This window comes from Rhodovulum sp. PH10, from assembly GCF_000293785.1.
In the GTDB taxonomy this organism is placed as follows: Bacteria; Pseudomonadota; Alphaproteobacteria; order Rhizobiales; family Xanthobacteraceae; genus Rhodoplanes.
Window position 1 is genome coordinate 1 of record NZ_AKZI01000009.1, and the last position, 49051, is coordinate 49051.

The following is a 49051-nucleotide window of genomic DNA, read 5'->3' on the forward strand; positions in this document are numbered from 1 at the left end:
ATCACGGATCCGAGCCGAGCCAAATCAAATCCGTGAATGCCGTAGCCCCACCGGGGAGAGGTGGCGGCCGTGCCGCCATCGATGGTCCGAACTAATCACTCGGAAGCCGTATTACATCCCGAAGGCGACGCGGGGATCGTTGGCGCGCTTGAGGTTCCGGTAACGGGCCATCGCCCACAGCGGGAAGAACTTTCGGTAGCCGTGGTAGCGCAGGTAGAACACCCGCGGGAAACCCGTCGCGGAGAAGCGTTCCTCGTCCCAAAGGCCGTCGGCGTTCTGGGTGCGGCCGAGCCAGGCGACGCCACGATCGACCGCCGGCGCGTCGACGCGGCCCGCCGCCATCAGCCCGAGCAGCGCCCAGGCGGTCTGCGACGCCGTGCTCGGCGCCGGCTCGTAGCCCTGGTATTCGAGCTTGTAGCTGGTGCCGTCCTCGCCCCAGCCGCCGTCCGGGTTCTGGATCGCGATCAGCCACTCGGCCGCCTTGGCGACCGCCGGATCGTCCGCCTCGAGCCCGGCGGCGTTGAGCGCACACAGCACCGACCAGGTGCCGTAAATGTAGTTCATCCCCCAGCGGCCGTACCAGCTGCCGTCGGCGAGCTGGGTCTCGCGCAGATAAGCGAGCGCCCGGCGCAGCGGCTCGCTGGTCTCCGGCATCTCGCCGAGCTGCGCCAGCAGCGAGACGACGCGCGCGGCCACGTCCTCGGTCGGCGGATCGAGCAGCGCGCCGTGGTCGGAGAACGGGATGTTGTTGAGGTAGGAGTAGGTGTTGTCGGCGTCGAACGCGGCAAATCCGCCGTTCTCGCTCTGCAGCCCGACCACCCATTCGCGCGCCCGGTCGATCGCCTCGTCGGGCCGTGCCTGCGGGTTCTTCCGGTAGGCGCGGTCGAGCGCCATCGCCACCACGGCGGTGTCGTCGAGGTCGGGATAATGCGCATTGGCATACTGGAACGCCCAGCCGCCCGGCCGCACGTCGGGCTTGGTCTCGGCCCAGTCGCCCTTCAGGTCGAGCACCTGCAGCGGCATCAGCCAGTCGAGCCCCTTGCGGGCGCGCGCGGCGGCCCGGTCGTCGCCGGTCTCGAGCAGCGCGTGACAGGTCAGCGCGGTGTCCCACACCGGCGAGACGCAGGGCTGGCAATAGGCCTCGTCGTCCTTCACCACGAGGAGCTTGTCGATCGCCTTGCGGGCCACCGCGCGCTCCGGATGATCGGGCGGAAAGCCGAGCACGTCGTACATCATCACGACGTTCGCCATCGGCGGATAGATTGCGCCGAGCCCGTCCTCGCCGTTGAGCCGCTCCTCGCAGAAGGCGACCGCCTTCTCGATCGCGCGCTTGCGCGGCCAGCGCGGCATGAAGGGCTCGATTCCCCGCAGCACCGCATCGATGCCGCGAAACAGGAAGAACCACGAGCGCTTCTGGTGCGGCGCGCGGGCGCGCGGACCGACCGTCTGCGGGTTTTCGTGAAACAGCTCGTCGATCGTCACGCCGCGCGGATTCTTCGCCCGCGGCTTGAGCGTCTGCAGCACCAAAAGCGGCACGATGGTGGTGCGCGCCCAATAGGAGATCTTCCACAGCGTGAAGGGCGACCAGCGCGGCAGCAGCATGATCTCCACCGGCATCACCGGCACCGCGGTCCACGGGATCTGGCCGTAGAGCGCGAGCTGGATGCGGGTGAAGACGTTGACCTGCGAGGCGCCGCCGTGCGCCAGGATCGCCTCGCGGGCACGCCGCATGTGCGGGGCGTCGGGATCGTCGCCGATCATCTTGAGCGCGAAATAGCCCTTCACGCTCGCCGAGATGTCGAAGTCGCCGTCGTGGAACAGCGGCCAGCCGCCGTGCGCGCCCTGGATGCGGCGCAGATACACGCCGATCTTGCGCTCGAGCTCGAGGTCGGGCGTCTCGCCGAGATGATGGACGAGCAGCACGTATTCGGAGGGGATGGTGCAGTCGGCCTCCAGCTCGAACACCCAGTGGCCGTCCGGCTGCTGATAGGACAACAGCGCCTCGGTCGCCTTGCCGATCTTCGCCTCGAGATCGGCGAGCAGGCGGTATCCGGTCTCCTGCGCAGGGGTCTCGATCACGGCATCGGTCATCGGCTCACTTCCTTCGGTCGGTCGTCGTACGGGCGGCGGGCGGACGAAACGCAAACGGCTCACAAAACCGATCGACGCGGCTGAAAAAGGGCAGCCGCCGCATTGCCGGAGCGGATCGCCCCCTCGATGGTCGCCGGCAAGCCGGTCGCGGTCCAATCGCCGGCGAGCGCGAGATTCTGCCAGCGGGTCGCCGCGGCGGGCCGGCGTGCGTCCTCCTCGGGCGTCGCGGCAAAGGTCGCGCGGCGCTCGCGGACGATCTGCCACGGCGGCAGCGGGCCGTCGAGGCCGGTCGCCCGGCACACCTCGCGCCACACGATCTCCGCGAGCAACTCACGAGGCTCGCGCATGAAGCGGTCGGCATTGCTGGTTGTCACCGACACGCGGTCGGCGAACCGAAAAATCCATTCGGCGGCGCCGCCGATCACGCCGAGAAGCGGCGGCATGCCGGCGGGCGGCCTCACCCGAAAATGAGTGTTGAGAATCGAGCGATGGGTTTGCGGCACCGAAATCTCCGGCACCAGCACGGCGGCGATCCAGGCCGGCACCGCGAGGATCACCGCGTCGTCGGCGGCGAGATCGATGCGGTCGGCGCCGAACACGAGCGCCGCCACCCGGTCGCCGACGAGTTCGAGCCGGCGCAGCTCGTGGGTGAAGTTCACCGTCGCGCCCTGGCCGCGCAGCCAGTCGACTGCGGGCTCCACGAACACCGAGCCGAGCCCGCCGACGGCGATCCGCGGCCGGCACGCCTCCCCGCCCTTGCCGAGCGTCTCGCGCACGATCGCCGCGGCGAGCGCCGCCGAGGCGACCGGCGGATCGGTGTTGAGGGCGGCGACCAGGAGCGGCGCGAGCAGGCGGTCGTAGAGCGGGCCCTCGCAGGCGATCACCTCGCCGATCGGCCGATCGCCGGCGAACAGGAGCCTTGCCAGCCCCAGATAGTCGGCGGGCCGGGTGCCGGGCACGCGCGAGGCGGAATCGAGAATCCACCACGGCAGCCGGCCGTCGTTGATCCGCACCGTCCAGCGCTCGCCGGTCGCGAGGTCGTGGAAGGGAAACGCCGCCTCGGCCGGCCCGGTCAGGCGGTCGGCGGCGCCGATCGTCTCGGCATAAGCGAGCGCATCGCGGTTGCCGGACAGCAGCAGATGGTTGCCGTTGTCGATATGGAGGCCGGTCGCGCGGTCGTGATACGAGCGGCAGCGTCCGCCGGCGTGCCCGGTCGCCTCGTGCACGACGACGGCCCGGCCCGCCTGCGACAGGCGCACCGCGGCGGCGAGGCCGGCGAGGCCGGCCCCGACGATGTGCACGGTGCCGGCCATCAGACGAACCCGTACTGCAGCACGATCAGCAGGAGGTTCAGCTTGTTGTGGCGCACCGGCTCGCGCGGGGCTGCGAAGCCGCGCACCACCAGCTCGTCGAGCAGCGCGCGATAGACTTTGCCCATGATGCGCGGCGCCCGCACCATCCAGCGCGGGCAGCGGTCCATGATCGCGTCGGCCGCCTCGAAATGCTCGCGGGCGCGATCGATCAACCGGCCGCAGACGACGCCGAGCGCCGGATGCGCCACCACCCCCTTCGGCTCGGTCGTCTCGATGCCGGCCTCGCGCAGCATCTCGACCGGCAGATAGAGCCGGCCGTTGCCGGCGTCCTCGTCGAGATCGCGCAAGATGTTGATGATCTGCAGCGCGCGGCCGAGATGGTGGGCGAGCGGCGGGCCGTCGACGTCGTCCATCCCGAACACGCGCACCGAGAGGCGGCCGACCGCGCTCGCCACCCGGTCGCAATAGAGGTCGAAGGTTGTCAGGTCGGGCGCGCGGATGTCGGCGGCCGCGTCCATCTCCATCCCCTCGATGATGGCGATGAAGTCCTCCTTGCGCAGCCCGAACTCGGCGATCGCGGTGGCGAGCCCGCGATGCTCGGGGGCGACCTCGCCGGCATAGAGCCGGTCGAGATCGGCACGCCAGCGGGCGAGCCCGGCGATCCGCTCCTCGCGGGGAGCCGGCGAGTCGGCGATGTCGTCGACGTGGCGGCAGAAGGAATAGACCTCGAACATGCCGTCGCGGCGCGCCCGCGGCAGCATCCGCATCGCGAAATAGAACGAGCTGCCGGCGGCGCGTTGCGACGCGTCCTGTGGCGGCTCCTGCTCCTCGGTGGCGGCGGCGAGTTGGGTCATCGGGGTTCGATCATGGACGAGGACGCTGAAAATCCGCTTACCGGCCGGCGGCGGCGGGCCGGGCGAACGGCGCCCGCACGAGGCGAAACGCGAGCGCCTTGACGATGCCGAGCGAGCCTAGCGCAGCGACCTCGGCCTTGCCCAGATGCACGCGCTCGCTCAACGGGTCGCGGGCCTGCAGCATCCGCACCAGCCGCTCGGCGAGCGCCTGGATCACGGCGACCTCGAGGGCGAGGCGGTGGTCGCGGATCTGCCCGGCAAAGACGCGGCTGGCGGCGAGCAGCGTTTCGGTCCGTCGGGCGAGATCGTGAATGCAGGCCGTCAGCGCCGGGGTGGCACGCGACGCGCCGAGATCCTCCACACGAGCGCCGTGCGAGAAAAACATCTCCTGCGGGATGTAGACGCGATCGAGCCCGGCAAAATCCTTCGCGCAGTCCTGCAGGTGGTTGATGATTTGCAGCGCCGCGCAGAGCTGGTCGTTGGCCGCCCAGGTGGCGGGGCTTTCGCCGTGCACGTCGAGGACGTAGCGGCCGACCGGCATCGCCGAGTAGCGGCAATAGTCGATCAGGTCGTCGAACGTCTCGTAGCGGCGCTTGGTGACGTCGAGCCGGAAGGCGGTGAGGAGGTCGCGGGCGTGGCGGGACGACAGCCCGCGCTCGGCCAGCACGGCGGCGAGCGCAACGCCTTGCGGCTCCGACGCGCTCTCGCCCAAAAGGCTCGCCTCGAGGCGATCGAGGAAGGCGAGCTTGTCGGCGTCCGGCAGGCTCGGATGGTCGGCGATGTCGTCGGCGACCCGCACGAACTCGTAGAAGGCGAGGATCGCCGGCCGGTGGCGCGGATGCACCAGCCGCGAGGCGACCGGGAAATTCTCGTCGTGCGCACCCTTGCCGGAGCGCAGCGTCTCGGCGGCGGCCGTCATCGGCGCCCCCGGACCGCGCGGCGCCCGCGGCTGAGGAAGGCCGGACGGAACGACCGGCGAGCGGAACGGCGAAACGGGATCATGAGGCGACCACACGGGGCCCTGTTGAACGAAAAGCGTCCGTCGATCGACCGCGGCGGACCGGGGAGCGGGCAACCCCTCGGCATGGTCTCGGCATAGCGCGCGGGCGGGCGGTTTCGCAATGTTCGAGTGGCGCGAGCCTCGTGCGGTTCAAAGCACGCCGTGACGCGGCGGTCAACGCGGGGTCCGGTCGCAGCGCCACCGTGCGACGGGTGTACGAACGCCGCCGTGTCGGATAATCTGCGGCCGCGACGAACGGCCCTTCGGAGCGCTGGTCTCCTTTTTCCTTCGGAGTCCGAGCCGATCCGGCACGACCGGTCGCCGCGACCGGGATTTTGGTGGGGACCCGGTCGCCCCGGCCGACCCCACGGATCGTGCCGGGGAGCCACGCCAGCGGACAGGTTCGGTCAGCAGCGTTCCGACTTCGGTCGGCTCCGGCGCACGGGCGCCCGGAGGCTGCCATTGCGGGGAGAGTCGACGTGTTGGGCATGACGAAAGAGGCGGCCGAGCGCGCGGACGCCGACGCCCGGTTCCCGAAGGAGCTCGATCGTGTCGCGACCGATATGGAAGCGCTGCTCGACCGGCTGCTCGGCGCCGATGCGCTGCCCGGCGAGCGCACCCGTCCGGCGCGGGTGCTCGAGGCGATGCGTTACGCGAGCCTCGCCGGCGGCAAGCGCATCCGCCCGTATTTGGCGGTCGCCTCGGCAGAAATGTTCGGCGGGCCGCGCGAGCGGGCGCTGATGGTCGGCGCCGCGGTCGAGGTGGTGCACTGCTACTCGCTGGTGCACGACGATTTGCCCTCGATGGACAACGACGAGCTTCGCCGCGGCCGGCCGACCACCCACAAGCAGTACGACGAGGCGACCGCCATTCTCGCCGGCGACGCGCTGCTCACTTATGCCTTCGACATTCTGGGCCGCACCGACACGCATCCCGACCCGGCGGTGCGGATCGACCTCGTGCTGGCGCTCGCCCGCGCCTCCGGGCTCGGCGGCATGGTCGGCGGGCAGATGCTCGACCTCGCCGCCGAAGGGCGCTTCGCCGAGGGCGTGCCGCAGCCGCTCGACCGCGCCGCCACCGAGACGATGGAGTCGATGAAGACCGGGGCGCTGCTGAAATTCTCCTGCGTCGGCGGGGCGATCGTCGCCGAGGCCGACCAGGCGGCGCGCGCCGCGCTCGCCCGCTACGGCACCGCGATCGGCAAGGCGTTCCAGGTCGCGGACGATTTGCTCGACGCGCTGGGCGATCCCGAGACGGTCGGCAAGGCCACCGGCAAGGACGCCGCCGCCCACAAGGCGACGCTGGTGCGGATCATGGGGGTGGAGGGCGCCCGAAAAGCGCTCGCCGATCTGGTGGCGGAGGCCGAGGCCGCCGTCGCCCCGTTCGGTCCCCGCGCCGACATGCTGCGCGCCGCCGCCCGCTTCATCGCCGACCGGACGCACTGACGCGCACACCCCGACGCCCGTCGCACGTACTCGTAGGGCGGAACAGCGCAGCGTATTCCGCGCCCTTCACCTCTCCCCGCTCGCGGGGAGAGGTCGGCGAGCGAAGCTCGCCGGGTGAGGGGGCTTTTCGAAAAGATCGAGACGCACCGGCCCCTCACCCCCACCCTCTCCCCGCTTCGCGGGGCGAGGGAGCGTTGCGCCGTGCCTCCCGCACATTGCTCACGAACCTCCGGGAACGAACCCTGCGCAACCCGTCTATGGCGACGCCGACGATCGGATTTGTGCGATCGGCTCGCTGCGCGCCAAGCGATCCTCGATCACCAGCCGGATGGCATCCTCGGCCATCGCCAAGGCCTCGGCCTCGTCGTCGCCGTAGCTGACGATCTCCGGCAGCGCCGGAACCCGAACGGTGAAGCCCCCGTCGGGCTCCGGCTCGAGCACGACGGCATAGGTGTGCGACGTCGACATGTCCTCGTCCTCTCGGCGGGCAGACCGGCGCAGATTAGCCTGTCGCGCCCAGACCAGAACAGCCCCGCGCCGTACGTTCGGGTGGCGGCACGGTGCCGTAGGGCCGTAGGGCGGAACAGCGCAGCGTGTTCCGCCTCTGCACCCTCCGCCGTTCACCCTCCGCCGCTCACCCTCCGTGCCGCGTCGAGGACGAGGGAGACCAGCGCCCCCGGTAACGCCCCGCCCGACGCCGGCGATTCCGCAGTGCCGTCGTGTTTTCTTTACGCAGGCACCGCCCCCTGCCCTAATTTTGAGCATGTTCGGGATTTGAGCATTGTCAAGGACCCGCGCAGGTTGATGGTTCATTTCACTCCGAGATGAAACCTTCGGATGAAACGTCACCCGTCCCGGTTCGTCGCCGGCCGGGCACGAGAGCTTTCGTCCCCCAACCTGGCAGGCGTGCTGCATGCCGAGCGCATCGGAATCACGCGGGTTCGAGATCGTCGACCGCAAGGACTTCTCTGACGTCACCTATCTGCTCGAGGTCCGCCATCCGCTGATGGCCAGGGCCGCCAAGCCCGGCCAGTTCGTGATCGTGATGCTGCACGAGCACGGCGAGCGCATCCCGCTCACCATCGCGGATTTCGACCGCGAGAAGGGCACCATCACGCTGGTGATCCAGGCGGTCGGCAAGACCACCCGCGAGATGCAGCAGGCCTGCAAGGTCGGCACGCATCTGCTCGCGCTCACCGGCCCGATGGGCGAGCCGAGCCACATCGGCAAGAGCCGCAAGGTGGTGTGCGTCGGCGGCGGCCTCGGCGTCGCGCCGGTCTATCCGCAGGCCCGCGCCCACAAGCAGGGCGGCGCCTACGTGATCGGCGTGGTCGGCTTCCGCAACAAGGACCTCGTCTTCTGGGAGGACAAGTTCCGCGCCTGCTGCGACGAGCTGATCATCTGCACCGACGACGGCTCGGCCGGCATCAAGGGCAATGTCACGACCGGCCTGAAGCAGGCGATCGAGCAGCACGCCGACATCGACGAGGTGGTGGCGATCGGCCCGCCGATCATGATGAAGGCGTGCGCCGAGACCACCCGCCCGCACGGCCTGAAGACGATGGTGTCGCTCAACCCGATCATGGTCGACGGCACCGGCATGTGCGGCGGCTGCCGGGTGAAGATCGGCGACGACGTCAAGTTCGCCTGCGTCGACGGGCCCGACTTCGACGGCCATCTGGTCGATTTCGACGACCTGATGGTGCGGCTGAAGCGGTTCTCCACCGAGGAGAGGGCGGCGTTCGAGCGCTGGAGCGAGAGCTGCCGCGGGCGCACCGCGGCGGCGCTGGTCGAAGCGGCGGAACCGGCCGTGGCGGCGAAATAGCGAGGCGACGAACATGGCCAAGAAAGCACGCAAGACCATCAAGACCATTCCGAAGGAGCGCGCGGTCGTCCGCGAGCAGGACCCGCAGGTCCGCAACCGCAACTTCGAGGAGGTCACCTTCTGCTTCGACGTCGAGCAGGCGCTGCTCGAGACCTCGCGCTGCATCGAGTGCCCCAAGCCCGGCTGCGTGAAGGGCTGCCCGGTCGGCGTCGACATCCGCGGCTTCATCGAGAAGGTGTCGGCCGGCGACATCCGCGGCGCCTACGATATCATCACCGAGACGAACCTTTTGCCGGCGGTGTGCGGGCGCGTCTGCCCGCAGGAGCACCAGTGCGAAGGCTCGTGCGTGATCGGAAAATCGCTGCCGCCGGTGGCGATCGGCCGGCTCGAGCGGTTCGTCGGCGACACCGCGATCGCCAATGGCTGGAGCAACATCCCCTATATCGAGCCGTCGGGCTTCAAGGTCGGCATCGTCGGCTCCGGCCCGGCCGGCATGGCGTGCGCCGCCGACATGGCGAAGGCGGGCTGCGACGTCACCGTCTACGAGGCGTTCCACGTGCCGGGCGGCGTGCTGCGCTACGGCATCCCGGACTTCCGGCTGCCGAACTCCGTCATCGACGCCGAGATCGCCAATCTCGAGAAGCTCGGCGTGAAATTCGAGTGCAACGTGCTGGTCGGCCGACTGTTCACCATCGAGCAGATGGTCGAGGAGATGGGCTTCGACGCCGTGTTCATCGGCACCGGCGCCGGCTACCCGACCTTCCCCGGCATTCCGGGTGACAACCTCAACGGCGTTCTGTCGGCCAACGAGCTGCTCACCCGCTGCAACATGATGCGGGCGAAGGAGGAGGGCTTCGACACCCCGCTGCCGCGCGGCGCCCGGGTGGCGGTGATCGGCGCCGGCAACACCGCGATGGACGCCCTGCGCGTCTCCAAGCGTCTCGGCGCCGCCGAGGTGCGCTGCATCTATCGCCGCTCGCGGGCCGAAGCGCCGGCGCGCCTCGAGGAGGTGCACCACGCCGAGGAGGAGGGCGTCGAGTTCCACTGGCTCACCGCGCCGGTCGCCGTGCTCGACGACGGCAAGGGCGGCGTGCGCGGCCTGCGCTGCCAGCGCATGGAGCTCGGCGAGCCCGACGCCTCCGGCCGCCGCCGGCCGGTCCCGGTCGAGGGCAGCGAGTACGACTACGAGTGCGACCTGGTGGTGGTCGCGATCGGCACCAACGCCAACCCGATCATCGGCCAGACCTCGAAGATCGCCCTCGACAAGCGCGGCTACATCGCCACCGACGACGACCTCGCGACCTCGCTGCCCGGCGTTTATGCCGGCGGCGACATCGTGACGGGCGCCGCCACCGTGATCAAGGCGATGGGCGCCGGCCGCAAGGCGGCGCGGGCGATGAAGCGCCATCTCGGCCTGCGCGACACCGACACGGTCTATCGACCGGACGCGCCGGTCTCCGCCACCCTGTTCGGCCTCGATCCCGACGAGAAGAACGTCGTGCGGGTGCGGGCGAGCTGATTTTTCTGTCGGCGACCGCCGCCGGGCTCGGGCCTGCGGCGGCCGCACGCCGTTCGTTTGGAGGTCCGCCGGCGAGGCGAGACGTTTGTGCCATGGATGCCGAAACCAAGAACCAGCTCGATTTCCCCGTGGTCGGCCGCACCGCCGCCAACACCCCGGCGATGCCGCAGCGCCCGCTGCGGCCGGCGCTGCTCGCGCCCTATCGCGACCTCACCACGCTGCGATACGACTTTCCGCTGGTGCTGGTGACGGCGGCGACGCCGGACGGCGCCGTGCAGTCGCTGACGGGAATCGTCAACGCGCTGCTCAAGGAGCTCGCCCCGCGCGGCGCGTCGGGCGAGAAGATGCGCCGTCATCTGCTCAGGCTCGAGCAGGAGATCCGCCGCCGCGTCGCCGCCGGCAAGGGCGGCCGGCTCGGAGCGGTGTGGGACGACGTCGCGACCGCCCTTTGCGCGCTCGACGCCGAGATCGGGCAGAGCCTGTCGCCCGCCCGCGCCGCCCTCGCGGTCGACGGCGAGCTCGCCGACTGCGCGGCGGACACCCCGCGCCGCGTGGTCTCCCATCTGTGGCGGATCGCCTGCGCCCAGAAGCGCGCCGCGGTGGTCGCCCGCATCGATGCGCTGAAGGCGGCGCTGTCCGATCTGCTCGCCGCCGGCACGCTGTCGGAGGCTCGCGCGGCCCGCATCCGCACCGTGCTCGAGCATTTGGTGCCGCCCGCCTTCTTCGCCGATGGCGCGGACCCCGCCCCGATCGCCGACGACTGCGCCGCTGCGCGAAAAACCTGCCGGGCGCAGCGCGCGGCGCTGGTCGATCTCGCCCGCGCGATCGCGGTCGGCGAGCTGGAGCGCGACGGCCGCTACGATCCCGCCCTGCACGATGCGGCGATCGCCGGCTGGTCGGACGCCTCGCTCGGTGCCGAGGCGTTGGCGCTCGCCCCCGGCGTGCTCCTGTGCCTCGACGACACCGGCGCTGCCCTGCGCGGCGAGGTGTTGGATCTGCTCGCCGCCGGCCTGCCGGTGAAAATCCTGGTGACGAGCGACGATCTCCTCGGCGCACCGGATGCCGATCCGCCGCTCGGCCTGTCCGCCGCCAAGCTCGGCACCATGGCGGCCGGGCTCGAGGACGCCTTCGTGCTGCAGGCGAGCGCCGCCGCGCTGGTGCGCACCGCGACGCGGATCGGCCGCGGCCTCGCTTACGACGGCCCGGCGCTGGTCGCCGTCTTCACCGGCCGTCCGGCCGCAGCGGCGGACGGCTTGCCGCTCTATCTGCAGGCCGCCGCCGCCGGGCAGGCCCGCCTCTTCCCGACCTTCTGCTACGACCCGTCGGCCGGGCCGGAGCTGGTCGCCCGCTGGTCGGTCGCCGACGACAATCCGCAGGCGGAGCGCGACTGGTCGGTGCATCCCTTCGTCTACGAGAACGGCGGCCAGCGGGTCGCGACCGACCTCGCCTTCACCCCGGCCGACCTGATCGCCTGCGATCCGCGTTTTTCCGATCACGTCCGCTTGGTCGCGGCGGCCGGCTGGAGCGACGCCATGGCCCCGGTCGACGCCGTGCTGAACGAGGCGGCAGGCGCCGACGCCGTGCCGTTCGTGCCGGTGGTCGACGCGACCGACCGCCTCTTCCGGGCGATCCCGAGCAAGGCGGTGATCGCCGCCAGCGCCCGCTGTCGCGACGCCTGGCACGCGCTGCAGGAGATGGGCGGCATCGGCAATTCCTGGGCGGACAAGAAGGTCGCCGAGGAGAAGGAGATCTGGGACGAGGAGCGCCAGATGCTGGTGCTCGCCGCCAAGGCGCACGAGACCGCCGCGAGCTGAGGGGCCGAGCCCCCTCGCCGCCGCAACCGGCGCGGCACGCCGGCGAGACCATCGTCGACACGAGCCATCGAGGCCGCCCCGCCCGGGCGGCCTTTTCTATTCAGCGTCCGGCTATAGCGGCCACCAGCCGTCGGCGCGGCGCTCGAACAGCGGCGACGAGAAGAGATGCACCAAGGGCAAATCGCCGAGCACGGATTTCCATCGCTCGGTTTGCGCCATGATGGTGAGCGCGCCGACCGTCTGCACGCCGAGCCGATCCAAGAGCCGCCGCGCCGCCGCGATGGTGGTGCCACGCGACACCACATCGTCGACGATCACCACCCGCCGGCCGGCGATGCGCGAAACGAGGTTCGGGTCGAGATAGAGCCGCTTGGCCTGGGTCGGCGTGGTCACCGAGGACACGCTTTCGGACAAGGCATCGTCGTACCAGAATTTGCGCGAGTACCCCATCGGCACGAAATGCGGCAGGCCGAGATTCTGGGCGACGCCCGGCGCCACCATCAGGCCGAGCGTCGGCAGCCCCACCACCACCTCGGGTGAGAGATGGCCGGCGCGGCGCGCGAGCTCCCGGCAAAACCAGTCGATCACCGGAAACGCGGCATGGTTGATGATCAGCGACGCCACCGCCCGGTCGCCGTCGCCCGGCAGAACCCGCAACGGCAGCTCGAGCACCCGGTCGTCAGATACCCGCGCCGGGAACCGGTCGGCATAAGGCGGACCCGCAAGGCCCTCCGGTGCCGCAAACACTTGCCAGAATGGTTCCGTGGACATGTTTCCCCGCCGCCCCGCTGCAAAACCGAGCGGGCGTCATAGCCGGGCTTTTGGCAGTGTTCCAGTCGGAGCGATACGCCGGCGTCGCCGGGCGGGCTCACGAGGCTTTGGCCGGTGCGGCGGCAGGCGGAAAGTGCCCTTCGCCGCCGCTTCGCTCGGCGCCCTCTCCCCGCACGGCAGGCACACACAGCTTGCCTCGGGTGTATGCGTCCGTCATGCGCGGGCTCCGACCCGCGCATCCATCCAAATCAAGAAACTTTTTTGTATTCATACCAACGGCGACAGAGTCCGACCTCGTCCTGAGGAGCGCTCCGCAGGAGTGCGTCTCGAAGGGCGAGGCCACGGTGCGGGCCTCATCCTTCGAGACGTCGCCTTCGGCGACCCTCGGGATGAGGTCATAGTCTCCCGCCGCCGGTATCAAATCGATGGATCGCCGGGTCGCGGCCTGCGGCCGGCCCGGCAATGACGGCGGAGTTCTCGGCAGCCTTCGTCGCTCTCACGGAAACGCTTCGGCATTCTGCCCTTCTGCGCATCAGCAGCGCGCGGCGGGAGCGGTGAACCCGCTCCCGAGGCACCACAGCCTACTCCGCCGCGGTGAGGCGGGTCGGCTTGCCGGCCTTCGTTTCGGCCGCGTGGATGTCGGCGATCTTCTGCTCGACGTGCCGCGAGAAGACGTATTCCGCCGGCCGCTGGCTCTCGAGCGAAATCTCCGGCGCCATCTCGCCTTCCGTGCGCACGCCGAACAGCGACAGTTTTGCCAGCTTCAGCGGGTTGGAGAAGGCGGCGTCGGCTGCGGTCGGCTCGTAGCCGCAATGAGCCATGCAGTCGGCGCATTTCTCGTATCGCCCGGTGCCGTAGGAGTCCCAGTCGGTGGTCTCCATCAGCTCCTTGAAGGTTTTGGCGTACCCCTCGCCGACCAGGTAGCACGGCTTCTGCCAGCCGAAGATGTTGCGGGTCGGCATGCCCCACGGCGAGCACAGGAACTCCTGGTTGCCGGCGAGGAAGTCCAGGAACAGGCTCGAATGCATGAACTGCCACTTCTTGCCCTTGCCGAGCGCGAAGACCTTGCGAAAAAGCTCCTTGGTGCGCTTGCGGGCGAGGAAGTGCTGCTGGTCGGGGGCGCGCTCGTAGGCATAGCCGGGCGAGATCGACACGCCGACGCCGAGCTCGGCGGTGAAATCGAGATACTTTGCGATCTCCTCGGCCGAGATGCCCTCGAAGATCGTCGCGTTGACGTTGACGGCAAAGCCCTTGGCCTTGGCCGCCTTTATCGCCGCCACCGCCTTGTCGAACGTGCCGGCCCGGCACACCGAGCGGTCGTGGTGCTCCTTCAGCCCGTCGAGATGGACCGAGAAGAACAGATAGGGCGACGGCTCGAACAGATGCAGCTTCTTCTCGAGGAGCAGCGCATTGGTGCAGAGCGAGACGAACTTCTTCTTCGCCACCAAGCCCTTGACGATCTCGCCGATCTCCTTGTGGACGAGCGGCTCGCCGCCCGGGATGGCGACCATCGGGGCGCCGCACTCGTCGGCCGCGGCGAGGCACTCCTCGACCGACATCCGCTGATCGAGGATCGCGTCCGGGTAATCGATCTTGCCGCAGCCGGCGCAGGCGAGGTTGCAGCGAAACAGCGGCTCCAGCATCAGCACCAGCGGATAGCGCTTGCGCCCCATGAGCTTCTGCTTCGCCACATAGGCGCCGATGCGCATTTCCTTGAAGAACGGTATCGCCATTTGCCTGCTTTCCACTCGCGTGCGGAGCCGCGATCCTCGCGGGTACGGCACAACCTTCGTCAGTTAATCGGTCGGTGCGGCGCGTTCAAGCGTACCGCACCGCAGGAGAACGGACGGGCGGCCGGCGTCGCGTTTCGGCCACCCTGCCACCGGCCTGGTTGACGAAACGCCACCGAAACCGCCCGACCGGCCGGCGCGTTGGGGATTTGCCGGGTTTCGATCAGCCGGTCGACCTTTGGTGAAACGGCGCCCCCCGCCGTCGCATGGCACGTCCGTCGCGGTGCGAGGCTTGCCACCTCAATTCCGGCCCGATTATGAAGGACACGCTTTCCGGCCCTATCGGGCCACCCGCCGTCGGTGCGGTGACGCGGCACGGATCGTTTCGGCCGTCCAAGGCACATGACATACGTTTCGCCTGACCTCTGCGATCATTCATCATGCTCGTCTCCGCGATCGTCCGCACCGTGAGGTTCTGCATCCGGCATGCCCGGATCGTGATCGGGGCCTATGCCCTGATCGCGGTGGTCTGCGGCGTCTTCGCCGCGACGAACTTCGCCATCGACACCGACGTCAACAAGCTGATCTCGCAAAACCTCGACTGGCGGCAGCGCGAGATCGCCTTCGAGAAGGCGTTTCCCGGCCGGTTCGACTCCATCCTGGTGGTGGTCGACGCGCCCTCCCCCGAATTCGCCTCGCTGGCGGCCGACGCGCTGACCGAGCGGCTGCGGCAGAACACCACCGACTTCACCAATGTCGAGCAGCCGGGCGGCGGCCCGTTCTTCGCCCGCAACGGGCTCCTGTTCCTGCCGCTGCCGGAGCTGGAGGCGACCGCCAAGGGCTTGTCGCAGGCCGGGCCGCTGGTGCGCACCCTCGCCTTCGACCCCAGCCTGCGCGGGCTCGTCCAGGCGATGTCGCTGGTCGTCTCGGGCGTCAAGGGCGAGATGGTCCAGCTCGACAGCGTCGCCCCGGCCTTCGACCGGATCTCCGGCACCATCGAGACCGCGCTCGCCGGCAAGCCCGCCGCCTTCTCCTGGCAGGCGCTGATGACCGGCAAGGATCCGACCGCCTCCGACACGCGCCGCTTCGTCGACGTCCGGCCGGTGCTGGACTACTCGTCGCTGCAGCCGGGCGCCGCCGCCGCCGAGGCGATCCGCAGCGCCGCCCGCGACCTCGACCTCGCCGGGAAATACCAGGCGCGGGTGCGCCTCACCGGCCCGATCGCGATGGCCGACGAGGAGTTCTCCACCCTGCAGCACGGCGCGCTGCGCGACGCGGTGATCACCATCCTGGTGGTGCTCGGCATCCTGTGGATGGCGCTGCGCTCGGCCAAGCTGATCCTCGCCGTCTATCTCAACATGTTCGTCGGGCTCGCCATCACCGCCGCCTTCGGCCTGGTGATGGTCGATGCGCTCAACCCGATCTCGGTCGCCTTCGCGGTGCTGTTCATCGGGCTCGGCGTCGATTTCGGCATCCAGTTCGCGGTGCGCTACCGCGCCGAGCGGCACGAGGTCGACGACCTGCGCACCGCGCTGATCGCCACCGCCGGGCGGATCGGCGCGCCCTTGACGCTCGCCGCGACCGCGGTCGCCGCCGCCTTCCTGTCCTTCACGCCGACCGACTATTCCGGCATCTCCGAGCTCGGCAAGATCGCCGGCTTCGGCATGCTGGTCGCGCTGATCAGCAGCGTGACGCTGCTGCCGGCGCTCCTGAAGGTGCTCAATCCGAAAGGCGAGCCGGACGAGATCGGCTATCGCAGCCTCGCCCCGGTCGACCATTTCCTGGAGCGCCACCGCATCGCGGTGGTCGGCGGCACCGCGCTGGTCGCGCTGATCGGCGCGCCGCTCCTCTATTTCCTGACGTTCGACTTCAACCCGATCAACCTGCGCAACAAGAACGTCGAGTCGGTCGCGACGCTGCTCGACCTGCGGGCCGATCCCAATATCGGTGCCAATGCGATCGACGTGCTGCGGCCCGGCATCCCCGCCGCCGAGGAGGCCGCCGCCAGGCTGCGCAGCCTGCCGGAGGTCGGCCGCGCGCTCACCATCACCAGCTTCGTGCCGGAGAACCAGGACCAGAAGCTGCCGCTGATCGAGAGCCTCGCCAAGGTGCTGCTGCCGGCGATGCAGCCCGCGCGCACGCTCGATGCCCCGGACGACCAGGACGACGTCGACGCGCTCCATCGCGGCACCGACATCCTGCAGAAGATCGCCGACGGCCGCCGCGGTCCCGGCGCCGAGGCCGCGCTGCGACTCGCCCGCGATCTCGATGCGCTGGCCGGCGCCTCGCCGGCGGTGCGCGAGAAGGCGGAAGCCGCCTTCATCGTGCCGCTGAAGGCGCAGTTCGCGCAGTGGCAGGAGCTTCTGCAGGCGCAGCCGATCACCCTGCAAACCCTGCCGGCGAGCCTGAAGAACGACTGGGTGACCGCCGACGGCCGGGTCCGCGTCGAGGCGATGCCGAAGGGCGACCCCAACGACACCGAGGTGCTGCGCCGGTTCGCCGACGCCATCGGCGCCGTCTTCCCCGACGCGATCGGCGCGCCGATCTCGATCATCCGCTCGGGCGAGACGGTGGTCTCCGCCTTCGCGCATGCCGGCATCTATGCGCTGGTGTCGATCATGCTGCTTCTGTGGATCGTGCTGAAGCGGTTCGGCGACGTGCTGCTGACGCTGGTGCCGCTGCTGCTGGCCGGCGTGCTGACGCTCGAGATCTGCGTGCTGATCGGCCTGCCGCTCAACTTCGCCAACATCATCGCGCTGCCGCTGCTGCTCGGCGTCGGCGTCGCGTTCAAGATCTATTACATCATGGCGTGGCGCGCCGGGCAGACCGGGCTCCTGCAGTCGAGCCTGACGCGCGCCGTGGTGTGGAGCGCGCTCACCACCGCGACCGCGTTCGGCTCGCTGTGGATGTCGAGCCATCCCGGCACGTCGAGCATGGGCGAGCTGCTCGCGCTGTCGCTGCTCACCACGATGTGCTTCGCGGTGCTGTTCCAGCCGGCCCTGATGGGGCCGCCGCGGGTGATCGCCCAGGAGGCGCCGATCGAGGCCGGGACCGACCCGGTCTCGGCGGAGTGACCGGCGGCGACGGAGATCGACCTCGTCCTGAGGAGCACTCCGCAGGAGTTCGTCTCGAAGGGCGAGGCCACGGTGCGGGACTCATCCTTCGAGACGGCCGCTTCGCGGCCCCTCAGGATGAGGTCATAGTCTTCCGCCGGTGGTGTGACCGGGGACGACCGAGGACCTTCCGAAAACAACCACGAAAAAAGCCCGCGCGAAGCGGGCTTTTTTTATCGTTCGGCGGTCCGGTTCCGCTCGTTCCGGTTCGGGGCGATCCGGTGACGCGACCGGGGCCGGACGGCCGGCCCGCGGTCACCGACCCGACGGGCAAGCGATCAGCGCGCCGGGCGAGCCCCCTTGGCGGCGGTCTTGGGCGGCTCCTCGATCGCGGTGAGCTTTTGGCCGGTCGCCTCCGAGGCGGCGGCGCAGACGTCCTGGGCGGTCTCGAAGCCGGCCGAGGCCGGATTCTCGGCCGCCTCGTCGTCGTCGCCGTCGGTCTTGGCGGCGGCCGGCGGCGCGGCTTGCGCGGCGGACGGCGCCGGCTTGCCCTTGGCCGTCGGCTTGGCACCCTTGGGTGCCGGCGGCGGCGGCTCGACCCGCGTCCAGGTCTGGCCGCCACACAGGAAGCCGAGCACGCAGCCCTCGACGCGGAGCTGATCCGGCTTCGCCAGGCTGATCTTCGCCGAATAGGTGCGGCCGTCGTTCGAATTGTAGATCTCGCCCTCCCACCGCTTGTCGCGGGTCGGCTTCATGCCGAGCAGGATCGGCATGCCGAGCGTCGGCCGGGTCTTCTTCACCGGGTCGGGATTGTGCTCGTCGAGCGCGCCGCTCTTGCGCTCCCAGGACACCAAGCCCCACAGGCGATCGCTGCAGTTCTCGATTCTGATCTTGGCGAGGCCCTCCTCGACCAGCCACTCGCCGACCGGACTGGGATCCTGGGCGACGGCAGGCGTCGCGATCAGGAGAAAGCCGGCCAAAGCGGCGCATCGATTGCGGCCTCGGCGCATCGTCTCGTTCATGGGGCTGCGCTCCAAACGCTGCTGAAGACGGGTCGTCGTTTGCCCGGCATTGACCATGCAAAGTGGTCGAAAGGGTGGCGTTTGCGCGCGTTTTCCGGGCATTCGCCGCTCTCAGCCGGCAAAACCACCGGCGTCGAGAAACGCCTGCTCCTCCGGCGTGGTGACGCGGCCGAGCAGCGGGTTGCGGTGCGGGAACCGGCCGAACCGGCGGATGATCGCCGCATGCACCTCGGCATGATGCACGCCCTCGGCGTCACCCGCCGCCTGGCACAGCGCGACGCAGCGCTCCTGATCGGCCAAATCCTCGGAATGCATGAAGGGCACATAGAAGAACCGCCGCAGCGGGTTGTCGAAGGCGCGGTCGTGCCCGCGGGCGATCGCCCGGTCGGCGACCGCCCGGCCGAGCGGATCGGCATCGAACGCCTTTCGCGAGCCGCGGAAGAGGTTGCGGGGGAACTGGTCGAGCAGCAGCAGGAGCGCGAGCGCGCCGTCCGGCGTCTCCTCCCAGGCGGCGAGCCGGCCGGCGGCGGCGTCCTCGCAGGCTTTTGCGAAGCGGGCTTTTATCGCCGCGTCGACCGCGTCGTCCTTGGCGAACCAGCGGGTCGGCCCGAGCGAGGTCCAGAACGCCACCACGTCGGCGGCGGACACCGGCGAGGGTGCCGCCTCGGAAGCGCGGGTGGCGTCGTCCATCTGGGCGTCCATGCGGGCGTCGATGTGGGCGTCCATCTCGGCCTTTCCCCGCCGGTGGCGGTGGCTCGGTACGTTGGCTCGATGCTGTCGGATCTCGGACGAGCGGATGTTATGCGACGGTTTACCGCCTTCGCAATTCGCAACGGCGTGACGAGCGGCGCCGAGATAAGAGCGCGTCGGCGCAACGCGGACGAGGGGATTCATCGCATGGCCGCGGAAACGATCGGCATCACCGTGACGTCCGACATGCTGCGCACCATCCGCGAGAGCGTCGCGTCCGGCGAGTACGCCTCGGCCGGCGAGGTTTTGCGCGAGGCGCTGCGGCTGTGGCAGCGCGAGCGGCAGGCGCGCGCCGACGAGCTCGAGGCGATCCGTCAAAAAATCCGCCGCGCGGTCGGCGACCCGCCCGCCCCGCAAGAGGTGCCGTGAGACGACGGCCGGGGCCGAGACCGGGGCCGAAGCCGCGGCCGGGACCGCCTCAGCGGTCGATGCCGCCGAACGGCACCAGGGGATTGTCCATCAGCGCGGCGCGGTCGGGCCGGTCGGGCGCAACCGCGGAGAGGAACTGCGCGAACATCTCGCGGATACGGTCGGCCGCGGTGTCCTGGGCGATCACGACGAGCCGCGTGCGGTGATCCTGGTCCGGCCAGGCGGGGAGCCGCGCCGGCGGATGAAACAGGTGCTGCACGCCATGCACGACGAGCGGCCGTTCCGGCTCGTCCTCGAGCTTCACCACGCCCTTGAGGCGCAGAAGCTCCGGCCCGTGCAGCGAGCGCACCAGCTCGAGAAACATGTCGAACGCGGCCGCCGGCAGGGCCTCGTCGGTGGCGAGCGTGAAGGCGCGGATGTGGTCGTCGTGCCGGTTGCGGTCGTGGACGTGGCCTTCATCGTGCCCCTGATCGTGCTCGTCGTCGTGCCGGTGATCCCCGTGCGCGTGATCGTGCCCGTGATGCCCGTGGCCGTGGCCGTGGTCCGCGGCGCCGGCGACCGCCTCCTCGGCGAGCCAGCGGCGGACGTCCACGCTCTTGGTCTCGGGATCGTACAGCCCGCAGTCGAACAAATTCTTCGGGGTCGCCTCGCCTTTGGCGACGTCGAGCCGCCGGGCGCCCGGATTGAGCACCGCCAGCCGGCGGACGAGATCGCGATACGCCTCCTGCCGCTCCGGCCGGTCGACGAGGTCGGTCTTGGAGAGCACCAGCCGGTCCGCCACCGCCGCCTGCTTGATCGCTTCCGGGTGGGCGTCGAGCGTGGCGTTGCCGGTCACCGCGTCGATCACCGTGATCACGCCGTCGAGCCGGAACCGCATCACGAGATAGGGATGCACCATGAGGGTGTGCAGCACCGGCGCCGGATCGGCGAGCCCGGTGGTCTCGATCACCACCCGCGAAAAGGTCACCCGGCCGTTGTCGCGGTCGCGCAGCAACCGTTCCAGCGCGGTCACCAGATCGCCGCGCACCGTGCAGCACAGGCAGCCGGTGGTCAGCATCACCACGCCGTCGTGGATCGGCTCGACCAAGAGGTGATCGAGGCCGATCTCGCCGAACTCGTTGATCAGCACCGCGGTGTCGGCGAGCGCCGGATCGCGCACCAGGCGATTGAGGAGCGTCGTCTTGCCGGCCCCGAGAAAGCCGGTGAGGATGCTGACGGGCAGCGGCGCGACCGGGCCGCGCGGCCGCGGCGGGGTGGTGTCGGTGGTCACGAAAGGTCCTTCGGGGTCATGGCCGGTTCGGGATCATCACCGGTTCGGAATCTCGGCCGGACCGATGGCCCGCCTCGTCTGGCCCGCCTCATTGCGGCCGGGTGGTCGGCCGGGCGGCGTTCGCCACCGCGGGCTTTGTCTCGGGCTTGGCCTCGGGCTTGGTCTGGGCCTTGGACTTGCTCTCGGATTTGGCGCTGGACTTGTGCCTCGTGCCGGATTTCGCCGCGTGGCCGCCGTCGGCCTTCGCCTTGCGGGTCGGCTTGTGGGCGCCCGGCCGCGGCTGCGGCACCGGCACCGCGCCGGCGGTCGGCATGCGGCCCGGCAGCGCCAGCACCCCGGTGCCGGCGGCGGGCTTGGTGCCCTCGATCACCGCGGCGACCGGATCGGGCTTTGCGACGTTCGGCCGGCCGGTCGAGGCGACCGCAGCCTCGGGCTTGGCCGGGCCGACATACACCCGGATCGGCTTGGCGGCGATCATCGGCCCGAGCAGGCTCGACGGCTTGATCTCGAGACCCGCCGGCGCGGCGAACAGCAGCGCCGAGACGCCGTTGCCCTTCTCCTTCATCGCCTCGGCGATCTCCTCGTCGACGTCCTCGGCGGCCGGGCGGCGGCGATGCTTGCCGCACATCTCCTCGCGCAGATCCGGCGGCGCGGCCTCGACCGGCACCAGCTGATCGACCGTCCCTTGCGCCGGCTTCAGCCAGGCGAGGCCGGCATTGGCGAACGAGGTCTCGAACAGATAGGCGGCGCGCGCGGCGCGCGCCTCCGACGAGGGCGCGCCGAACACCACCGCGATCAGGCGGCGATTGTCGCGGGTGGCGGTCGCCACCACGTTGAAGCCGGACGAGCAGATGAAGCCGGTCTTCATCCCGTCGGTGCCGGGATAGCGCACCAAGAGCGAGTTGGTGTTGCGGATCACCCGCTTGCCGATCTTGATCGCCGGGATGTCGAAATAGCCCTGATAATCGGGGAACTCCTTGAGGAGCGCGCGGGCGAGGATCGCCATGTCGCGCGCCGAGGTGACCTGGCGCTCGTCCGGCAGGCCGTTCGGGTTGACCCAGTGCGACTGCGTCATCCCGAGCCGTTGCGAGGCGGCGTTCATCTCCGCGGCGAACGCGTCGATCGAGCCCGAGACGCCTTCCGCCAGCACCACCGCGATGTCGTTGGCCGAGCGCACCAGCATCATCTTCAGCGCGTTGTCGACGGTGAGCTGGGTGCCGGTGCCGAAGCCCATCTTGGTCGGCGGCTCGGCGACCGCGTTGGGCGACACCGTGAGCAGCGTGTCGAAGCCGAGCCTCCCCGCCCGCACCGCCTGCAGCGTCACATAGGTCGTCATCAGCTTGGTGACGGAGGCCGGATACCACGGATAGGTCGCGTTCTCCGCCTGGAGAACCTTTCCGCTGTCGACCTCCACCACCAGCAGCGATTCGCCGGCGGCGCGGGCCTGGCCCGCGGCGAGCAGCAGCACGCCCGCGACGAGCGACAGGGCGGCGAGCGGAGAGAACGCGCGCATCGTTGATCGGCTCCGTTGATCGGCATCGTGCGAGGGTCGCGGGTGCCGCGAGGGTCGCGGGCCGGCGCCCATGGTAAGCGCAACGGGTCCACGAACGCAAAGGCCCCCCGGCTCGCCCCACCCAACACTCCAGGAAAGCGACCGAAGTTCGGCAAGGACCGCGACGCACCGCGCTACCCCCCGAAAAAGCCGAGGAAAAATTCGCGAGGGCGCGCGTTTGCCACCGGAAATCGCTGCACTGCAGCGGGTGAACTGACCTAGATCAAATTTGCCACGGGAAAGATTTGGCACGCTGGGGCAGCCGCTCCCGCATGCGTCGCGGGCTTTCTTTCGATGTCGATCGGGTGCCGAGAGTCGATGCCAAGTGACGGCGGGTTCCGCATGACCAACATTCCGACCGAGCTTTTGCGCACGCTGCTCACCGTCGTGGATCTGCGCAGCTTCACCAAGGCGGCGCAGAAGCTCGGCGTGACGCAGCCGGCCGTGAGTGCCCAGATCAAGCGGCTGCAGTTCCTGCTCGGCTTCGACCTGCTGGACAAGAGCGCCCCCGGCGTCAGCCTGACCGAGAAGGGCGGAACCGTGGTCAACCAGGCCCGCCGCCTGCTCGCCATCAACGACCAGATCGTCGCGCTGGCGCGCACCGCGCGCGGCGGCCGCACCATGCGCTTCGGCCTGCCGGGCGACTTCGTCGGCCTGCCGCTGTGGCAGAGCCTCGCCACCTTCCGCGCCCGCTGGCCGGACGTGCGGCTGCACATGAAGACCGGCTGCAGCTCGATGCTGCTGCACGAGCTCGAGCAGGGCGACCTCGACGTGGTGGTCGGCATGACGGCGCCGCATCCGCACGACATGGCCTGCCACAATTGGCGCGAGGAGCTGGTCTGGGTGCGCGGGCCGATGGCGCCGCTCGACCCGAAGCAGCCGCTGCCGATCGTCAGCCGCGGCGAGAGCTGCCTCTTTCACCGCCACATGGTGGCGGCGCTGGAGGGCGCCGGGCGGCCGTTCGACATCGTGTTCACCGCCGGCCATCTCGACGAGCTGAGCCGCGCGGTCGCCGCCGGGCTCGGCATGACGGCGCTGACCCGCACGCTCGCCGGCGCCTCGCTGATCTACGACGACACCGGCCTGCCCCGCCTCGCCGACGTCGCCTGCAGCATCTGCGCCGGCCCCGAGGCCGACCCGGCGCTGCGCGACGAGCTGATCGCGCTGCTCGCCGAGACGCTGGCGCCCTCGGTGCCGCTCGCGCTGCCGGTCAAGCCGGCCGAGGGCCGCGCCGCCGCCCGTGCCGGCATGCAGTCGGTCGCCTGAGTCTCTCTCCCGGTCCGCCGGTCGTCCGCCGGCCCGGCGCGCCTCTCACGGCATCGTCTCTCGCGGCGCCGTCTCTCATGGCCCCGTCTCTCACGGCGTCGTCTCTCACGGCGTCTCTTGCGGCGGCATGCGCTGCTCGGGCGGCGGCAGGAACGAGGCGTCGAACACCTCCGCCGGCTTCGGCACCGTGCGGAACTGGTAGGCGAGCCCGAGCTGGGCGATCGCCCGGCCGAGCCGCTCCATGTCGACCGCACCGAACCCGTTCGCCCGCACCGCCGGCGTCACGATGTTCTGCCGCACCGCCATCCGCAGCCGCTCGAGCTCGAGCGCCGGCGCGCGGGCGTCGAGCCGCTTGCCGACCGTCTCCACCGCCTGCGCGGGATCGCGCACCGTGTCGGTCAACCCCTTGACGATCGCCCGCAGGAAGGCGCGCACCGCGTCGGGCCGCGCCGCCAGCGTCTTGCCGACGAAGATCGCCCGCCCGTACAATTCCACCCCGTGCTCGGCCATCGGGATCGCCAGAACGTCGTCGACCGGCACGCCACGTGCTTCGAGATCGAGCACGGTGAAGGTGGTGGCGCTGATGGCGTCGAGCTGGCCGGCGGCCAGCATCGGCTCGCGCACCGGCAGGGCGACGCTCTCGACCTTCAGCCGCGCCGGGTCGATGTCGTTCACCCGGGCGAAGACGATCAGGCGGCCGAGCGAGCCGTCGAGCGGCGAGGCGCCGACCCGCTTGCCGTCGAGGTCCCGCGGGCCGGCGATGCCGCGGCTGCGGCGGGCGAGGATCGCGTAGGGCGGGCGGTCGAACACCATGAAGACGGCCGGCAGCACCGCCTCGGGATGCTGGTCGCGCCAGCGGATCAGGGTGCCGAGATCGGCGACGCCGATGTCGTAGGTGCCGGACGCCACCCGCTCGATCGCCTCGGCCGGGCCGGCGGCGGGATCGATCGCCACCTCGAGGCCCTCGTCCTTGAGATAGCCGCGGTCGAGCGCGACGAGATAGGGCGTCGACAGCGCGTCGAACCGCTGGTCGAGCGTGAACTTGAGAAAGGGCTGCGCGGCGAGCGGCGACGTCGCCACCACCGCGGCGATCACCACCGCCGCCAGGACGGCCAGGAAAGACGCGGCGGCCCGCGCCCCGCCCGGCGCACGCCACGGCCCCCGACCGAGACGCCGCAGGAAACCGCGGATGAGCATTGTTCTTGTCCTTTCGTCCGCCTCGAGGACCTTGCGCCGGCACCGCGCGTCGCCCTGTCCCGACTGGTCGGACGATGCCACAGCGGGCCCGCCGTCGCGTCGGTTTTCGCCCCGATTCGCGGCACCCCTGCCCGGCAATATGTCGCATGCGGGTGTCACGACGTTCACGGAATCCGAAGGCGGCGCAGGAGGTCTCGATGCCGGCCGAGAATAGCCCGACGGGGGTTACCGCAATCCCACCGTTCCGCGCACCTTTCGCGGGAGCCGACGAGGCGTTCGCGGCCTCGTTCCTGTCCGCCACGGCGTTCGACGCGGACGCCGAGGCGCGCATCGATGCGCGGGCGAAAGCGCTGGTCGCGGCGGTGCGACGCCGGGCGGGCGGCATCGGCGGGATCGATGATTTTCTCCAGGAATACGCCCTCTCCACCGCCGAAGGCCTCGCGCTGATGGTGCTCGCCGAGGCGCTGCTGCGGGTGCCGGACGACGCCACCGCCGACCGGCTGATCGAGGACAAGCTGTCGAGCGGCGATTTCGCCCGCCATGTCGGCCGCTCCGGCACGCTTTTGGGCTCGGCGTCGGCCTGGGCGCTCGGGGTGTCGGCAAAAATCCTCGCCCCGCAGGAGACGCCGCAGTCGGTGCTCGACGCGCTGGTGGCGCGGATCGGCAGGCCCGCGGTGCGCGCCGCGGTGCGCCGGGCGATGCGGCTGCTCGGCTCGCATTTCGTGCTCGGCGAGACGATCGCCGCCGCCCTCGCCCGCGCCGACCGCCACCCGCAGGTGCGCCACTCGTTCGACATGCTGGGCGAAGGCGCCCGCACCATGGCCGACGCCGACCGCTATCTCGAAAGTTACACGGCGGCCCTCGCGGCGATCGCCGCGCACGCCACGGCAACGCACGGCGCGGGCCGGCCGGGCCTGTCGGTGAAGCTGTCGGCGCTGCATCCGCGCTACGACGCGTTGTCGGCGCGGCGCGCGCGCGCAGAAATCGGGCCCCGGCTCGCCGGGCTGGCGACGCTCGCGAAAGCGCACGACCTCGGCCTCACGATCGACGCCGAGGAGGCCGACCGGCTGGAGTTGTCGCTCGACCTGTTCGCCGACGTGTTTGCCGACCCGGCGCTCGCAGGCTGGGAGGGATTCGGCCTCGCGGTGCAGGCCTACCAGAAGCGCGCCGGGGCGGTGCTCGACTGGGTGATCGACCTCGCCCGGCGGACCGGGCGGCGGCCGACGGTGCGGCTCGTCAAGGGCGCCTATTGGGACACCGAGATCGCGCGGGCGCAGGAGCGCGGGCTCGCCGACTACCCGGTGTTTTCTCGCAAGGCGATGACCGATCTCTCCTACCTCGCCTGCGCGAAAACCCTGCTCGGCGCGCGGGACGTCGTGTTTCCGCAGTTCGCGACTCACAATGCGCTCACCGTGGCGAGCGTGATCGAGCTCGCCGGCGGCTTTTCGGATTACGAGTTCCAGCGGCTGCACGGCATGGGCGAGGCGCTCTACGGCGCGCTGCTCGCCGCCGAGCCGGAGGCCACCTGCCGGGTCTATGCCCCGGTCGGCGAGCACCGGGATCTGCTCGCCTATCTGGTGCGGCGGCTCTTGGAGAACGGCGCCAACTCCTCCTTCGTCTCGGTCGCCGGCGACCGCAGCGTGCCGGTCGAGACCGTGCTGAAGCGTCCGCACGCGGTGATCGGCACGCCTTCGCAGGCCCGGAATCCGAAAATCCCGCTGCCGCAGGATATTTTGCCCGGTCGCAAGGCCGCCGCCGGCGTCGAGCTCGGCCACGCCGAAAGTTTGAAAGCCCTGCTCGCATCCCGCCGGCTACCGAAGGATTTGCACGCCTCGCCGCTGGTCGACGGCAATCCCCGGCCCGGCCCGGCGCGGCCGGTCGTCTCGCCGATCGACGGCGCGGTTCTGGGGCAGGTAACGGAGGCCGACGAGGCGGGCGTGGCGGCGGCGATGGCGGCGGCCGAGGCCGGTTTTTTCGCCTGGGATGCGACGTCGCTCGACAAGCGCGCAAAACTGTTGGAGGGCGCTGGCGATGCACTGGAGGCCGACCGCGGGACGCTGATCGCCCTTCTGCAGGCCGAGGGCGGCAAGACGCTCGACGACGCGCTGGCAGAGGTCCGCGAGGCGGTCGATTTCTGCCGCTACTATGCCGCGGAGGCGCGCCGGACGCTGGCGCCTATCCCGCTGCCGGGTCCGACCGGCGAGAGCAACGTGTTGCGCTATCGCGGACGCGGCGTGATCGTCTGCATCAGCCCGTGGAACTTTCCGCTGGCGATCTTCTGCGGCCAGGTGGTCGCGGCGCTGGTCGCCGGCAATGCGGTGGTGGCGAAGCCGGCCGAGCAGACCCCGCTGATCGCCGCGCACGCGGTGACGCTGCTGCACCGCGCCGGCATTCCCGCATCGGCGCTGCATCTGGTGCCGGGCGACGGCACCGTCGGCGCGGCGCTGGTCGCCGATCCGCGGGTCGCCGGCGTCGCCTTCACCGGCTCGACCGCCGCCGCCCGCTCGATCAATCGCGCGCTGGCCGCCAAGGACGGGCCGATCGTGCCGCTGATCGCCGAGACCGGCGGCATCAATGCGCTGATCGCCGACGCGACCGCGCTGCCCGAGCGGCTCACCGACGACGTTCTCACATCGGCCTTCCGCTCGGCCGGGCAGCGCTGCTCGGCGTTGCGGCTTCTGTGCCTGCAGGAGGACGTGGCGACGCCGGTGCTGGCGATGATCGCCGGCGCCGCGCAGGAGCTTTCGGTCGGCGATCCGCGCGAGAGGGAGACCCGTGTCGGCCCGGTGATCGACCGCGATGCCCGTGACGCGCTCACCGCCTATCTCGAGCGGATGGAGCACGAGCGCCGCGTCTTCTTCCGCGCCGACCGCGACGCGCCGCTGCCCGCCGCCGGCACCTATGTGCCACCGGCGATCGTCGAGCTCGACCGCGCGAGCGATCTTCGCGAGGAGATTTTCGGTCCCGTGCTGCACGTCGTGCGCTGGCGCGCCGATGCACTCGATCGGCTCGTCGCCGACATCGCCGGCAACGGCACGCGCCTCACGCTCGGCATCCATTCGCGCATCGGCGCGACCGTCGAGCGGGTGGTCGCCCGCCTTCCCCACGGCAATGTGTATGTAAACCGCAACATGATCGGCGCGGTGGTCGGCGTGCAGCCGTTCGGCGGCTCGGGTTTGTCCGGCACCGGCCCGAAGGCCGGCGGCCCGGATTACCTGCACCGCTTCGCGCGCGAGCAGACGGTGACGATCGACACCGCCGCGGCCGGCGGCAACGCGACGCTGCTCACCGCGGCGGAGGCGTGATCGACCGACGGCGAGCGACCCCTCGGACTCCGATCTCGCCCCGCGAGCGGGGCGAGGTGAAGAGAAAAAGCCGGCGCCTCGTCGCGGCCGACGCCTCACTGCGAGACGCACACCAGCACGATCTTGCCGGACGGCCCGCGGCGCGGCGCGGTGTAGACCACGCTGCGATCGTCCGTATGGGCGAAGTTGCCGGCGGGCTCGACCGCGAAGGCGTTCATCAGCCGCTCGTTGGCCTCGCAGGCGGCCGAGCAGGCGCTCTCCTGGCAGGAGAACTCGGCGAAGCGGATGCCGACGCCGCGCCCCGGCGGTCCGGCCGGCCCGGGCGGGCCCGCCTCACCGGCCGGTCCGGGTGGTCCCGGATCGCCCTTCTCACCCTTCTGAGGAGTGCTCTCGAGCAATCCACACGCGCTCAGCATCAGCGCCAGCGCGACAATTCCTACCACCCTTGCTCGCATCGATCGGAACTCCCCCCGTCGATCACCGGCCCATGGCCGGCCCCTGACCAATGCCTTCGATCGGCCGCGTGATGTCCTCCAGGTCCCGCGTCTTTGCGTCGGAACTTTGCCTGGGTAGCAGAAGCGGCCCGGAACCGGAAGCCGGGAACCTCCGCATCTCACGTCCGTACCTCGGATATCCACGCCGGCGCCCGGCGCGGCGCGCGAGCCTGCTCGCGCGCGCCCCCCGCGAACGTTGATTTTCCCGACGAGCACACCATGGTAGCAGTAAGAGACGTCAACGTGCCCACCTCCTACCCCCGGACGTGTCCATGAAGCTCTCGACGTTCATCGGCCACCACAAGCGCCCACGACTCGGCGTCGTGGATCTCGAGCAGCGTGCCGTGCTCGATCTCGCGACCGCCGCCGAGACGGTCCATCGCCGCACCGACCCCAACCTCGTCGACATGCTGTCGCTGATCGACGCGGCGGCGCCCGGCCTCGCCCGGGTCGAGGATCTGGTGCGCGAATGGCCGTCCGAGGCGGCCGAGGATCTCGACGGCGTGAAACTGCTCGCACCGGTGCCGATCCCGCGTCAGCTGCGCGACGGCATGGCGTTCGAGGAGCACGTCTACAACAGCCGCAAGCAGGTGGAGAAGCGCACCGGCCGGCCGCAGAAGATGCCCGAGGTGTGGTACGAGCATCCGGTCTATTACAAGTGCAACCGCTTCAACGTGGTCGGCCACGAGGCCGACGTGATCTGGCCGTCTTATTCCGAGTGGATGGACTACGAGCTCGAGATCGCCTGCGTGATCGGCAAGACCGGCAAGGACATCTTCGCCGAGACCGCGCCCGCGCACGTGTTCGGCTTCACCATCTACGACGACTTCAGCGCGCGCGATGCACAGTTCACCGAGATGCGTGCGGGGCTCGGGCCGGCCAAGGGCAAGGACTTCGACACCGGCAACGTGTTCGGCCCGTGGATCGTGACACCCGACGAGCTGGGCGATCCGCACGATCTCACGATGGAGGTGCGCGTCAACGGCGAGCGCTGGGGCGGCGGCAGCACCAAGAGCATGCACTACACGTTCTGGGACATCATCGCCTGGGTGTCGAAGGACGAGACCTTGTATGCCGGCGAGATCATCGGCTCCGGCACGGTCGGCACCGGCTCGGCGCACGAGCTGGGAAAGACGCTGGCGCCGAACGACGTGATCGAGCTCGAGATCGAGAAGATCGGCGTGCTGCGCAACCGTCTGATCAGGCCGCACGCCTGAGCCTCGCGCTGCGCCGCGTGCCGCGCTCCGGGCTGCGTGCAAACGCGCGCGCAACAGAGCCTGCGGCCGTCGCAGACCGCCACCCGCAACGCGTGCGGCGGGCGGGTGATTGCGCCGGAGAGGATTTGCGGTATCAATCGTCGGTGATGTCGGGCCCTCGCCGCGCAGGCGACGTGCGGTCCGCACGGAGGCCGCAATGACCGTGGACAGCACGTTCTCTCCGGACCGGCGCCGCCTGCTGGTTCGTTCTGCCGGCGCACTGCTCGCCGCCCTCGGCGGTCTCGTCGCCGCCCCGCTCGCGACGGCGACGCCGACGCGGGCGCAGACCGTCACGCTGGTCAACGTCTCCTACGATCCGACCCGCGAGCTCTATCGCGACATCAACGCCGCCTTCGCCGCCGAGTGGCAGAAGAAGACCGGGCAGCGGGTGACGATCCGCACCTCGCACGGCGGCTCGGGCCGGCAGGCGCGCGCGGTGATCGACGGGCTCGACGCCGACGTGGTGACGCTGGCGCTCGCCTCCGACATCGACGCGATCGCCCGCGAATCGAAACGGCTGCCGGACGACTGGCAGCAGCGCCTGCCGAACAACGCCTCGCCCTACACCTCGACGATCGTGCTGCTGGTGCGCAAGGGCAACCCGAAGAACATCCGCGACTGGGACGACCTCGCAAAACCCGGCATCCAGGTGATCACGCCGAACCCGAAGACGTCGGGCGGCGCACGGTGGAACTATCTCGCCGCCTGGGCGTACGAGCTGGACAAGACCGGCGGCGACGCGGAGAAGGCGAAGACGCTGGTCGCGGCGATCTATCGCAACGTGCCGGTGCTCGACACCGGTGCGCGCGGCGCCACCACCACCTTCGTGCAGCGCGGCCTCGGCGACGTGCTGATCGCCTGGGAGAACGAGGCGTTTCTCGCGGTGAACGAGTTCGGCGCCGGCGCTTTCGAGATCGTCTATCCGTCGCTCTCGATCCTCGCCGAGCCGCCGGTGGCGCTGGTCGATCAGGTGGTCGACAAGCGCGGCACGCGCGCAGTGGCGCAGGCCTATCTGGACTTCCTCTACACGCCGGCCGCCCAGCGCATCGTCGCCGCCCATTATTATCGCCCGTTCCACCCGGAGGACGCCGACCCCGCCGATCTCGCCCGCTTCCATCCGCTCAAGCTGGTGACGATCGACGCCGTGTTCGGCGGCTGGAAGAAGGCGCAGGCCGAGCATTTCTCCGAGGGCGGCGTGTTCGACCGGATCTATGCGCCGGGCGCGCGATGAGCGATGCGCGGCCCCGCGTGATCGACGGTGCGTCATGAGAGACCCGCGATGAGCGCCGCCGCGCCGGCAAGGGCGCCGTGGTTTCGCCTGCGCCAGCCGAGCGCGCTGCCGGGCTTTTGCCCGACGCTCGGCTTCGCGCTCCTGTATCTGTCGCTGATCGTGCTGATCCCGCTCGGCGCGCTGGTGCTGCGTGCGAGTGGGCTGGGGCTCGACGGCATCTGGCAGGTCGCGACCTCGCCGCGGGTGCGTGCGGCGCTCGAGGTGTCGTTCGGCGTGTCGCTCGCCGCCGCCGCGGTCAATTCGGTGTTCGGCCTCTTGGTCGCCTGGGTCCTGACGCGCTACCGCTTTCCCGCCCGCCGCCTGCTCGATGCGATGGTCGATCTTCCCTTCGCGCTGCCGACCGCGGTCGCCGGCATCTCGCTCGCCGCCATCTGGGCGCCGAACGGCTGGATCGGCGGGCTGCTCGCGCCTCTCGGCATCAAAGTGGCGTTTACCCCGCTCGGCATCTTCGTCGCGCTGGTGTTCGTCGGACTGCCGTTCGTGGTGCGCACCGTGCAGCCGGTCTTGGCCGATCTCGACCGCGAGACCGAGGAGGCGTCGGCGAGCCTCGGCGCCACCCGCCGCCAGACGGTGTTTCGCGTGGTGCTGCCGAGCCTCCTGCCGGCGATACTGACGGGCTTCGCGCTCGCCTTCGGCCGGGCGGTCGGCGAGTACGGCTCGGTGATCTTCATCGCCGGCAACCTGCCGTTCCGCTCGGAGATCGCGCCACTCCTGATCGTGATCAAGCTGGAGGAGTTCGACTATCAGGGCGCCACCGTGATCGCCTCCGTGATGCTGGCGATCGCCTTCCTGCTGCTTTTGACGATCAACCTGATCCAGGCGTGGAGCCGGCGGAGGTTCGGCCATGTCTGACGCGCCCGCACGCCCGCGCGCAGAGCCGCAGCCCGCGCGCCCGCGCGCCGTGACCCGACCCGCGCGGCCGCGCGCGGTCACGGAAGAGACGACCCTCACCCGCCGCCTGCTGATCGCCACCGCGATCGGCTTCCTCGCGCTGTTCGTGATGCTGCCGCTCGCCGCCGTGTTCGTCGAGGCGTTGCGCCGCGGCCTCGATCATTATCTCGCCACCTTCTCCGATCCCGACACGCAGGCGGCGATCCGCCTCACGCTGCTGGTCGCCGCCATCTCGGTGCCGCTCAACATGGTGTTCGGCGTCGCCGCCGCCTGGGCGATCGCCAAGTTCGAGTTCGTCGGCAAGAGCTTGCTCACCACGCTGGTGGACCTGCCCTTCTCGGTGTCGCCGGTGGTGTCGGGCCTGGTGTTCGTGCTGCTGTTCGGCGCGCACGGTTTGCTCGGACCCTGGCTCGAGGCGCACGACCTGCAAATCGTGTTCGCGGTGCCGGGCATCGTGCTCGCCACCGTGTTCGTCACCTTCCCGTTCGTCGCCCGCGAGCTGATCCCGCTGATGCAGGAGCAGGGCACCAGCGAGGAGGAGGCGGCGCTGACGCTCGGCGCCTCGGGCTTTCGCACCTTTCTCACGGTGACGCTGCCGAACGTGAAATGGGCCCTCTTGTACGGCGTGCTGCTCTGCAACGCGCGGGCGATGGGCGAGTTCGGCGCGGTGTCGGTGGTGTCGGGCCATGTGCGGGGCCTCACCAACACGATGCCGCTGCACGTGGAGATCCTCTACAATGAGTACGACTTCGTCGGCGCCTTCGCGGTCGCCTCGCTGCTCGCCGGCCTCGCGCTGGTCACGCTGGTCGCCAAATCCGTGCTGGAGTGGCGGTTCGGCGATGCGCTCGGCCAGTCGCGACTGCATTGAGGCGAGCGGACGTGGGTGCAGCGATGAGCACTGAAGCGATGGAGACGGTGGCGATCCGCGCCGAAGGGCTCGAGAAGCATTTCGCGGCTGTGCCGGCGCTCAACGGCGTCGACCTCGACGTGGCGCCGGGCGAGCTGGTCGCGCTGCTCGGGCCGTCCGGCTCCGGCAAGACGACGCTGCTGCGCATCGTCGCCGGCCTCGACCACCCGACCGCCGGCCGCGTCTTCTTCGGCGACGAGGACGCGACCGCGCTGCCGGTGCAGGCGCGCCGGGTCGGCTTCGTGTTCCAGAGCTACGCCCTGTTCCGCCACATGACGGTCGGCGACAACGTCGCCTACGGCCTAAAGGTGCGCCCCCGTAGCGCACGGCCGTCGCGGACGGACATCCGCAAGCGGGTGTCCGAGCTGCTCGAGCTCGTGCACCTGCCGGGCCTCGAGAAGCGGTTCCCGGCGCAGCTGTCGGGCGGCCAGCGCCAGCGGGTCGCGCTCGCCCGCGCGCTCGCGGTGGAGCCGCGGGTGCTGCTGCTCGACGAGCCGTTCGGCGCGCTCGATGCGAAAGTGAGGCGCGATCTGCGGCGCTGGCTGCGCGACCTGCACGACAGGACCGGCCACACGACGCTGTTCGTCACCCACGATCAGGACGAGGCGCTGGAGCTCGCCGACCGGGTGGCGATCCTCGATCGCGGTAGGATCGAGCAGATCGGCACGCCCGACGAGGTCTACGACCGGCCGGCGACGGCGTTCGTCGCGGGCTTCATCGGCGAGGCGGTGAAGGTGCCGGTGACGGTCGCCGGCGGCCGGGTTCTGCTCGGCCCGCATGGGCTGCCGGCGCCGGACGGGTTTCGCGACGGGCCGGCCGCGCTGTTCGTGCGGCCACGTGATCTGGTCGCGGCCGAAGACGGCGAAGACGTGGCGGACACGATGCCGCTCGCGGTCGCCGGCGTGCGCCGCGCGGGGCCCGCCCGGCGCGCCGAGCTGTCGATCGCCGAGCACTTGCCCGCGGTCGAGATCGAGCTGCCGCCGCACGTCTCACCGAGCCGCGGCGACACGCTGGCGGTGCGGTTCTCCACGCTGCGCCTGTTTCCCGCCTGACGTTCGGTCGCAGCAGAACGCGGGCGCGAGATCAGGCCCGCACCGCCGGGCGGCGCACCGGCTTGGGCTCGGGCGGACCCGGCACCGGATAGGCGGTGGTCGACTTCACCCGCTCCATCGCGAAGCGCGACGTGACGTTCTTCAGCGGCACCGTCTCGATCAGCCGCTTGTAGAAGGCGTCGTAGGCCGCCATGTCGGCCACCACCACGCGCAGCATGTAATCGACGTCGCCCGCCATCCGATAGACGTCCATCACCTCGGGCAACGCCGCGACAGTCGCGGCGAACCGCTCGAGCCAGCCCTTGGAATGGTCCTGCGTCTCGATCGAGACGAACACCGTGAGGCCGAGGCCGATCTTCTCCGGCGCCACCAGCGCCACCCGCCCGGTGATGATGCCGTCCGCCTCGAGCTTCTGGATGCGCTTCCAGCACGGCGTCTGCGACAGGTGAACCTGCTCGGCGAGCGCCGCCAGCGTGATGCTGGCGTCGCGCTGCAGCACCGTGAGGATGCGGCGGTCGATGGTGTCGATCTTGCGCTCGCCGTTGCGCTCGGGATGGTTTTCCGCCGGACCGGCGGCGGCGTCGGACTGGGCCATGGCGCTCTCGTATAGAATTTATTTTCTCATATCCGAGGATCGGACCCCGTTCAATAGAATTTTATGCCACCACGGCCCGGAAAGCGCAGCCCGGCACCGCGGCCCGGCCGCGAATCGCCGCGCGCGACGGCCTCGTCCGGCATCGCGCGTGAACGGCCGCGCGGCGCGCATCGACCACGCTGTCCACAACAACGTCGCGTCCGACTTGCAGTGCCCGACCGCGCCCGGCCCGGCCGACCGGACCGCCCTCCTCACCCGCCGTGATACCGCACACGCGCGGCCGGTCCGGCGCCCGAGCCCCCGCCCCTCCTGATCAGATCGCCGGAGAGGTGCGCCGACGTGATCACGTAGGCGTCTCCGTTCGTTTAAGAAATCGTTAGGGCTCGCGGCAGGACGCGGGGCACGGCGTGGAAACGCCCGCGGTATCGGCCGCGACGGGTCGCGTGCTGATCAGGTCGCGCCACCCGGCATCGGCGCGCGATCACGAGTCGGGCGGCGGTGGTCGTTCCGTTGCGAAATGTCAAGTGATTTGGCCGGGCGGAGGTAGACATCGCGATCGTGATGAGATAACCGGGATTATCTTTCGACGAGGACGCGCTGGTCGGCTTCGGACGCCCCCCGCCGTCGTGATCAGTCGCGGTGCGGACCATCCGCAGTTTCGACACAACAGCCATTCTCGAGGAGTCATCGATGGCAAAAGCGACCACCGCCAAGCGAGCGAGCGCATCCAAGACGACGGCCGACGCCGAGCCGACAGAGAAGAAGACCCCGGGCCGCAAGGCGGCCGCGGCGAAGACGGCGGTGATCGCGGCGAAGAAGCCGGCGGCAGCGAAGAAGAGCGCCGCGGTGTCGAAGGCTTCCGCGACCAAGGCTCCCGCGGCCAAGTCGTCTGCTGCCAAGTCGCCGACTGCGAAGTCCGCCGCCGCAAAGGCTCCCGTCGGCAAGACGGCCAAGGCCGCCAAGGGCGCCGCGCCGAAGAGCGCCGCGCCGAAGGGCCGCGCTGCCGCCGCCGTGAAGGAGGCCGCGCCGAAGGGCCGCGCCGCCGGCCGCAAGAGCGCCGCGCCGAAGGCCGCCGCCCCGAAGGCCGCCAAGGCCACCGCGACCAAGTCCGCCGCCGCCACCGCCAAGTCGTCGGCCTCCAAGCGCCGCGGCTGGACCAAGGACGACGTGAAGGAGCTGAAGGCGCTCGCCAAGCAGAAGCAGCCGACCGCGAAGATCGCCAAGGCGCTGAAGCGCACCGAGGGCGCCACCCGCCAAAAAGCCTATTCGCTCGGCGTGTCGCTCGACTCGCGCCGCTGAGGCCGAGCGCGCCGCGGCGCCTGCGCTACCCGCGCTTCGGACTGCGAACGCCCCGAGCGCATCGCGCTGGTGTGGAACGCCCGGAGTGCGTGGCGCTGGTGTGGAAAGCTCTGATACCACCGGCGAGAGACTGTGACCCTCATCCTGAGGGGCCGCGAAGCGGCCGTCTCGAAGGATGAGGCCCGCGCAGTGCCCTCGTCCTTCGAGACGCGGGCACCCAAGTCGGCTGTAGCCGACTTGGGCATACAAGTGCCGATCTCGGGACGAGGTCGAACTCTGCCGCCGTCGGTATGAGCGCGTGGCGCTCGGGGGCAGCGGCGGCAGCCGTGCAGATCACGTGAAAGCGCCGGACGACCTCGTCGCCCGGCGCTTTCTTTTTCCTGCGATGATACGGCTTGCGGCTGGACGGCTCGGGTTCTCACACCAGCGGCGGGAAACTATGACCTCATCCTGAGGGGCCGCGAAGCGGCCGTCTCGAAGGACGAGGTCGGACTCTATCGCCGTTGTATCACCCTGTCGGGGAGAGGTGGAAGCCGTGCTTTGATCGATGCTCCGAACCGATCGATCGGAAATGAGATGGCCGCCACTCGTGGCGGCGACTGCAAGGTGCAGCTCCCGCCCGCGGCGGACGTCGCTGGGAAAAAAGCCGCCTCAGCTCCGCCGGATCGGCAGGCCACCCGGCGTTTCGCTCGGCGTGAGCGCGGGATCGAGCACCAGCTCGGGCGGCGCCTCGTCGCCGAGGAGATGCACCGTCTGCTCGCGCACCATCGCCCGGCAGCAGCAGGCGAGCCGCTCCAGCGCGTCGGGATCGGTGATCGTCACGATGCCGCGGCTGTAGGAGATCACGCCGGCGCTGCGCAGCTGTCGCGCGAGCAGCGTGATGGTGGTCCGCCGCACGCCGAGCAGCTGCGAGAGGAATTCCTGCGTCACCGGCAGCACGTCGGTGCGAGCGTGGTCGCGCGCGCTCGACAGCCAGCCGCACAGGCGGGTCTGCACGTCGTGCAACGCATTGCAGGCGACCGACTGCTGAATCCGGGCGATCAGGGCGTCGTTGTAGCGCACCAGCCAGCGCCGCACCTCGGCATGCTCGGCGGCGAAGGCGAAGAGCGGCGCCACCGGCACCCGCGTCGCACGCACCGGCAGATGGACGGAGGCGCGGCGCAGCGCGATCTCCGAGCCGAGCGCGGCCGAGCCGTCGACCACGCCGTCCGCGCCGATCAGCGCGGCACCAACGGTCGAGCCGTCCGGCATCACGAGCAGCAGCGAGACCAGCCCGCTGTGCAGCCAATAGACGAAATCGAACGGCTCGCCGGACTCGTGAAGAATGCGCCCGGGCGGCAGCTCGACCTCCTCGAGCGGCAGGGTGGTCCGTACCAGCGCCTCGTCCGAACCGGCGAAGCAGCGCGGCAGCGGCCACTCGCGCCGGCGGATCGGAGACGACGTATCGAACGTGAAAGGCGGCATGAAAAGACCCGCTCCGCCCGGTGCGCACGGGCAAGGGAGCGCACGATTACCAACGAGGCACGAGGCTTCGAGTTCCCGCAACTGCGAAGAAACCGGCGCCACGCGGCGCCGACCTCCGCCGAATAGCGGAGCGCGGTAAAAATGCAGGAGTTTCTATACGACAGCTTCCATGAGGCGCGACGCTCAGTTGTCGGCGCGCGACTCGAGGCTCGATCGCATGATGTCGCGCTCGATCAACGCCGCCTCGGCGGCGCTCGCCTCGAACACCTGCTCGCCTTCCTCGGACACCACGCCGACCGAGCAGCGATTCCAGCTCGCGTCGAACGGGCCCGGCCGGGTGGAAAAGAGATCGGCGGCGAGCTTGACCGCGAGATCGCGGGCGAGATCGGGATCCGGCAGAACGATGTCGGAGGCCTCGTAGGCGGTCTCGCCGTTGCTGATGGTGATCGTGTAACGTGCCATGGTCGCTCGCGGTGACGTTTGGATCGCAACCCGCAAGACAAGACCGAAGCCCCGTCTCGGGTTCCATCCCATCGCCCGCGAGCGTCGTGACCGTCTGGCCGATCGGCCGCGTCGGGTCACGGGCGGCGCGGTCCACCGCCCTTGCCGCCGGACGGCCCGGCAGTGCCGAGCCCGGCGCGGCGCAGCGCATCGGCGAGCGCGCCGTTGCCGCTGTCGCGATCGCCCCCGCGGCCACCGCCACCACCGCCGTGCCCGCCCCGATTGCCGCGATCGCCGCGCCCGCCGGAATTTCCGCGCGCGTCGCGCGCATCGCGTCCACCACCCGCGCCGGCGCGCAAATCCTGGCCCGGCTGGTCGTCCAGCCTGAGCGTCAGCGAGATGCGCTTCCTCGGCTTGTCGACGTCCAACACCTTCACACGCACGACGTCGCCCGGCTTCACCACCTCGCGCGGATCCTTCACGAAGGTCTTGGACATCGCCGAGACGTGCACCAGCCCGTCCTGATGCACGCCGATGTCGACGAACGCGCCGAACGCCGCCACATTGGTGACGCAGCCCTCGAGCACCATGCCCGGCACCAGGTCGTCGAGCGTCTCGACGCCCTCCTTGAAGGTCGCGGTCTTGAAGGCGGGCCGTGGATCGCGGCCGGGCTTCTCCAGCTCCTTGAAGATGTCGGTGACGGTCGGCAGGCCGAACGTCTCGTCGACGAAGTTTTTCGGCTGCAGCGCGCGGATCACCGCGGTGTTGCCGATCACGCCCTTGATGTCGCTCTTGGTCGCCTGAAGGATCCGCCGCACCACCGGATAGCTTTCCGGGTGCACGCCCGAGGCGTCGAGCGGGTCGTCGCCGTCGCGGATGCGCAAGAAGCCCGCGCACTGCTCGAACGCCTTCGGCCCGAGCCGCGGCACCTCCTTCAGCGCCTTGCGCGAGGCGAACGGCCCGTTGGCGTCGCGGTGCAGAACGATGTTCTGGGCTAGGCCGGAGCCGATGCCCGACACGCGGGCGAGCAGCGGAGCGGAGGCGGTGTTGACGTCGACGCCGACCGCGTTCACGCAGTCCTCGACCACCGCGTCGAGCGAGCGCGACAGCTTCCCTTCCGCGAGGTCGTGCTGATACTGGCCGACGCCGATCGACTTCGGGTCGATCTTGACGAGCTCGGCGAGCGGGTCCTGCAGGCGCCGCGCGATCGACACCGCGCCGCGCAGCGACACGTCGAGATCGGGCAGCTCCTCGGAGGCGAAGGCGGACGCCGAATAGACCGAGGCGCCGGCCTCCGACACCACCACCTTGGCGAGCTTCAGCTCGGGATGCTTGGCGATCAGCTCCATCGCCAGCTTGTCGGTCTCGCGCGAGGCGGTGCCGTTGCCGATCGCGATCAGCTCGACGCCGTGCTTCTTCGCCAGCACCGCGAGCCCGGCGATCGCCTCGTCCCAGCGCCGCTGCGGCTCGTGCGGATAGATCGTCGCGGTCGCCACCACCTTGCCGGTCGCATCCACCACCGCGACCTTGACGCCGGTGCGAAAGCCCGGATCGAGGCCCATCGTCGCCCGCGTGCCCGCGGGAGCCGCGAGGAGCAAGTCGCGAAGGTTGGCGGAGAAGACGCGCACCGCCTCGTCCTCGGCCGCCGTCCACAGCCGCAGCCGCAGGTCGATCGTGAGATGCACGAAAATCTTGGTGCGCCACGCCCAGCGCGCGGTCTCGACGAGCCACTTGTCGCCCGGCCGGCCGCGATCGGTTATCGCGAAGCGGCGCATGATGGTCAGCTCGTACTGGGTCGGGCCGGCCGGCGGCGGGCTGCCGGCGGACGGCTCCTCGCCGTCGATCTTGAGGTCCAGAATCTCTTCCCGCTCGCCGCGGAACATCGCGAGAATGCGATGCGACGGCAGCTTGGTCAGCGGCTCGCCGAAATCGAAATAGTCGGAGAATTTGGCGCCCGCCTGCTCCTTGCCCTCGCGAACCTTTGCGACCAGCCGGCCGCGGGTCCAAAGGTCCTCGCGCAAGGTGCCGATCAGATCGGCGTCCTCGGCGAACCGCTCGACGAGGATCGCGCGGGCGCCGTCCAACGCCGCGGCGGCATCGGCGACGGACTTGTCCGGATTCACGTATTCCGCGGCGACCGCCTGCGGATCGTTCTGCGGCTCGGCGAGCAAACGGTCGGCGAGCGGACCGAGCCCGGCCTCGCGGGCGATCTCCGCCTTGGTGCGCCGCTTCGGCTTGAACGGCAGATAGATGTCCTCGAGCCGGGCCTTCGAGTCGGCGGCCTCGATCGCCGCCTTCAGCGCGTCGTCGAGCTTGCCCTGGCCGTCGATCGACTGGAGGATCGCGGCGCGCCGCTCCTCCAGCTCGCGCAGATAGCGCAGCCGCTCCTCCAGCGTGCGCAGCTGCGCGTCGTCGAGCGTGCCGGTCGCCTCCTTGCGGTAGCGGGCGATGAACGGCACCGTCGCACCGCCGTCGAGCAGCTCCACGGCGGCCTTAACCTGCTGCTCGCGCACCCCGAGCTCGTCCGCGATGCGTTTTTCGATCGATTCCGCCACGCTCCGCCTCCGCAAGACCTGCCGGCGCGCCAGGGGGCGGCGGCCGGGCCAGCGGGTATGCCGGAGGCGGCCCCGAGTCCGCAAGCCCCCGACTTTTGGCTGTGCACGGATCGTGGCGAGCGCTTTCGCGCACGCACGCTCGCGCGGACGAGCGGAACCGAAGGCGGCGCTACTGCGCCACCCGCACCGCGACCTCGTTGCGGCGCAGGAACGGCAGCGTCCAGGGCGGGTCGTAGAACTGCGCCACCGGCGTGCCGACCGGGTGCCATACGGTGCCTTTCAGGATGCGCAGCAGCATCTTGGCCTCGTGGTGCACCGCCTCCGCCGCGATCGAGCCGGAAAAGGTCTTCACCGCCATCGTTTCGGCCGGCACCTCGGTGATGGTGATCGAGGGATCGTCCGGCTTCGGCAGCGTCGCGCGCGAATACTCGGCCGGCATGTAGAAGCGGATCGTCCAGCCCTCCGCCGATTTCTCCTGCGCCACCGGCGCCGTCATCTCGATCGTCTCGGACCCCTTGCCCTCGGCCGGCACGCCGGTCGCCGGCACGCCGGCCGATTGCGTCACCGGAGCGGTCATCGCGATCTCGTCGTGGGTGGTGTTGGCGCCGAAGATGTAGCGGGCGAGGCGGCGAAAGCCTTCCGAGCGCACCTCGGTCTCGTCGCCCGGCAGCGTCACGTCCGCGGCGAGCCGCGGCGCGTAGCGGCGGATCTCGACGTCGTCGGCGATGCGCTCGACACGCTCGAAGCGCGGCTCCTCGGCGGTGCGGATGCCGACGACGCCGGCCATGCCCTGTAAAACGGATGTCACGATCGACACGATGGTCACTCCGATCTCGTAGAGGCCGGCATGACGAGCGGCTGTCATGCGTCCCCCTGCATGCGGTTCTCCTGCATGCGCCCTCCTGCATGCGGTTCTCCTGGTGAAACGCACGACGGGCGGACTGGATCGTTCGAGACGGAATTGGGGTGGCTCGGCGCGAGCGGAAGCGGACGCATCGCCGCGGTGCCGCGGCGCCGATCACGTCTGCGTCAGCACGCCGGCGTCACGACGGAGAATGTCGCGTCAGGGCCGGCTCAGGCGACGGCCCTGTGACACGAAGCTGAAGCCCTGGGTGCCCTGCACCGCGATCATCACCGCCTCGACCGCCGGCGGATCGATCGTTTCCGCGGCCGACCAGTCGATCACGAAGCTGGGGCCGACGCCGCCGCGCACGTCGTCCTGGGCGATCGTCACCTGCGCCGAGGCGAACGGCCGCAGGCCGAGCGGCGCCTGGAGATAGCTCTGCACCAGCTCGCCAGCGGCGTTGCGATACTCGATCGCGTCGATCACCAGCACCGTGCTCGCCGAGGTGTTGTGGATCGACAGCGAGCCGGAAAAATTCAGCTTGGTGCGGCCGCCGCCGACGATCACGGTGGAATGCAGCGGCACGAAGGTGCGCTCCTTCACCGCGCGCGGCGCGGCCGGCACGTTCGCCTGCGCACCGGGGGCGAGGATGATCGCCTCCTCGGCGGCGGAGGCGCCACCGGCCGGCCCGACCAGCAGGGCGAGCGCGAGGCCGAGCGAAAGTAGGCGCAGAGCGGGCCGCATGAAAAAATGTCCCGACGAGTGTCCGGCAGTCCGACAGGAGGTCGCCGCCGACGCGTCGCCTCCACCGGCGCAGAATACAGCGTTTTCTGTCGTCGCAGAGTTTTGTCGCGAAATTTCGGGAGAACGGCGGCGGTAGGCGTACCGCCGACCCGCGATGTCGAGACACGCGTTGCCGAGACCTGCGATGTCGGGACAGGCGATATCGAGACACGCCGCCGTCTCTCACGCATCTGCCCGCGTTGCATCAGGATCGGGCGGGCCGGTTCCGCATGCATGCATGGGGCGCAACCATCCCCTGCTTGCTCGCACGATGGGCTCGACAGTTTATGCGTCATTAAGCAAGATGGCGGAGCATAGGGTTCCCTGCTCGATGCGTCACGTCAATGGCGTCGAAGTGGGACCGTGCCCACGACTCGCCGGAGGCAGCGCCCCGACTGTGCCGGGGTGGTTTTGCCGGGCGCCGGAGGGTTCGTGGGAAGTCTGCTCGGGCGGTTCTAGAACGTTCGGGCGGGCCGATCCGTCGGCGAGCGTCGGCTCGTCGCGGGGGGCTCCCGGCAGGTCCTGCACACGCCGCAGGGCCGCCGGTGGGACCGGCTCGATCGCGAGGTCGGCTATCGGGTCATCGTGCGTATCGGCATCCCGGACCTCCCGACGGGGAGCCGGGGTGCCGGCACGTTCGCCTGCACGCCGCCGTATCCTGCGCGACGGTATCCTGCGCGCCCGGGTGCGTGCCCTGCGGCCCCGATGCCTTGCGCGCCGAGTTTCCTGCGCCCCGTGCTTCGGCACGCCTTTTCCTTTTCTCCCCGGTCGTGTCGTCTCCTGCCGACGCCCACACGCCGCCGTGCCGCTAGCTCTTCCGCGGAAACGTCAAGTCCGGCCGCGCGACGATGGTGAGCGGCGAGCCGTCCGGCAACGGCAAGGGACCGGTGAGCGCCGCCTTCGGAATCTCCTGCCGCAGCACCCAGTCGAATTCGCGCTTGCCGAGCCGGCCGCCTTTGTCGAGCGGCATACCCGCGGTGGAAACCATCCGCTCGGGCCGCATCAGCGGCGCGTCGGGATCGTCGATCCAGTCGGGCACCAGCCACAGCGTTCCCTGATGACGCACCGCCGCACATTGCGCGAGCGAGCCGTCGTCGGAGAATTTCACGATCACCGAATAGAGGTTTGCGTCGTCCGCCGCCGCCATCTTGCCCCGCTCCGTCGTCCCGGCCCTCGCGCGCCATCTCCTCGCGAACATGTCCCGGCGAACATGTCCCGGCGGCCGCGCCCCGGCCTCCGAACATCGGCGATCGCGGCAGCGCGCACAATCACGACCGCGGGCGACCGATCGTCGCCCGCCACGTTGGCCCGCCACTCTGGCCCGCCACTCGCAGACCGGCCGCCGGTGCACCGCAATCCGCGCAAAACGGCGGTTTTCGCCGATTTTTCCCTTCGCATCGCCGATCCCGTGTGCGAGGAAGCAACCGATTCGCTGCCCGCAGGGCGGATCGCCCCGCGACCACAGAAATTCGACGGCGGACGCCCCCACCGCCGCGCCACGAGGAGGATTCCATGACCACACGCTTCGTGTCGGCGCTGGCGGCCGGCCTCGCCGTGCTCGCCCTCGGCGTCACCGTTCCGGCATCCGCTCAGGACTACAAGCCGGAATACAAGGTCTCGACCGTGCTCGGCGCGCCCTTCCCGTGGGGCCTGTCGGCCGAGCGCTGGGCCGACCTCGTCAAGGAGCGCACCAACGGGCGCATCGTGATGAAGGTCTATCCCGGCGCGCAACTGGTCGGCGGCGACCAGACCAAGGAATTCACCTCGATGCGCCAGGGCGTCATCGACATGGCGGTCGGCTCGACCATCAACTGGTCGCCGCAGGTGAAGGAGCTGAACCTCTTTGCCCTGCCGTTCCTGATGCCCGACCACAAGGCGATGGACGCGATCACCGAGGGCGCGCCCGGCAAGACGCTGTTCGAGATCGTCGCGCAGAAGGACGTGGTGCCGCTCGCCTGGGGCGAGAACGGATTCCGCGAGCTGTCGAACTCCAAGCGCGACGTGCGCACGCCGGACGATCTCAAGGGCCTGAAGATCCGCGTGGTCGGCTCGCCGCTGTTCAACGAGACCTTCACCGCGCTCGGCGCCAACCCGACCCAGATGAGCTGGGCCGACGCGCAGCCCGCGCTGTCGACCGGCGCGGTCGACGGCCAGGAGAACCCGCTGTCGGTGTTCGTCGCCGCCAAGCTCCACACCCTCGGCCAGAACCACCTGACGCTGTGGGGCTACGTCGCCGACCCGCTGATCTTCGCGGTCGCCGCACCGGTGTGGAAGACGTTCTCGCCGGAGGATCAGAAGATCGTCCGCGAGGCGGCGATCGAGGCCGGCGTCTACGGCAAGCGGCTCTCCCGCAGCGGCATCACCGACGAGGATCCGGCGACGCTGAAGGAGATCGAGGGGCACGGCGTGTCGGTCGTGGTGCTGACGCCCGAGGAAAAGAAGGCGTTCCAGAAGGCGACCAAGCCGGTCTACGACAAGTGGAAGACGCGGATCGGCAAGGATCTGGTCGACGCCGCCGAGAAGGCGGTCGCCGAAAGCCGCTGACCGGCGCGCGCCGGGTTCTTTCGCCGGACCTCCTGCCCGGCCGTTCGCCGAGGCGCGGCCGCCGGCCGCGTCTCGCACGACGAGGCCGCCCCGGCGGGGATGTCGCCCCGCCCTCCTCGACGCGCTCCCGCTCCCGGTCGAACGACCGACCGGACAGAAAAATCCGCCCGACCATGTCTCACGACGACCTGCCGACCGAGCACCGCGACCCGCCGGTGCGGGTGCCGCTCACGATCGAGAAGGTGTTGGCGGCGCTGGCGATGGCCGCGCTGTGCCTGATCACGCTCGGCAACGTCGTCGCGCGCTATCTCACCGACTACTCGTTCGCCTTCACCGAGGAGTACTCGATCGCGCTGATGGTGGTGGTGACCATGCTCGGCGCCGGCATCGCCACCGCCGCCGATCGCCAGATCCGCATCACCTGGTTCGCCAGCCTGTTACCGGAGAAGGGCGAGCGCGCCGCCGCGGTGGTCGCGACGCTGGCCACCATCGCGATGTTCGCGATCGTCGCCGTGCTCGGCGCCCGGCTGGTGTGGGACGAGTACCGCTTCGAGGTGACGAGCCCGGGGCTCGGCGAGCCGCAATGGATCTACACCGCCGCGCTGCCGGTGCTGTCGCTCGCGATCATCGCCCGCGCGCTCGGCCATCTGGTGCGGCTGCTGCGCTCGCACCGCCGCCCGCGCCACGACGTCATCGAGCCGATGTGATGACACGCTGTCCGCTCCGCACGGCAAGGCGCGACCCTCTCCCCTCGTGGGAGAGGGGCGCCGATCCGAGCATGGCGAGGATCGGCCGGGTGAGGGGTGAACGGCGAGGCCGGAACCGACCCCTCACCCGGGCTCGCTTCGCTCGCCCACCCTCTCCCGCAAGGGGAGAGGTGACGCGCCGTGCCCATCCGACCGTCCGCTCGTTCTCACCATCGCTCGTCCGACCATGATCACCGCGGCGCTGTTTCTCGGCTTCGTTCTCCTGTTCGTGCTCGGCACGCCGGTCGGCGTCGCGCTCGGGCTCGCCGGCTGCTTCGGCATCTGGCTCGCCGATCTCGGCCTGTTGTCGGTGCCGACCTCCGCCTACACGGGCATCGCCAAATATCCGCTCCTCGCGGTGCCGATGTTCGTGCTGGTCGGCGCGATCTTCGACCGCTCGGGCGTCGCGCTGCGCCTGGTCGATTTCGCGACCGCGGTGGTCGGGAGGCGGCCCGGCGCGCTCGCCGCGGTGACCATTCTCGTCAGCATGTTTCTCGGCGGCATCTCGGGCTCGGGCCCGGCCTGCGCGGCCGCGGTCGGCGGCGCGATGATCGGCTCCCTCACCCGCGCCGGCTATCCGCGCCCCTTCTCGGCGAGCGTGATCGGCGCGGCGGCGGCGACCGACATTCTGATCCCGCCCTCGATCGCGCTGATCATCTATTCCGTGCTGGTGCCGCAGGCGACCGTGCCGGCGCTGTTCGCCGCCGGCGTCGTGCCGGGCGTGCTGGCCGGCGTCGCGCTGCTGATCCCGACCGTGTGGATGTCGAAGCGCAACGGCTGGGGCGTGGCCGAGCAGGACGCGCCGCGCCCGCCGTTCTGGCGCTCGCTGCGCGAGGCGCTGTGGGGCCTGATGGCGCCGGTGCTGATCCTCGGCGGCATGCGGGCCGGCTGGTTCACGCCGACCGAGGCGGCGGTGATGGCGGTCGTCTACGGCTTGTTCGTCGGCTTCGTGATCTACCGCACCCTCAGCTTCCGCGATCTCTACGAGATGCTGGTGGAGGCGGCGGAGATTTCCGGCGTCATTCTCATCGTGGTGGCGCTCGCCTCGATCTTCGCCTGGGCCGGCGCGACGCTCGGCGTGTTCGATCGCGCGGCCGAAGCGATCGTCGCGGTCGGCGGCGGCAACGAGTACGGCGTGCTCGCCATGCTGATCGTGATGATGATCGTGATCGGCATGTTCCTCGACGGCGTCTCGACCTTCCTGATCCTCTTGCCGCTGCTGACGCCGATCGCGCAGAAATTCGGCTGGGATCCGGTGTGGTTCGGCATCATCCTGACGCTGAAGATCGCGATCGGCCAGTTCACCCCGCCGATGGCGGTCAATCTGATGGTGTCGTGCCGCATCGCCGGCGTGCCGATGGAATCCACCGTGCGCTGGGTGATGCCGCTGATCGTCGCGATGCTGGCGGTGCTGCTGCTGGTCATCGCGTTTCCCGGCATCGCGCTGTGGCTGCCGCACGCCTTGGGTGACTGAGGCGCGTCTCCCGAGGCGTGACACTCCGCCTTTTGGCCGATGCGCGGCGAGGTCGATTCGATTATGCTGTCTTTTTTGGGATTCCGGTGACGACTGTCGCGGTGTCATTGCCCCGAGAAAGAACGAGCGTCGACTGTGCACGCCCACGCGCGGGAGATTCGGTCGGCGAGGCCGAAAAGCCGCGAGAGGCCGCACCGAGAGCGACCCGGTGGGGACGCGTCGTGCAACAGGAAAGACCGGAGCGCAGTGCCGAACATCGACATGACGTTGCCCGACGATCACCCGCAGCGCTTCGAGCTGAACGACGAGGTCCACGCCCGCCCGCCCGAGGCGCTGGTGGCGCCGACCCGCGTCTCCTATCTCGCACTGATCTCGCCGTGGGCCGACCGCGAAGCCGAGTGGCAGGGCGTCACCGAGCTCGCCCGCCGGTTCGGCGCGACCGCCCCGTTTCCCGGCGCCAACCACTACAGCGGCCAGCTCGGCAATTTCCGGCTCGTGTGGGAGCGCCACAGCGAGTTCGCCCGCTACACCTTCATCGCGCCGGGCGTCTCCGGTGACGACCCGTTCGCCGAGCCGGCGATCGCGCTCGCCCCGGCGAGCTGGGTCGCCACCCGCCCCGGCCAGATCATCGTCGCCGCCCACGTCGCGCTGCTGCCCGGCGGCGACGGCGCGCCCGACCACGAGACGGTGTCGGCCCAGTGGTTCGGCGGCAATCCGCTGGTCGGCGGCCCGATGTCGGGCGGCGCCGGCATCGCGCTGACCGACCTGCGGGTGCAGAGCGACGGCTTCAGCCGCTTCCTGATCCAGGACCGCCATCTCACGCCGCGCCAGGCCGGCCGGCTGACCCAGCGCCTCCTGGAGATCGAGACCTACCGGATGATGGCGCTCCTGGCGCTGCCGGTCGCCCGCGAGCTGACGCCCTATCTCAACGAGCGCGAAGGCGAGCTCGCAAAGATCACCGACGCGCTGATCACCGCGGGCGAGGCCGACGAGCCGGTGCTGCTCGATCGCCTGACCCGGCTCGAGGCGGCGATCGAGAACCAGGAGGCGATCAATCTCTTCCGGTTCGGCGCCGCCACCGCCTATTTCGACCTCGTGCAGCGGCGCATCGGCGAGCTGCGCGAGGACCGGATGCAGGGGCTGCAGACGCTGCGCGAGTTCATGGAGCGCCGCCTCGTGCCGGCGATGAACACGTGCCGCGCGGTGTCGGAGCGCCAGCAGTCGCTCGCCGGCCGGGTGGCGCGGGTGACGCGGCTGTTGTCGACCCGGGTCGACATCACCCGCGAGGCGCAGAACCGCGCCGTGCTCGAATCGATGAACCGCCGCGCCAAGCTGCAGCTCAAGCTGCAGTCGACCGTGGAAGGGCTCTCGGTCGCCGCCGTGACGTACTACGTCGTCGGCCTGATCGGCTACTTCACCAAGGGATTGTCGGTCGCCGGCATCCCGGTGAAGCCGGAGGTGGCGATCGCGGTCGCCGTGCCGGTGGTCGCCTTCCTGGTGTGGATGGGCCTTCGCGGCTTCAAGAAGCGGGTCGCCCACGAGGAGGGCTGACGCCCTCCCGTTTCCCCGCTCGTCACGATCTCCGCAAACATTTTCGCAACGGGGCGCGTGCGCCCCGTGCGCCGCCGTGTTTTTTTCTCCGCGCACCGGTGCATCCCCGGCGCATCTCCGGTGCGGTGGCCGCGCGGCGACGGCGCGGTGTCGCCGCATTCCCGTCGATATGCTGCCGCGCCCCGGCCGTACTGCGCCACCAGTGTCCTCGCGACGACGGTGCGCCTCCCGGCGCGGAAGCCGTCGGTGTCCGACGGCTCCCCCCCGCGGCCCCGCGGCAGTTCGTGACTTCACCCCTGAAAAAACACCACAGAGGAACGTCTCCATGCAGAAGCTCCAGCGGTCGCAGCAGCGGACGTCGCCGGCCGAAGGGTCGCCGCTCCGCGCGCTGCTTCTGGCCGGCACCATGCTGTGCGGCCTCGCCGGGCTCGCGCCGCCGGCGATCGCCGCCGGGCTCGGCGGGCAGGCGGATGCGCGAACGGGCGCAGCGGGCGGGCCCGTCGGCGCGCCGCTGATGCTCGCGCAGGCGCCGAACGAAACCGAGCGTGGCCAGCCGGGCCCCCGTCCCGGCCCGCGGCCGGGTGCAGGTCCGGCTCCGGGTCCGGCTCCGGGTCCGGAGCGTGCGGCCCCCGGCCCCGCCCCGCGCGAGGCGACGCCGCCCCGTCCGCCGGCCCCGCCACGCGCGCCACAGGCCGCACCGCCTCAGCCCCCGCAACAG

Annotated in this window: 39 protein-coding genes; 19 read left to right on the top strand and 20 right to left on the bottom strand. The window is 70.3% G+C overall.

Annotation, left to right across the window (positions count from 1 at the left end; all coding sequences use genetic code 11):
• Positions 1–111: 111 nt before the first annotated feature.
• Genes shc through hpnC form a run of 4 tightly spaced genes read right to left on the bottom strand, consistent with a single transcriptional unit; the run spans position 112 to position 5177 of the window.
• Positions 112–2091 (bottom strand): squalene--hopene cyclase, encoded by a 1980-nt coding sequence (shc, locus tag A33M_RS01995; RefSeq protein WP_008382850.1) that lies wholly within the window; start codon positions 2089–2091, stop codon positions 112–114.
• Between the two features lie 59 nt (positions 2092–2150).
• On the bottom strand, positions 2151–3404 hold the full coding sequence (gene hpnE, locus A33M_RS02000; RefSeq protein WP_008382852.1) for a hydroxysqualene dehydroxylase HpnE: 1254 nt from the start codon (positions 3402–3404) through the stop codon (positions 2151–2153).
• Entirely contained in the window at positions 3404–4258 is an 855-nt protein-coding gene (hpnD, locus tag A33M_RS02005; RefSeq protein WP_008382854.1) for a presqualene diphosphate synthase HpnD, read from the bottom strand. The genes hpnE and hpnD overlap by 1 nt, the downstream gene beginning before the upstream one ends.
• Before the next feature lie 37 nt (positions 4259–4295).
• Complete coding sequence (hpnC, locus tag A33M_RS02010; RefSeq protein ID WP_040618935.1) at positions 4296–5177, bottom strand: squalene synthase HpnC; 882 nt, start codon at positions 5175–5177, stop codon at positions 4296–4298.
• 569 nt (positions 5178–5746) lie between these two features.
• Between hpnC and A33M_RS02015 the strand changes: the two genes are divergently transcribed.
• A complete protein-coding gene (locus A33M_RS02015) occupies positions 5747–6703 on the top strand; it encodes a polyprenyl synthetase family protein (RefSeq protein ID WP_040618936.1) in 957 nt (318 codons plus the stop codon).
• Positions 6704–6958: 255 nt separating this feature from the next.
• On the opposite strand, the gene A33M_RS02020 is transcribed toward A33M_RS02015, so the two are convergent.
• The gene (locus tag A33M_RS02020) at positions 6959–7171 is read right to left on the bottom strand and encodes a type II toxin-antitoxin system HicB family antitoxin (protein WP_008382861.1); all 213 of its coding nucleotides are present in this window, start codon (positions 7169–7171) and stop codon (positions 6959–6961) included.
• Between the two features lie 445 nt (positions 7172–7616).
• Between A33M_RS02020 and A33M_RS02025 the strand changes: the two genes are divergently transcribed.
• From A33M_RS02025 to A33M_RS02035, 3 genes are all read left to right on the top strand, one after another.
• Positions 7617–8528: a sulfide/dihydroorotate dehydrogenase-like FAD/NAD-binding protein gene (locus A33M_RS02025; RefSeq protein ID WP_008382863.1), complete on the top strand. Its 912-nt coding sequence runs from the start codon at positions 7617–7619 to the stop codon at positions 8526–8528.
• 13 nt (positions 8529–8541) lie between these two features.
• The gene (gltA, locus tag A33M_RS02030) at positions 8542–10047 is read left to right on the top strand and encodes an NADPH-dependent glutamate synthase (protein WP_008382865.1); all 1506 of its coding nucleotides are present in this window, start codon (positions 8542–8544) and stop codon (positions 10045–10047) included.
• Between the two features lie 92 nt (positions 10048–10139).
• Positions 10140–11861 carry a hypothetical protein gene (locus A33M_RS02035; RefSeq protein WP_008382866.1) on the top strand — a complete coding sequence of 574 codons (1722 nt, stop codon included), beginning with the start codon at positions 10140–10142 and terminating at the stop codon, positions 11859–11861.
• A 111-nt stretch (positions 11862–11972) separates the two neighbouring features.
• Here A33M_RS02035 and A33M_RS02040 read toward each other — a convergent pair whose 3' ends face one another.
• Together A33M_RS02040 and hpnH are read right to left on the bottom strand one after the other, a co-directional pair.
• A complete protein-coding gene (locus tag A33M_RS02040) occupies positions 11973–12632 on the bottom strand; it encodes a phosphoribosyltransferase (protein WP_040618937.1) in 660 nt (219 codons plus the stop codon).
• Between the two features lie 581 nt (positions 12633–13213).
• Complete coding sequence (hpnH, locus tag A33M_RS02045) at positions 13214–14365, bottom strand: adenosyl-hopene transferase HpnH (protein WP_008382870.1); 1152 nt, start codon at positions 14363–14365, stop codon at positions 13214–13216.
• A 437-nt stretch (positions 14366–14802) separates the two neighbouring features.
• Here hpnH and A33M_RS02050 point away from each other — a divergent pair, with 437 nt between their 5' ends.
• On the top strand, positions 14803–17436 hold the full coding sequence (locus A33M_RS02050; protein ID WP_008382872.1) for an MMPL family transporter: 2634 nt from the start codon (positions 14803–14805) through the stop codon (positions 17434–17436).
• Positions 17437–17753: 317 nt separating this feature from the next.
• On the opposite strand, the gene A33M_RS22040 is transcribed toward A33M_RS02050, so the two are convergent.
• Positions 17754–18437 (bottom strand): DUF2147 domain-containing protein, encoded by a 684-nt coding sequence (locus A33M_RS22040; protein ID WP_202801761.1) that lies wholly within the window; start codon positions 18435–18437, stop codon positions 17754–17756.
• Between the two features lie 111 nt (positions 18438–18548).
• The gene (locus A33M_RS02060; protein ID WP_008382878.1) at positions 18549–19163 is read right to left on the bottom strand and encodes a DUF924 family protein; all 615 of its coding nucleotides are present in this window, start codon (positions 19161–19163) and stop codon (positions 18549–18551) included.
• Between the two features lie 171 nt (positions 19164–19334).
• On the opposite strand from A33M_RS02060, the gene A33M_RS02065 reads away from it, so the two are divergent.
• The gene (locus A33M_RS02065; protein ID WP_008382880.1) at positions 19335–19556 is read left to right on the top strand and encodes a ribbon-helix-helix domain-containing protein; all 222 of its coding nucleotides are present in this window, start codon (positions 19335–19337) and stop codon (positions 19554–19556) included.
• A gap of 49 nt (positions 19557–19605) precedes the next feature.
• Here A33M_RS02065 and A33M_RS25195 read toward each other — a convergent pair whose 3' ends face one another.
• Positions 19606–20826 carry a CobW family GTP-binding protein gene (locus A33M_RS25195; RefSeq protein ID WP_008382882.1) on the bottom strand — a complete coding sequence of 407 codons (1221 nt, stop codon included), beginning with the start codon at positions 20824–20826 and terminating at the stop codon, positions 19606–19608.
• Positions 20827–20914: 88 nt separating this feature from the next.
• A complete protein-coding gene (locus A33M_RS02075; RefSeq protein ID WP_008382884.1) occupies positions 20915–22339 on the bottom strand; it encodes a serine hydrolase in 1425 nt (474 codons plus the stop codon).
• A gap of 381 nt (positions 22340–22720) precedes the next feature.
• Between A33M_RS02075 and A33M_RS02080 the strand changes: the two genes are divergently transcribed.
• On the top strand, positions 22721–23644 hold the full coding sequence (locus A33M_RS02080; protein WP_008382887.1) for a LysR family transcriptional regulator: 924 nt from the start codon (positions 22721–22723) through the stop codon (positions 23642–23644).
• A gap of 105 nt (positions 23645–23749) precedes the next feature.
• Here the strand turns inward: A33M_RS02080 and A33M_RS02085 are convergent, their stop codons facing one another.
• Complete coding sequence (locus tag A33M_RS02085) at positions 23750–24841, bottom strand: ABC transporter substrate-binding protein (protein WP_008382889.1); 1092 nt, start codon at positions 24839–24841, stop codon at positions 23750–23752.
• Between the two features lie 197 nt (positions 24842–25038).
• Here A33M_RS02085 and putA point away from each other — a divergent pair, with 197 nt between their 5' ends.
• Entirely contained in the window at positions 25039–28146 is a 3108-nt protein-coding gene (gene putA / locus A33M_RS02090; RefSeq protein WP_040618938.1) for a bifunctional proline dehydrogenase/L-glutamate gamma-semialdehyde dehydrogenase PutA, read from the top strand.
• Positions 28147–28241: 95 nt separating this feature from the next.
• On the opposite strand, the gene A33M_RS23395 is transcribed toward putA, so the two are convergent.
• Positions 28242–28601, bottom strand: a complete 360-nt coding sequence (locus tag A33M_RS23395; protein WP_040618939.1) for a hypothetical protein — start codon at positions 28599–28601, stop codon at positions 28242–28244.
• A gap of 311 nt (positions 28602–28912) precedes the next feature.
• On the opposite strand from A33M_RS23395, the gene A33M_RS02100 reads away from it, so the two are divergent.
• The 5 genes from A33M_RS02100 (at position 28913) to A33M_RS02120 (ending at position 34037) form a co-directional block, all read left to right on the top strand.
• Positions 28913–29857 (top strand): fumarylacetoacetate hydrolase family protein, encoded by a 945-nt coding sequence (locus A33M_RS02100; protein WP_008382897.1) that lies wholly within the window; start codon positions 28913–28915, stop codon positions 29855–29857.
• A gap of 196 nt (positions 29858–30053) precedes the next feature.
• A complete protein-coding gene (locus tag A33M_RS02105) occupies positions 30054–31127 on the top strand; it encodes a sulfate ABC transporter substrate-binding protein (RefSeq protein ID WP_083850260.1) in 1074 nt (357 codons plus the stop codon).
• A 48-nt stretch (positions 31128–31175) separates the two neighbouring features.
• Positions 31176–32039 (top strand): sulfate ABC transporter permease subunit CysT, encoded by an 864-nt coding sequence (gene cysT / locus A33M_RS02110; protein ID WP_008382901.1) that lies wholly within the window; start codon positions 31176–31178, stop codon positions 32037–32039.
• A 49-nt stretch (positions 32040–32088) separates the two neighbouring features.
• Complete coding sequence (cysW, locus tag A33M_RS02115) at positions 32089–32946, top strand: sulfate ABC transporter permease subunit CysW (protein WP_008382903.1); 858 nt, start codon at positions 32089–32091, stop codon at positions 32944–32946.
• Between the two features lie 23 nt (positions 32947–32969).
• Positions 32970–34037: a sulfate/molybdate ABC transporter ATP-binding protein gene (locus A33M_RS02120; RefSeq protein ID WP_157223293.1), complete on the top strand. Its 1068-nt coding sequence runs from the start codon at positions 32970–32972 to the stop codon at positions 34035–34037.
• A gap of 31 nt (positions 34038–34068) precedes the next feature.
• On the opposite strand, the gene A33M_RS02125 is transcribed toward A33M_RS02120, so the two are convergent.
• The gene (locus tag A33M_RS02125; RefSeq protein ID WP_008382907.1) at positions 34069–34632 is read right to left on the bottom strand and encodes an Lrp/AsnC family transcriptional regulator; all 564 of its coding nucleotides are present in this window, start codon (positions 34630–34632) and stop codon (positions 34069–34071) included.
• A 690-nt stretch (positions 34633–35322) separates the two neighbouring features.
• On the opposite strand from A33M_RS02125, the gene A33M_RS02130 reads away from it, so the two are divergent.
• Entirely contained in the window at positions 35323–35931 is a 609-nt protein-coding gene (locus tag A33M_RS02130; protein ID WP_008382908.1) for a hypothetical protein, read from the top strand.
• Positions 35932–36582: 651 nt separating this feature from the next.
• Here the strand turns inward: A33M_RS02130 and A33M_RS02135 are convergent.
• From A33M_RS02135 to A33M_RS02160, 6 genes are all read right to left on the bottom strand, one after another.
• A complete protein-coding gene (locus A33M_RS02135; RefSeq protein WP_008382909.1) occupies positions 36583–37395 on the bottom strand; it encodes a Crp/Fnr family transcriptional regulator in 813 nt (270 codons plus the stop codon).
• A gap of 183 nt (positions 37396–37578) precedes the next feature.
• Entirely contained in the window at positions 37579–37857 is a 279-nt protein-coding gene (locus A33M_RS02140) for a DUF6894 family protein (RefSeq protein ID WP_008382910.1), read from the bottom strand.
• A gap of 116 nt (positions 37858–37973) precedes the next feature.
• On the bottom strand, positions 37974–40391 hold the full coding sequence (locus A33M_RS02145; RefSeq protein ID WP_008382911.1) for a Tex family protein: 2418 nt from the start codon (positions 40389–40391) through the stop codon (positions 37974–37976).
• Between the two features lie 169 nt (positions 40392–40560).
• Complete coding sequence (locus A33M_RS02150; RefSeq protein ID WP_052026807.1) at positions 40561–41256, bottom strand: SOUL family heme-binding protein; 696 nt, start codon at positions 41254–41256, stop codon at positions 40561–40563.
• A 198-nt stretch (positions 41257–41454) separates the two neighbouring features.
• On the bottom strand, positions 41455–41979 hold the full coding sequence (locus tag A33M_RS02155) for a DUF3124 domain-containing protein (RefSeq protein ID WP_008382913.1): 525 nt from the start codon (positions 41977–41979) through the stop codon (positions 41455–41457).
• 847 nt (positions 41980–42826) lie between these two features.
• Positions 42827–43165: a hypothetical protein gene (locus tag A33M_RS02160; protein WP_008382914.1), complete on the bottom strand. Its 339-nt coding sequence runs from the start codon at positions 43163–43165 to the stop codon at positions 42827–42829.
• Positions 43166–43530: 365 nt separating this feature from the next.
• Between A33M_RS02160 and A33M_RS02165 the strand changes: the two genes are divergently transcribed.
• From A33M_RS02165 to A33M_RS24785, 5 genes are all read left to right on the top strand, one after another.
• Positions 43531–44562: a DctP family TRAP transporter solute-binding subunit gene (locus A33M_RS02165; protein ID WP_008382916.1), complete on the top strand. Its 1032-nt coding sequence runs from the start codon at positions 43531–43533 to the stop codon at positions 44560–44562.
• A gap of 173 nt (positions 44563–44735) precedes the next feature.
• Positions 44736–45269 (top strand): TRAP transporter small permease, encoded by a 534-nt coding sequence (locus A33M_RS02170; RefSeq protein ID WP_008382917.1) that lies wholly within the window; start codon positions 44736–44738, stop codon positions 45267–45269.
• Positions 45270–45495: 226 nt separating this feature from the next.
• Positions 45496–46782 (top strand): TRAP transporter large permease, encoded by a 1287-nt coding sequence (locus A33M_RS02175; protein ID WP_008382919.1) that lies wholly within the window; start codon positions 45496–45498, stop codon positions 46780–46782.
• Positions 46783–47043: 261 nt separating this feature from the next.
• Complete coding sequence (locus A33M_RS02180) at positions 47044–48333, top strand: DUF3422 family protein (protein ID WP_040618953.1); 1290 nt, start codon at positions 47044–47046, stop codon at positions 48331–48333.
• Between the two features lie 325 nt (positions 48334–48658).
• Positions 48659–49051 (top strand): hypothetical protein (locus A33M_RS24785; protein ID WP_443212358.1); only part of this gene is annotated, 393 nt, incomplete at its 3' end.

Excerpts from the sequence above, each read along its gene's own strand:
- gltA (WP_008382865.1), top strand. The coding sequence starts at position 8,542 with ATGGCCAAGAAAGCACGCAAGACCATCAAGACCATTCCGAAGGAGCGC.
- A33M_RS02075 (WP_008382884.1), bottom strand. The coding sequence starts at position 22,339 with ATGCGCGCGTTCTCTCCGCTCGCCGCCCTGTCGCTCGTCGCGGGCGTG.
- hpnD (WP_008382854.1), bottom strand. The coding sequence starts at position 4,258 with ATGACCCAACTCGCCGCCGCCACCGAGGAGCAGGAGCCGCCACAGGAC.
- A33M_RS02150 (WP_052026807.1), bottom strand. The coding sequence starts at position 41,256 with ATGACAGCCGCTCGTCATGCCGGCCTCTACGAGATCGGAGTGACCATC.
- A33M_RS02020 (WP_008382861.1), bottom strand. The coding sequence starts at position 7,171 with ATGTCGACGTCGCACACCTATGCCGTCGTGCTCGAGCCGGAGCCCGAC.
- cysT (WP_008382901.1), top strand. The coding sequence starts at position 31,176 with ATGAGCGCCGCCGCGCCGGCAAGGGCGCCGTGGTTTCGCCTGCGCCAG.
- A33M_RS02170 (WP_008382917.1), top strand. The coding sequence starts at position 44,736 with ATGTCTCACGACGACCTGCCGACCGAGCACCGCGACCCGCCGGTGCGG.
- A33M_RS02065 (WP_008382880.1), top strand. The coding sequence starts at position 19,335 with ATGGCCGCGGAAACGATCGGCATCACCGTGACGTCCGACATGCTGCGC.
- A33M_RS02140 (WP_008382910.1), bottom strand. The coding sequence starts at position 37,857 with ATGGCACGTTACACGATCACCATCAGCAACGGCGAGACCGCCTACGAG.
- hpnH (WP_008382870.1), bottom strand. The coding sequence starts at position 14,365 with ATGGCGATACCGTTCTTCAAGGAAATGCGCATCGGCGCCTATGTGGCG.
- hpnE (WP_008382852.1), bottom strand. The coding sequence starts at position 3,404 with ATGGCCGGCACCGTGCACATCGTCGGGGCCGGCCTCGCCGGCCTCGCC.
- A33M_RS02015 (WP_040618936.1), top strand. The coding sequence starts at position 5,747 with ATGACGAAAGAGGCGGCCGAGCGCGCGGACGCCGACGCCCGGTTCCCG.
- A33M_RS02085 (WP_008382889.1), bottom strand. The coding sequence starts at position 24,841 with ATGCTCATCCGCGGTTTCCTGCGGCGTCTCGGTCGGGGGCCGTGGCGT.
- hpnC (WP_040618935.1), bottom strand. The coding sequence starts at position 5,177 with ATGACGGCCGCCGCCGAGACGCTGCGCTCCGGCAAGGGTGCGCACGAC.
- A33M_RS02155 (WP_008382913.1), bottom strand. The coding sequence starts at position 41,979 with ATGCGGCCCGCTCTGCGCCTACTTTCGCTCGGCCTCGCGCTCGCCCTG.
- A33M_RS02050 (WP_008382872.1), top strand. The coding sequence starts at position 14,803 with ATGCTCGTCTCCGCGATCGTCCGCACCGTGAGGTTCTGCATCCGGCAT.
- A33M_RS23395 (WP_040618939.1), bottom strand. The coding sequence starts at position 28,601 with ATGCGAGCAAGGGTGGTAGGAATTGTCGCGCTGGCGCTGATGCTGAGC.
- A33M_RS02180 (WP_040618953.1), top strand. The coding sequence starts at position 47,044 with ATGACGTTGCCCGACGATCACCCGCAGCGCTTCGAGCTGAACGACGAG.
- A33M_RS02165 (WP_008382916.1), top strand. The coding sequence starts at position 43,531 with ATGACCACACGCTTCGTGTCGGCGCTGGCGGCCGGCCTCGCCGTGCTC.
- putA (WP_040618938.1), top strand. The coding sequence starts at position 25,039 with ATGCCGGCCGAGAATAGCCCGACGGGGGTTACCGCAATCCCACCGTTC.
- A33M_RS02040 (WP_040618937.1), bottom strand. The coding sequence starts at position 12,632 with ATGTCCACGGAACCATTCTGGCAAGTGTTTGCGGCACCGGAGGGCCTT.
- shc (WP_008382850.1), bottom strand. The coding sequence starts at position 2,091 with ATGACCGATGCCGTGATCGAGACCCCTGCGCAGGAGACCGGATACCGC.
- A33M_RS02125 (WP_008382907.1), bottom strand. The coding sequence starts at position 34,632 with ATGGCCCAGTCCGACGCCGCCGCCGGTCCGGCGGAAAACCATCCCGAG.
- A33M_RS22040 (WP_202801761.1), bottom strand. The coding sequence starts at position 18,437 with ATGAACGAGACGATGCGCCGAGGCCGCAATCGATGCGCCGCTTTGGCC.
- A33M_RS02175 (WP_008382919.1), top strand. The coding sequence starts at position 45,496 with ATGATCACCGCGGCGCTGTTTCTCGGCTTCGTTCTCCTGTTCGTGCTC.
- A33M_RS02035 (WP_008382866.1), top strand. The coding sequence starts at position 10,140 with ATGGATGCCGAAACCAAGAACCAGCTCGATTTCCCCGTGGTCGGCCGC.
- A33M_RS02120 (WP_157223293.1), top strand. The coding sequence starts at position 32,970 with ATGAGCACTGAAGCGATGGAGACGGTGGCGATCCGCGCCGAAGGGCTC.
- A33M_RS02080 (WP_008382887.1), top strand. The coding sequence starts at position 22,721 with ATGACCAACATTCCGACCGAGCTTTTGCGCACGCTGCTCACCGTCGTG.
- A33M_RS02135 (WP_008382909.1), bottom strand. The coding sequence starts at position 37,395 with ATGCCGCCTTTCACGTTCGATACGTCGTCTCCGATCCGCCGGCGCGAG.
- A33M_RS02100 (WP_008382897.1), top strand. The coding sequence starts at position 28,913 with ATGAAGCTCTCGACGTTCATCGGCCACCACAAGCGCCCACGACTCGGC.
- A33M_RS02060 (WP_008382878.1), bottom strand. The coding sequence starts at position 19,163 with ATGGACGCCCACATCGACGCCCGCATGGACGCCCAGATGGACGACGCC.
- A33M_RS02105 (WP_083850260.1), top strand. The coding sequence starts at position 30,054 with ATGACCGTGGACAGCACGTTCTCTCCGGACCGGCGCCGCCTGCTGGTT.
- A33M_RS02130 (WP_008382908.1), top strand. The coding sequence starts at position 35,323 with ATGGCAAAAGCGACCACCGCCAAGCGAGCGAGCGCATCCAAGACGACG.
- A33M_RS02160 (WP_008382914.1), bottom strand. The coding sequence starts at position 43,165 with ATGGCGGCGGCGGACGACGCAAACCTCTATTCGGTGATCGTGAAATTC.
- A33M_RS02025 (WP_008382863.1), top strand. The coding sequence starts at position 7,617 with ATGCCGAGCGCATCGGAATCACGCGGGTTCGAGATCGTCGACCGCAAG.